At 64.8% G+C, this 55,008-nt stretch carries 59 protein-coding genes, 1 tRNA gene and 1 pseudogene (1 of these 61 only partly in view); 35 read left to right on the top strand and 26 right to left on the bottom strand.

The window, feature by feature from the left end; all coding sequences use genetic code 11:
• Together AB7F41_RS01155 and der are read left to right on the top strand one after the other, a co-directional pair.
• Positions 1-653, top strand: partial view of a tetratricopeptide repeat protein gene (locus AB7F41_RS01155; RefSeq protein WP_428383644.1) — the 3' portion only. The gene continues 130 nt to the left of window position 1, outside the view; the window shows 653 of its 783 coding nt (coding positions 131-783); its start codon lies beyond the left edge, outside the window; its stop codon occupies positions 651-653.
• 37 nt (positions 654-690) lie between these two features.
• A complete protein-coding gene (gene der / locus AB7F41_RS01150) occupies positions 691-2,076 on the top strand; it encodes a ribosome biogenesis GTPase Der (RefSeq protein WP_428383646.1) in 1,386 nt (461 codons plus the stop codon).
• 29 nt (positions 2,077-2,105) lie between these two features.
• Here der and AB7F41_RS01145 read toward each other — a convergent pair whose 3' ends face one another.
• On the bottom strand, positions 2,106-2,696 hold the full coding sequence (locus AB7F41_RS01145) for a poly-gamma-glutamate hydrolase family protein (RefSeq protein ID WP_428383648.1): 591 nt from the start codon (positions 2,694-2,696) through the stop codon (positions 2,106-2,108).
• Positions 2,697-2,761: 65 nt separating this feature from the next.
• On the opposite strand from AB7F41_RS01145, the gene AB7F41_RS01140 reads away from it, so the two are divergent.
• From AB7F41_RS01140 to AB7F41_RS01105, 8 genes are all read left to right on the top strand, one after another.
• Positions 2,762-3,775 carry a methyltransferase gene (locus AB7F41_RS01140; RefSeq protein ID WP_428383650.1) on the top strand — a complete coding sequence of 338 codons (1,014 nt, stop codon included), beginning with the start codon at positions 2,762-2,764 and terminating at the stop codon, positions 3,773-3,775.
• 143 nt (positions 3,776-3,918) lie between these two features.
• Positions 3,919-4,338 (top strand): rubrerythrin family protein, encoded by a 420-nt coding sequence (locus AB7F41_RS01135; RefSeq protein ID WP_428383652.1) that lies wholly within the window; start codon positions 3,919-3,921, stop codon positions 4,336-4,338.
• 90 nt (positions 4,339-4,428) lie between these two features.
• Entirely contained in the window at positions 4,429-5,775 is a 1,347-nt protein-coding gene (locus tag AB7F41_RS01130) for a heterodisulfide reductase-related iron-sulfur binding cluster (protein WP_428383654.1), read from the top strand.
• Positions 5,776-5,927: 152 nt separating this feature from the next.
• Positions 5,928-6,518, top strand: coding sequence for a DUF3501 family protein (locus AB7F41_RS01125; RefSeq protein ID WP_428383676.1), 591 nt, complete (start codon positions 5,928-5,930; stop codon positions 6,516-6,518).
• Between the two features lie 58 nt (positions 6,519-6,576).
• Complete coding sequence (locus AB7F41_RS01120) at positions 6,577-6,891, top strand: hypothetical protein (RefSeq protein ID WP_428383656.1); 315 nt, start codon at positions 6,577-6,579, stop codon at positions 6,889-6,891.
• Complete coding sequence (locus AB7F41_RS01115) at positions 6,884-7,192, top strand: helix-turn-helix domain-containing protein (RefSeq protein ID WP_428383658.1); 309 nt, start codon at positions 6,884-6,886, stop codon at positions 7,190-7,192. The genes AB7F41_RS01120 and AB7F41_RS01115 overlap by 8 nt, the downstream gene beginning before the upstream one ends.
• Positions 7,193-7,473: 281 nt before the next feature.
• Complete coding sequence (locus tag AB7F41_RS01110; protein ID WP_428383660.1) at positions 7,474-9,057, top strand: peptide chain release factor 3; 1,584 nt, start codon at positions 7,474-7,476, stop codon at positions 9,055-9,057.
• A gap of 65 nt (positions 9,058-9,122) precedes the next feature.
• Positions 9,123-9,812, top strand: a complete 690-nt coding sequence (locus AB7F41_RS01105; protein WP_428383662.1) for a DJ-1/PfpI family protein — start codon at positions 9,123-9,125, stop codon at positions 9,810-9,812.
• Here the strand turns inward: AB7F41_RS01105 and AB7F41_RS01100 are convergent.
• The 3 genes from AB7F41_RS01100 to AB7F41_RS01090 are packed head-to-tail and all read right to left on the bottom strand — an operon-like array spanning position 9,799 to position 11,298.
• Positions 9,799-9,942 carry a hypothetical protein gene (locus AB7F41_RS01100; RefSeq protein WP_428383664.1) on the bottom strand — a complete coding sequence of 48 codons (144 nt, stop codon included), beginning with the start codon at positions 9,940-9,942 and terminating at the stop codon, positions 9,799-9,801. The two genes, AB7F41_RS01105 and AB7F41_RS01100, sit on opposite strands and share 14 nt — an antisense overlap.
• Positions 9,943-10,002: 60 nt before the next feature.
• A complete protein-coding gene (locus tag AB7F41_RS01095; protein ID WP_428383666.1) occupies positions 10,003-10,650 on the bottom strand; it encodes a TetR/AcrR family transcriptional regulator in 648 nt (215 codons plus the stop codon).
• Positions 10,651-10,659: 9 nt separating this feature from the next.
• Positions 10,660-11,298: a hypothetical protein gene (locus AB7F41_RS01090; protein WP_428383668.1), complete on the bottom strand. Its 639-nt coding sequence runs from the start codon at positions 11,296-11,298 to the stop codon at positions 10,660-10,662.
• A 290-nt stretch (positions 11,299-11,588) separates the two neighbouring features.
• Between AB7F41_RS01090 and glyA the strand changes: the two genes are divergently transcribed.
• The 11 genes from glyA to AB7F41_RS01035 all read left to right on the top strand — a co-directional run bounded on the left by glyA (position 11,589) and on the right by AB7F41_RS01035 (position 22,589).
• On the top strand, positions 11,589-12,863 hold the full coding sequence (gene glyA / locus AB7F41_RS01085; protein WP_428385013.1) for a serine hydroxymethyltransferase: 1,275 nt from the start codon (positions 11,589-11,591) through the stop codon (positions 12,861-12,863).
• Between the two features lie 171 nt (positions 12,864-13,034).
• Positions 13,035-13,535 carry a transcriptional regulator NrdR gene (gene nrdR / locus AB7F41_RS01080; RefSeq protein WP_428385011.1) on the top strand — a complete coding sequence of 167 codons (501 nt, stop codon included), beginning with the start codon at positions 13,035-13,037 and terminating at the stop codon, positions 13,533-13,535.
• Positions 13,532-14,662, top strand: coding sequence for a bifunctional diaminohydroxyphosphoribosylaminopyrimidine deaminase/5-amino-6-(5-phosphoribosylamino)uracil reductase RibD (ribD, locus tag AB7F41_RS01075; RefSeq protein WP_428385009.1), 1,131 nt, complete (start codon positions 13,532-13,534; stop codon positions 14,660-14,662). Before nrdR ends, ribD begins: the two co-directional genes overlap by 4 nt.
• Positions 14,662-15,276 carry a riboflavin synthase gene (locus AB7F41_RS01070; protein ID WP_428385007.1) on the top strand — a complete coding sequence of 205 codons (615 nt, stop codon included), beginning with the start codon at positions 14,662-14,664 and terminating at the stop codon, positions 15,274-15,276. Before ribD ends, AB7F41_RS01070 begins: the two co-directional genes overlap by 1 nt.
• Positions 15,277-15,412: 136 nt before the next feature.
• Positions 15,413-15,895 (top strand): 6,7-dimethyl-8-ribityllumazine synthase, encoded by a 483-nt coding sequence (ribH, locus tag AB7F41_RS01065; protein WP_428385005.1) that lies wholly within the window; start codon positions 15,413-15,415, stop codon positions 15,893-15,895.
• Complete coding sequence (nusB, locus tag AB7F41_RS01060) at positions 15,892-16,344, top strand: transcription antitermination factor NusB (RefSeq protein WP_428385003.1); 453 nt, start codon at positions 15,892-15,894, stop codon at positions 16,342-16,344. Before ribH ends, nusB begins: the two co-directional genes overlap by 4 nt.
• Before the next feature lie 42 nt (positions 16,345-16,386).
• Positions 16,387-17,337: a thiamine-phosphate kinase gene (gene thiL / locus AB7F41_RS01055; RefSeq protein ID WP_428385001.1), complete on the top strand. Its 951-nt coding sequence runs from the start codon at positions 16,387-16,389 to the stop codon at positions 17,335-17,337.
• Between the two features lie 188 nt (positions 17,338-17,525).
• The gene (locus AB7F41_RS01050; RefSeq protein ID WP_428384999.1) at positions 17,526-19,706 is read left to right on the top strand and encodes a sodium-translocating pyrophosphatase; all 2,181 of its coding nucleotides are present in this window, start codon (positions 17,526-17,528) and stop codon (positions 19,704-19,706) included.
• Between the two features lie 99 nt (positions 19,707-19,805).
• Positions 19,806-20,033: a hypothetical protein gene (locus AB7F41_RS01045; protein ID WP_428384997.1), complete on the top strand. Its 228-nt coding sequence runs from the start codon at positions 19,806-19,808 to the stop codon at positions 20,031-20,033.
• Positions 20,030-20,410, top strand: a complete 381-nt coding sequence (locus tag AB7F41_RS01040; RefSeq protein WP_428384995.1) for a type II toxin-antitoxin system death-on-curing family toxin — start codon at positions 20,030-20,032, stop codon at positions 20,408-20,410. The genes AB7F41_RS01045 and AB7F41_RS01040 overlap by 4 nt, the downstream gene beginning before the upstream one ends.
• A 145-nt stretch (positions 20,411-20,555) precedes the next feature.
• Entirely contained in the window at positions 20,556-22,589 is a 2,034-nt protein-coding gene (locus tag AB7F41_RS01035) for an NAD(+) synthase (RefSeq protein WP_428384993.1), read from the top strand.
• A 63-nt stretch (positions 22,590-22,652) separates the two neighbouring features.
• Here AB7F41_RS01035 and AB7F41_RS01030 read toward each other — a convergent pair whose 3' ends face one another.
• Positions 22,653-22,826, bottom strand: a complete 174-nt coding sequence (locus tag AB7F41_RS01030) for a DUF1328 domain-containing protein (RefSeq protein WP_428384992.1) — start codon at positions 22,824-22,826, stop codon at positions 22,653-22,655.
• A 158-nt stretch (positions 22,827-22,984) separates the two neighbouring features.
• Here AB7F41_RS01030 and AB7F41_RS01025 point away from each other — a divergent pair, with 158 nt between their 5' ends.
• The gene (locus tag AB7F41_RS01025) at positions 22,985-23,650 is read left to right on the top strand and encodes a DUF6629 family protein (RefSeq protein WP_428384990.1); all 666 of its coding nucleotides are present in this window, start codon (positions 22,985-22,987) and stop codon (positions 23,648-23,650) included.
• On the opposite strand, the gene AB7F41_RS01020 is transcribed toward AB7F41_RS01025, so the two are convergent.
• On the bottom strand, positions 23,647-24,513 hold the full coding sequence (locus AB7F41_RS01020) for a D-amino-acid transaminase (protein WP_428384988.1): 867 nt from the start codon (positions 24,511-24,513) through the stop codon (positions 23,647-23,649). The genes AB7F41_RS01025 and AB7F41_RS01020 overlap by 4 nt on opposite strands.
• A 188-nt stretch (positions 24,514-24,701) precedes the next feature.
• Between AB7F41_RS01020 and AB7F41_RS01015 the strand changes: the two genes are divergently transcribed.
• Positions 24,702-26,102 carry a hypothetical protein gene (locus tag AB7F41_RS01015; protein ID WP_428384986.1) on the top strand — a complete coding sequence of 467 codons (1,401 nt, stop codon included), beginning with the start codon at positions 24,702-24,704 and terminating at the stop codon, positions 26,100-26,102.
• Positions 26,099-27,151, top strand: coding sequence for a M14 family metallopeptidase (locus tag AB7F41_RS01010; protein ID WP_428384984.1), 1,053 nt, complete (start codon positions 26,099-26,101; stop codon positions 27,149-27,151). Before AB7F41_RS01015 ends, AB7F41_RS01010 begins: the two co-directional genes overlap by 4 nt.
• 9 nt (positions 27,152-27,160) lie before the next feature.
• Here AB7F41_RS01010 and AB7F41_RS01005 read toward each other — a convergent pair whose 3' ends face one another.
• The 4 genes from AB7F41_RS01005 to AB7F41_RS00990 all read right to left on the bottom strand — a co-directional run bounded on the left by AB7F41_RS01005 (position 27,161) and on the right by AB7F41_RS00990 (position 30,368).
• On the bottom strand, positions 27,161-27,535 hold the full coding sequence (locus AB7F41_RS01005; RefSeq protein WP_428384982.1) for a copper-binding protein: 375 nt from the start codon (positions 27,533-27,535) through the stop codon (positions 27,161-27,163).
• 25 nt (positions 27,536-27,560) lie between these two features.
• Entirely contained in the window at positions 27,561-28,013 is a 453-nt protein-coding gene (locus AB7F41_RS01000) for a four-helix bundle copper-binding protein (protein WP_428384980.1), read from the bottom strand.
• Positions 28,014-28,160: 147 nt separating this feature from the next.
• A complete protein-coding gene (locus AB7F41_RS00995) occupies positions 28,161-28,766 on the bottom strand; it encodes a DUF938 domain-containing protein (protein ID WP_428384978.1) in 606 nt (201 codons plus the stop codon).
• Between the two features lie 624 nt (positions 28,767-29,390).
• A complete protein-coding gene (locus tag AB7F41_RS00990) occupies positions 29,391-30,368 on the bottom strand; it encodes an endonuclease/exonuclease/phosphatase family protein (protein WP_428384977.1) in 978 nt (325 codons plus the stop codon).
• 104 nt (positions 30,369-30,472) lie between these two features.
• Here AB7F41_RS00990 and AB7F41_RS00985 point away from each other — a divergent pair, with 104 nt between their 5' ends.
• From AB7F41_RS00985 to AB7F41_RS00960, 6 genes are all read left to right on the top strand, one after another.
• Positions 30,473-31,162, top strand: coding sequence for a Crp/Fnr family transcriptional regulator (locus AB7F41_RS00985; protein WP_428384975.1), 690 nt, complete (start codon positions 30,473-30,475; stop codon positions 31,160-31,162).
• A gap of 107 nt (positions 31,163-31,269) precedes the next feature.
• Positions 31,270-31,671, top strand: a complete 402-nt coding sequence (locus AB7F41_RS00980; RefSeq protein ID WP_428384973.1) for a polysaccharide deacetylase — start codon at positions 31,270-31,272, stop codon at positions 31,669-31,671.
• Between the two features lie 271 nt (positions 31,672-31,942).
• Complete coding sequence (locus AB7F41_RS00975; RefSeq protein WP_428384972.1) at positions 31,943-33,310, top strand: tetratricopeptide repeat protein; 1,368 nt, start codon at positions 31,943-31,945, stop codon at positions 33,308-33,310.
• A gap of 12 nt (positions 33,311-33,322) precedes the next feature.
• Positions 33,323-34,621: a FecR family protein gene (locus AB7F41_RS00970; RefSeq protein ID WP_428384971.1), complete on the top strand. Its 1,299-nt coding sequence runs from the start codon at positions 33,323-33,325 to the stop codon at positions 34,619-34,621.
• A gap of 63 nt (positions 34,622-34,684) precedes the next feature.
• Positions 34,685-36,901, top strand: coding sequence for a CHASE2 domain-containing protein (locus tag AB7F41_RS00965; RefSeq protein WP_428384969.1), 2,217 nt, complete (start codon positions 34,685-34,687; stop codon positions 36,899-36,901).
• 78 nt (positions 36,902-36,979) lie between these two features.
• Positions 36,980-37,666, top strand: a complete 687-nt coding sequence (locus AB7F41_RS00960) for an HD domain-containing protein (RefSeq protein WP_428384967.1) — start codon at positions 36,980-36,982, stop codon at positions 37,664-37,666.
• A gap of 209 nt (positions 37,667-37,875) precedes the next feature.
• Here AB7F41_RS00960 and AB7F41_RS00955 read toward each other — a convergent pair whose 3' ends face one another.
• The 8 genes from AB7F41_RS00955 to AB7F41_RS00920 form a co-directional block, all read right to left on the bottom strand.
• Positions 37,876-38,229, bottom strand: a complete 354-nt coding sequence (locus AB7F41_RS00955) for a hypothetical protein (protein WP_428384966.1) — start codon at positions 38,227-38,229, stop codon at positions 37,876-37,878.
• 226 nt (positions 38,230-38,455) lie between these two features.
• Positions 38,456-39,187: a DUF2076 domain-containing protein gene (locus tag AB7F41_RS00950; protein ID WP_428384964.1), complete on the bottom strand. Its 732-nt coding sequence runs from the start codon at positions 39,185-39,187 to the stop codon at positions 38,456-38,458.
• Between the two features lie 798 nt (positions 39,188-39,985).
• A complete protein-coding gene (locus AB7F41_RS00945; protein WP_428385236.1) occupies positions 39,986-41,014 on the bottom strand; it encodes a 2Fe-2S iron-sulfur cluster-binding protein in 1,029 nt (342 codons plus the stop codon).
• A 54-nt stretch (positions 41,015-41,068) separates the two neighbouring features.
• Complete coding sequence (hcp, locus tag AB7F41_RS00940; protein ID WP_428385238.1) at positions 41,069-42,733, bottom strand: hydroxylamine reductase; 1,665 nt, start codon at positions 42,731-42,733, stop codon at positions 41,069-41,071.
• A 105-nt stretch (positions 42,734-42,838) separates the two neighbouring features.
• On the bottom strand, positions 42,839-43,270 hold the full coding sequence (locus AB7F41_RS00935; RefSeq protein ID WP_428385240.1) for an Rrf2 family transcriptional regulator: 432 nt from the start codon (positions 43,268-43,270) through the stop codon (positions 42,839-42,841).
• Positions 43,271-43,437: 167 nt separating this feature from the next.
• Positions 43,438-44,568 carry a glutamate 5-kinase gene (gene proB / locus AB7F41_RS00930; protein WP_428385242.1) on the bottom strand — a complete coding sequence of 377 codons (1,131 nt, stop codon included), beginning with the start codon at positions 44,566-44,568 and terminating at the stop codon, positions 43,438-43,440.
• A gap of 98 nt (positions 44,569-44,666) precedes the next feature.
• The gene (locus AB7F41_RS00925) at positions 44,667-45,236 is read right to left on the bottom strand and encodes a DUF2585 family protein (protein ID WP_428385244.1); all 570 of its coding nucleotides are present in this window, start codon (positions 45,234-45,236) and stop codon (positions 44,667-44,669) included.
• A 37-nt stretch (positions 45,237-45,273) separates the two neighbouring features.
• Positions 45,274-45,549: a hypothetical protein gene (locus AB7F41_RS00920; protein WP_428385246.1), complete on the bottom strand. Its 276-nt coding sequence runs from the start codon at positions 45,547-45,549 to the stop codon at positions 45,274-45,276.
• Positions 45,550-45,862: 313 nt separating this feature from the next.
• On the opposite strand from AB7F41_RS00920, the gene AB7F41_RS00915 reads away from it, so the two are divergent.
• Together AB7F41_RS00915 and AB7F41_RS00910 are read left to right on the top strand one after the other, a co-directional pair.
• Positions 45,863-46,267, top strand: a complete 405-nt coding sequence (locus tag AB7F41_RS00915; protein ID WP_428385248.1) for a BLUF domain-containing protein — start codon at positions 45,863-45,865, stop codon at positions 46,265-46,267.
• Positions 46,268-46,328: 61 nt separating this feature from the next.
• Positions 46,329-46,577, top strand: coding sequence for a hypothetical protein (locus AB7F41_RS00910; RefSeq protein ID WP_428385250.1), 249 nt, complete (start codon positions 46,329-46,331; stop codon positions 46,575-46,577).
• 54 nt (positions 46,578-46,631) lie between these two features.
• Here the strand turns inward: AB7F41_RS00910 and AB7F41_RS00905 are convergent, their stop codons facing one another.
• Both AB7F41_RS00905 and AB7F41_RS00900 read right to left on the bottom strand, forming a co-directional pair.
• The gene (locus AB7F41_RS00905; RefSeq protein ID WP_428385251.1) at positions 46,632-47,972 is read right to left on the bottom strand and encodes a nicotinate phosphoribosyltransferase; all 1,341 of its coding nucleotides are present in this window, start codon (positions 47,970-47,972) and stop codon (positions 46,632-46,634) included.
• 123 nt (positions 47,973-48,095) lie between these two features.
• A complete protein-coding gene (locus AB7F41_RS00900; RefSeq protein ID WP_428385253.1) occupies positions 48,096-48,671 on the bottom strand; it encodes an isochorismatase family protein in 576 nt (191 codons plus the stop codon).
• Positions 48,672-48,913: 242 nt separating this feature from the next.
• Between AB7F41_RS00900 and AB7F41_RS00895 the strand changes: the two genes are divergently transcribed.
• Complete coding sequence (locus AB7F41_RS00895) at positions 48,914-49,315, top strand: hypothetical protein (protein WP_428385255.1); 402 nt, start codon at positions 48,914-48,916, stop codon at positions 49,313-49,315.
• 154 nt (positions 49,316-49,469) lie between these two features.
• Positions 49,470-49,769, top strand: a complete 300-nt coding sequence (locus tag AB7F41_RS00890) for a hypothetical protein (RefSeq protein WP_428385256.1) — start codon at positions 49,470-49,472, stop codon at positions 49,767-49,769.
• A 224-nt stretch (positions 49,770-49,993) separates the two neighbouring features.
• Here the strand turns inward: AB7F41_RS00890 and AB7F41_RS00885 are convergent, their stop codons facing one another.
• The 3 genes from AB7F41_RS00885 to pal form a co-directional block, all read right to left on the bottom strand.
• Positions 49,994-50,182: a hypothetical protein gene (locus AB7F41_RS00885; RefSeq protein WP_428385258.1), complete on the bottom strand. Its 189-nt coding sequence runs from the start codon at positions 50,180-50,182 to the stop codon at positions 49,994-49,996.
• A gap of 290 nt (positions 50,183-50,472) precedes the next feature.
• Positions 50,473-50,548: transfer RNA gene (locus AB7F41_RS00880), tRNA-Trp, on the bottom strand.
• A 74-nt stretch (positions 50,549-50,622) separates the two neighbouring features.
• Positions 50,623-51,138 carry a peptidoglycan-associated lipoprotein Pal gene (pal, locus tag AB7F41_RS00875; RefSeq protein WP_428385260.1) on the bottom strand — a complete coding sequence of 172 codons (516 nt, stop codon included), beginning with the start codon at positions 51,136-51,138 and terminating at the stop codon, positions 50,623-50,625.
• A gap of 397 nt (positions 51,139-51,535) precedes the next feature.
• Between pal and AB7F41_RS00870 the strand changes: the two genes are divergently transcribed.
• Positions 51,536-51,985, top strand: a complete 450-nt coding sequence (locus AB7F41_RS00870; RefSeq protein ID WP_428385262.1) for a hypothetical protein — start codon at positions 51,536-51,538, stop codon at positions 51,983-51,985.
• Between the two features lies 1 nt (position 51,986).
• Here AB7F41_RS00870 and xseA read toward each other — a convergent pair whose 3' ends face one another.
• The 3 genes and pseudogenes from xseA to AB7F41_RS00855 form a co-directional block, all read right to left on the bottom strand.
• A complete protein-coding gene (gene xseA, locus AB7F41_RS00865; protein ID WP_428385264.1) occupies positions 51,987-53,528 on the bottom strand; it encodes an exodeoxyribonuclease VII large subunit in 1,542 nt (513 codons plus the stop codon).
• A gap of 106 nt (positions 53,529-53,634) precedes the next feature.
• Positions 53,635-54,597, bottom strand: a complete 963-nt coding sequence (locus AB7F41_RS00860; RefSeq protein ID WP_428406411.1) for a DMP19 family protein — start codon at positions 54,595-54,597, stop codon at positions 53,635-53,637.
• Positions 54,598-54,660: 63 nt separating this feature from the next.
• A pseudogene (locus AB7F41_RS00855) lies at positions 54,661-55,008 on the bottom strand (hypothetical protein); the annotation flags it as partial.

Genomic DNA, 55,008 nt, shown 5'->3' with positions numbered 1-55,008 from the left:
ATTACCAGACGAACCGCCAGAAGGCGGCTGAAGCGGCGAATGCGCGCTTTGAAGCCGCGGTCGCGCTCGCCAACGACGGCAAGGTCCAGGAGGCGGCGGCCGCATTCGACGCGCTCGCGAAGGACGGTCCGAAGGGCTATCAGACGCTTGCGCGCATCCGCGCGGCGGAGCTGCGCGAGGACAAGACGCGCGCCCTCGAGGAATTGAACGCGATCGCCGAGGACAAGAAGGTCGACAAGCTCAATCAGGAAGTGGCGTTGCTGCGCGCCGCGCTGATCATTCTCGAGGCCGGCGACCGGCAACAGATGGAGCGCGCCCTCGGACCGATGATGACGTCCAACGGCGCCTTCCGCTTTTCGGCGCAGGAGTGGAACGGTCTCGACGCGCTCGCCAACGACGATCTCGACGAGGCCGAGCGGGTCTTCAACATTCTGCTGAGCGATCGCGACGCGCCGCAATCCATGCGCCAGCGCGCCGCGGCCTATCGCGGATTGCTGCACGCCAAACGCGGCCCCAGGCCGGCGCCGGCGGCGGCGCCCGCGTCAGGCGGCGCGACGAGCGGCAATGTCACCGTCACGCCGGTGATCGAGCCGGAGCAGGAAGGCGAAGCATCGTCCGGCGGCGCGCCCTTCGAGGTGAAGCCGTCGAATTAGCGCGCGAACGGCGCGGCGACGCGGCGAGAAACACGTCATGTCCTTTTCGCTCGCGATCATCGGCCGTCCGAACGTCGGCAAATCGACGCTGTTCAACCGGCTGACCGGCAAAAAGCTGGCGCTGGTCGACGATCGTCCCGGCGTCACCCGCGATCGGCGCGAGGGCGAGGCCAAGCTCGCCGATCTGCGCTTCACGATCATCGACACGGCCGGGCTGGAAGAGGGTCCGAGCGCGACGCTGGAAGGGCGGATGCGCGCCCAGACCGAAAGCGCGATCCTTGCGGCCGACGCCATTCTCTTTCTCATCGACGCGCGCGTCGGCGTCACCCCGGACGACAAATATTTCGCCGATCTCGTCCGTCGCGCAGGGAAGCCCGTGATCCTCGTCGCCAACAAGGCGGAGGGAAGGGCCGGCGAGGCCGGCGCCTATGACGCTTTTTCGCTCGGTCTCGGCGATCCCGTGCCGCTGTCCGCCGAACATGGCGAAGGCATGGGCGAACTCTATAGCGCGCTGCGCGAGGCGCTGCCCGAAGAGACCGCCGAGCCGGCGGAAGACGACGTCTTCATGGAGGAGAACCTGCGCAGCGACGAGGAGGACGGCAGCGACCTCGACGTGACGAAGCCATTGCGCATCGCGGTCGTCGGGCGGCCCAACGCCGGGAAGTCGACGCTGATCAATCGTATTCTCGGCGAGGAGCGGCTGCTGACAGGTCCCGAAGCGGGCATCACGCGGGATTCGATCTCGGTCGATTTTCTCTGGCGCGACCGGAAGATGAAGCTCTTCGACACGGCCGGCCTGCGCAAGCGGGCGCGCGTCGTCGACAAGCTGGAAAAACTGTCGGCCGCGGATGCGCTGCGCGCCGTGCGATTCTCCGAAGTCGTCGTGCTGCTTGTCGATTCGACGATTCCTTTCGAGAAGCAGGACCTGTCCATCGCCGACCTCGCGGCGCGCGAAGGACGCGCTGTCGTCATCGCGCTCGGCAAATGGGACCTGATCGAGGACCGCGGCGCGATGCTCGTCAAGCTGCGCGAAGACGCCGAGCGCCTGTTGCCGCAGCTACGCGGCTGTCCGGTGGTTCCGGTCTCCGGCGCGACGGGACGGGGACTCGACAAGCTCATGGACGCGATCGTCGCCGTGCACGAAACCTGGAACAGGCGCATCGCGACGGCGCGACTCAATCGATGGCTTCTGACGCAAGTCGAGGAGACGCCGCCGCCGGCGGTGTCGGGGCGGCGCATCAAGATCCGCTACATCACCCAGGCGAAATCGCGGCCGCCGCATTTCGTGCTCTTCGGCAATCAGCTCGACGAACTGCCGGCGAGCTATGAGCGCTTTCTGATCAACGGGCTGCGCAAGACCTTCGCCCTTCCCGGCGTGCCGATCAGAATCTCGAAGAAAGCCGGCGACAACCCTTACGCGTGATCGGGTGGAGATCGGGGTCGCGCCGGCGCTCATCGGCGCTCCAGCGCCTTGCGCACCGCCGCCGCAAAGGCGTCGCATCTAATGGAATCGTTCACAATGGCGATTCTGAGCGCCTTCGGCAGTTCAAGTTGAACGCCGGCGCCGCGTCGACCCCGGTTGCAGATATTGGCCGGATCGCGTCCTGAGAGGCGATGGCCGCCTCCGACGACTTTCGCCGTGAAGCCGGACGTCGCGAGCGCCTCGCATATGGCGTCGCGCAGCCGCTCATGGAGGCCGCCGACCCAGATCGACGCCTGGTCTCCCATGTCTTTTCGACCATGGACGCCAACCGCGACCTCCGAAGCCGCGACGAGACGCAGCGCCCGCGGCTCGTCGAAACGCGTCGATGTGACGTGGAGGCGCGCTCCGCTCGATCGTGACGTCAGACCTTCGAAGCAGTAGAGCGACAAGCGCTCTGCGGCGATCGCCGCCGCGATCTCGGATGTGCCAGGCTCGATCCAGCCGCCATGCGGCGCCAGGATCACGAAGGGCGAGGCGCGATCTTCGACCCGAATGCGATAGTCGACGCCTTCGATTTCATGCGCGGCGAGCGTGATGAAACTATCGTATTGGTCGGCCATGGACTAAAGGTCTCGACGTTCGGCGTCGTTCTATCCGCCCCGCGCGCACGCGCAAGGAAGCGATCATGTCTGCAAGGCCTTCTCCTGAAAAACTTCTCGCGCTCGGCATGTCCTTTTGGAATGCGAAAACGCTGCTGTCGGCCGTGGAGCTCGGCGTCTTCGACGCGCTGGCCGACGGCCCGATCGACCTTGCGGCGTTAACGGCGAAACTCGGACTGCATGACCGCGCGGCGCGCGACTTTTTCGATGCGCTCGTCGCCATGAAGATTTTGGAGCGCGACGCGAGCGGACGCTACGCCAATACGCCGGAGTCGGAATGTTTTCTCGTGCGCGGCCGGCCGAGCTATGTCGGGGGATTGCTCGAGATGGCCAACGCCCGTCTTTATACGACCTGGGGAAATCTGTCGCAGGCCCTGAAATCCGGCCGGCGCCAGAGCGAGAATCAGGATTCGAGCGATTTCTTTGCGGCGCTTTACGCCGATCCGAAGCGCCTGCGCGGCTTTCTTTCGGCGATGAGCGGCGTGAGCGCCGGCGCCGCCCAGGCGATCGCCGATAAATTCGCCTGGCGCGACTATAAGACGTTCGTCGACGTCGGCCCGGCGCAGGGCATGGTCCCCGTCACCCTTGCGCGCGCGCATCCGCATCTTTCGGGCGCGGGCTTCGATCTGCCGCAGGTCGGGCCGATCTTTGACGAGTATGTCGCCGCCAACGGGCTCGCCGACCGCGTGCGATTTCATCCCGGCGACTTTTTCAAAGACGATTTGCCGGAGGCCGACGTGATCATCATGGGCCACATTCTTCACGACTGGGATCTCGAGCAAAAGAGAATGTTGTTGAAGAAGGCCTATGACGCGCTCCCGAAGGGTGGCGCGCTGATCGTCTATGAGGCCATGATCGACGATGATCGCCGCGAGAACGCATTCGGCCTGCTGATGAGCCTCAATATGCTGATCGAGACCGATGGCGGCTTCGACTTCACGGGCGCCGACTGCCAAGGCTGGATGAAGGACGCCGGCTTCTACAGCTCCCGCGTCGAGCATCTGACCGGGCCCGATTCGATGGCGATCGCCGTCAAATAGCGCCGCGTTGGAAGCGTGGAGCCTGCGACCAATCCCCGCGTCGCAGCGGCCGATTTTGGGTTGGACAGACGCTAGTTTTGAATTATTCTAATTCGGGTGTCGGGGGCAAAGGCCGCCGACTTCGAAATATCGGAGGCAAGAAAATGGCTACGCTCAAGGGCAGCAAGACCGAAGAAAATCTGAAGGCCGCGTTTGCCGGCGAATCGCAGGCGAATCGTCGCTATCTCTATTTCGCTCAGAAGGCCGACGTCGAGGGCTACAATGACGTGGCCGCCGTGTTCCGCTCCACCGCTGAAGGCGAGACGGGCCATGCGCATGGCCATCTCGAATTTCTGGAAGCGGTCGGCGATCCGGCGACCGGCCTGCCGATCGGCAAGACCGCCGACAACCTCAAGGCCGCCGTCGCCGGCGAGACTCACGAATATACGGACATGTATCCGGGAATGGCGCGCTCGGCCCGCGAAGAGGGTTTCGAGGAAGTCGCCGACTGGTTCGAGACGCTGGCCAAGGCCGAGCGTTCGCACGCCGGCCGGTTCCAGCGCGCCCTCGACGAACTGAAGTAAGGCGAGAGCGAACTCCCTAGGACGTTCGTTTCACGTCATGGCCGGGACACGCCCGGCCATGACGACCGTTGTGTCTTGGACTGGCAAAACATGAGAGAAGGCAGTCTCGAGGCTCCGATCCGGCATCCGCTGGATTGGCGGAGCGAGCATTTCTACGACGATGCGAAGCTCGACGCGGAGATGCGGCGGGTGTTCGACATCTGTCACACGTGCCGGCGGTGCTTCAATCTGTGCGACTCCTTCCCGCGCCTCTTCGATCTTGTCGATGAGTCGAAAAGCGGTGAGCTGGACAGCGTCGCAAGCGCGGATTTCAAGAACGTCGTGGACGCCTGCACGCTCTGCGACATGTGCTTCCTGACCAAGTGCCCCTATGTGCCGCCGCATGAATTCAACATCGACTTTCCGCATCTGATCCTGCGCTATCGCGCGGTCGAAGCGAAGAAGAAGGGCGTGCCCGCCGCGGATCGCGCGCTGGCCGAGACGGACCGCAACGGCAAATGGGCGACGCTGATCTCTGGCGCGGCGAATTGGGCGACGCGACGCGACAACGCGACGATGCGTGGGCTCGAAGAGACGATCGCGGGCATCGACCGCAACGCCGAATTGCCGAAATACGCCAGCAAGACTCTCGAAGCCGAGGCCGCTGCGCATCCGCCGTCGCGCAATGATTCCGCGCCCGCCAACGCCCGCAAGGCTGTGCTCTACGCCACCTGCTACGGCGATTATAACGACACGTCGATCGGCATGTCGGCGCTCTCCGTGCTCGCGAAGAACGGCGTCGAGACCAAAGTCGCGCATCCCGCCTGCTGCGGCATGCCGAAGCTCGAACAGGGCATGATCGATGAAGTGGCGGAGGCTGCGCGCGCAGTCGCGGCGGCTTTCGCGCCCTACATCGATGCAGGCTACGACATCGTCGCGCCGGTGCCTTCCTGCGCGCTGATGCTGAAGTTCGAATGGCCGCTCATTCTGCCGGAGGATGAAAGCGTCAAGCGTCTGGCTGAAGCGACCTTCGATCTCTCCGAATATGTCGTCGACATTGCGCGCAAAGAGGGACTGGCCGAAGGCATGTCGCCGCTCGACGGCGGCGTCGCCTTCCACGTGTCCTGTCATTCGCGCGCGCAGAACATCGGCCAGAAAGGCGCCGAACTTCTCGCGCTGATTCCGGAAGCTGACGTGTCGGTGATCGAACGCTGCTCGGGTCATGGCGGCGCCTGGGGCTACAAGAAAGGCAATTTCGAAACCGCGATGAAAGTGGGCAAGCCCGCAGCGCGGCAGATGCAGAGCGCCGACAAGAAGCATATCGTCTCCGAATGTCCGCTTGCCGGCCTGCATATCGAACAGGAAATCGAAACGCTCTCCGGCGAGACGCCGAAGCCGGAGCGCGTCGGCCATCCGATCGTGCTGATGGCCAGAGCTTACGGAACGACAGGCGTGTAAACGTCAGTTTTTCCTCATCCTGAGGAGCGAGCGAAGCTCGCGTCTCGAAGGACGAGGAAAAATTTGCTTAGGATGCCTCGCCCTCGTGCTTCGAGACGCATCCCCTGGATGCTCCTCAGCATGACGGCTCAGGTTGTTGGAGCACCTAGATGATGACGAGTCGTCACGAACTCACATCCGCCGACATTCTCCCCTGGGCGGAATATGCGAAAGCGCGCGCGGAGCATCGCAAGCGCATCACGGCGCTCAAGAAACATCGCCGGGTCGAGGTCGGACCTTACGTCACCTTCTACTTCGAGAATTTCGACACCATGTGGCTGCAGGTGCAGGAGATGCTGCACATCGAAAGAGGCGGCGAGGCGCAGCTGGCCGACGAGCTCGCGGCCTATAATCCGCTCATCCCCAAGGGCAAGGAGCTTGTCGCGACCTTCATGATCGAGATCGACGATGCGCTGCGCCGCGCGCGGGTGCTGGCGCAGCTCGGCGGCATCGAGGAAACGGCGTTCATCGAAGTCGGCGGCGAGCGCATCGCCGGCAAGGCCGAGGAAGATCAGGACCGCACGTCCGAAGAAGGCAAGGCGAGCAGCGTGCAATTCGTGCACTTCGCCTTCACCGACGCGCAGATCGCGGCGTTCAGCACGCCGAACGCCCGGACGATTCTGGGCCTGTCACATCCCAACTACAGCCATATGGCGGTGCTGTCGGAAGCGACGCGCGCGGCGCTCGCGGGAGATTTCGGCTGAGGTGACGCCGAAATCGGTCAGTTGACAGTTTATACGGCATTGCCGTATTTAGAGCGCAGTGTTTACGGTTGTCGAAACGCCCACGTTCGCTAGGCTTGCGGCCCGCTTCTGGGATGATGAGAGCCAGACGGCGTTTATCGACTTTATCGCTTCAAATCCCGAAGCTGGCGACGTTGTGCCGGGCTCGGGAGGCCTGAGAAAGATTCGCTGGGGAAGCGCAGGCCAAGGTAAACGTGGCGGGGTGCGGGTGATCTATTTCAATAGAGCCGCCACTGGAGAAATCTGGCTGTTGCTGGTTTATCCCAAATCCGTTCGAGAGAACGTCTCCGCCCAACTGCTGCGCCAGATCAAGAAGGAAATCGAAGATGCCTAAGACCGCATCGAAACCTGTGAAACCTTCGAATGCGATTGACATTGGCGCGGAGTTGCTGGCTTCGGTGCAGGAGATGAAGGTCGGCGCGCGGGCGCGCGTCCATCATCCTGAGATCCAAGAATTCGTCCGCGCAAGGCTGTCGTCGGGACTTTCTCAGTCTGATTTCGCGGCGCTGCTCGGCGTATCCGTGCGGACCTTGCAGGATTGGGAACAAGGCCGCCGCAAACCTTCCGGCGCCGCGATGACGCTCTATAAAATCGCCGAGCGGCGTCCCGAAGTCTTGCGCGAACTCGCGGCGTGAACCGCTGACGGCCCGACATATCCATCCCAACTACAGCCATATGGCGGTGCTGTCGGAAGCGACCCGCGCGGCGCTCGCGGGAGATTTCGGCTGAGGTGAAATAAGGCCGCGCGCCATTCCTTGCTTGTGGCGGGCGTCTGCGCAGGGAAGCCGCGCGAAGACGGCCCGGAAAGCTCGGCCGGGGCCGCCCGGATGAGACGGCCCAAAGAAAAGACGCGATTGCAGCCAGCCGCGCTTGCCGCTAAGTCCTTCCCTGATTTCCCTCGTTAAGCGACAAAGCCTTGAATAACGCGGCAAACGACCCCGTATCCCGCCGGCGCACCTTCGCGATCATCTCGCATCCCGACGCCGGCAAGACGACGCTCACCGAAAAGCTGCTGCTGTTCGGCGGCGCGATCCAGCTCGCCGGCGCCGTCAAGGCCAAGCGCAACGCCCAGCAGACGCGTTCCGACTGGATGAGCATCGAGCGCGAGCGCGGAATCTCGGTCGTCACCTCGGTCATGACCTTCGAATATGGCGGTTGCGTCTTCAATCTGCTCGATACGCCAGGCCACGAGGATTTCTCGGAGGACACCTATCGCACGCTTTCCGCCGTCGACGCCGCGGTGATGGTGATCGACGCCGCGAAAGGCATCGAGGCGCGCACGCGCAAGCTGTTCGAAGTCTGCCGCCTGCGCGACATTCCGATCGTCACCTTCATCAACAAGCTCGATCGCGAGGCGCGCGACCCGTTCGATCTGCTTGACGAAATCGAGAAGACTCTGGCGCTCGACGCGACGCCGATCACCTGGCCGATCGGCTCGGGAAAAAGCTTCGCCGGCACCTACCGCTTCGCCACGAAAACCGTGCGGCGGATCGATGAGGACGCCGACCTGCAGCAAACCAGCGGCTTCGACGATCCCTTGTTCGACACGCTGCTGCCGGGCGGCGCCGATGGTTGGCGCGAGGAGGCGATGCTCGCCGAAGCGGGCAGCAAGCCCTTCGACCTCGCCGCCTTTCGCGAGGGCCATCTGACGCCGGTCTTCTTCGGCAGCGCGCTGCGCAACTTCGGCGTTCGCGATCTCATCGACGCAATGGCCGAATATGCGCCGAGCCCGCGCGCGCAAGAGGCCGACAAGCGTCTGGTCGAAGCGAAGGAGCCGAAGATGACCGGCTTCGTCTTCAAGATCCAGGCGAATATGGATCCCAATCATCGCGACCGCATCGCCTTCATGCGCGTCTGCTCGGGCAGGCTCACGCGCGGCATGAAGGCGAAGCTCATTCGCACGGGCAAGAACATTCCGATCAATGCGCCGCAATTCTTCTTCGCGCGCGATCGCTCGATCGCCGACGAAGCATTCGCAGGCGATGTCGTGGGCCTGCCCAATCACGGGCAACTGCGCATCGGCGACACGCTGACCGAAGGCGAGGAGATCGTCTTTCGCGGCGTGCCGAGCTTCGCGCCCGAAATCCTGCGCCGTATTCTGATCGGCGACGCGATGAAGGCGAAAAAGCTCCGCGAAGCCTTGCAGCAGCTTGCGGAAGAGGGGGTCGTGCAGGTCTTTACGCCGCATGACGGCTCGGGTTCGATTGTCGGCGTCGTCGGCGCGCTCCAGCTCGACGTGCTGGCGACGCGGCTCGAAGCCGAATATGGGCTGCAGACGCGCTACGAGCAGCCGCGCTTCACCGTCTGCCGCTGGGTCACATCCGACGATCCGGCGAAGCTGAAAAGCTTCATCGACGCAAACGGCTCCAGCGTCGCCGACGATCTCGACGGCGCGCCGGTTTTCATGAGTTCGTCGGCGTTCCAGCTCAACTATGACGCCGAGCGCAATCCGGCGATCAAATTCTCTGACGTGAAGGACTATCAGAAGCGCGCGGCGTAGCCGATGCGCCGAATGCGCTCGGCGCCGCTCGCCTGCATTCAAATGTCGGGAGAGGAGGCTGCGCCGTGCTGCAGATCGGAATGCTCGTCTATCCGATGATGTTCGATCTCGATCTCATCGGGCCGCAGACCTTCTTCCAGCGCCTTGGGGACGCGAATGTCTTCCATGTCGGGAAGAGTCGCGCGCCTGTCGTGAGCGACCTCGGCGTTTCCTACACGCCGCAGCAGGATTTCGCGTCATGCCCGAGAGACCTCGACATTCTGTTCGTTCCTGGCGGACTCAAGGGCACGATCGCCGCGATGCGCGATGATGCGACGCTCGATTTTCTCGCCGATCGCGGGTCGCGCGCGGGCTATGTGACGAGCGTGTGCACCGGCTCGCTGTTGCTCGGCGCCGCGGGGCTGCTGAACGGCTATCAGGCGGCGGGCTATTGGATGGTGCGCGATCTGTTGCCGTTGTTCGGCGCCGAAGTCGTGCATCAGCGCGTGGTCATCGACCGAAATCGGGTGACCGGCGCGGGCGTCACCGCCGGCCTGGATTTCGGACTCGCGCTCGCCGCCGCGTTGCGCGGTCGCGAGCGCGCCGAAACGTTACAGCTCCTGGTCGAATATGATCCGCAGCCGCCCTTTCACGCGGGCGCGCCGGAAACGGCGCCCGCGCCCGTCGTCGAACATTTACGCGCGATGCGGGAGGCCGAACTTGTCGCGGCGCGCGAGGCCGTCGCCGCGGCGGTCCAAAGGCTCAAGCGCCCTTGATGAGTGCAAAAAAAGCGACGACCAGCGCGACGGTCGCGGCCAGAACAACAAAATTCTCGGTGAGTTCCAGGCCCTTTTGGACCGACGTCAGAACCGCCGAAAGATCGTTACTGTGCAGTAGAAGGGTCATGGCGCTCCCGAGACCGCTGATGAACAGCCACATAAGGTAGCGGGTGAAGTCTTAAAAAGTTCAGACTCCGGCGAGTCCCTGCAGACTCAAAGCCGTCAGCGTATCGACGAGCCGCTCGAGAGCGTCTTCGTCGAATTTGAGCGAGAAGGGCGGCTTCGCCAGCCGCTCCGCGTCGCGCACGAAGAACATGGGCTGCTGAGCCAGCCACAGCGTTGCGAACGTCACGGTCTCCGCCGACGCGTCAGCGGGCAGGAAACGCAGCGCGACATGTTCCGCCAGGCGGAAGATGCGCGGCGGCGATTGAGCGATGAACGCGCTGAACGTGTCGCTCGGCTGCACGCTCTCCCAGGCGAAAATGCGCAGATAACGGCTGACGCGGTCACGTTTTACGAGCGGCAGAAGAAATTGATGCAGATAGCGCCGGAGCGCGTCCTCCCGCGAAAGGGCGTCAAGTTCTTCCGAATCCAGAAAGGCGTTCTCTTCGAAGGCTCGCGTCGCGGCGTTCAGCACTTCGCGATAAAGCCCGTCCTTGCCGCCGAAGTGATAATTCACCGCGGCCTGGTTCGCCATCGCCCTTTGCGTGATGAGCCGCACCGAGCCCCCGCCAAATCCATATTCGGCGAAGACGGAGGTCGCGGCTTTGACAAGCGCCGCGCGCGTCGTCTCAGTCGAGCGGGAGGTGACGCGCGCCTGTTCCAGATTGTTCAATTTCTGTCCTCAAAAATGATACGCGCTGACGAGGCTTGAGACCGCCCCGCCAATCGACGTCGCGCCGTCCCACGCCTTTCGGCCGAGCGGCGCCAATTTGGAGGACAGCCCTGTCGGGTCGAGCTTGGCCAACAACCCCCGTTCCTGTGGCTCCGCAACCTCGCCCATGGGCTGGGGAGGGGCGGGCGGCTCGGCGTTGTCGGTCGGGGACGCTGGCGGCGTCGACTCGACAGGGTTTCTCTTATCTGGATTCGGCTTATGCAAGGCGACCGTTTTCGTCGGCTTGACGACGCTCGTCTCCGTCTTTTCCGTCTTTTCAGCGACGGCTTCGTTCGATCGATCGACGAAGCGCTGCGACCAATCGGCGATGCGCTCCGGCGGATAGACGGCGAACAGCGCCAGGCGCGGCGCAGCCGGTTGCGACTCGACGGCGGCGGGCTCCGCCTGCGCGAATTCGATCCGGTCAATGATTTTGCCGCTCACGGGATCGGTCGTGAAGACGATTTCCTTCAGCGCTTCGCCATTCTTCCATTCCGGCGGCAGGAGAGCGATGCACGACGTCGCGACGAAGCAGACCGCAGCATCGACGAGAAGCCTGCGGGATCTGGCGCTGACCGCGGCGAATTTTGCTTCCAGATGATCGCCCATGGCGAACCTCCGTTTCAAACGACTGATTGAAATTCAAACGGCCGTTTTAAGCGAAATTATGGCGCTGCGGCGAATGTCGCTGCGGCGGTTCCGTCCGCGGAGCCACATGCGTCATATTGGCGCTTGAGGCCGGGGGTTCGGGCCGCGACCGCGGCTGCTCTTTCCGTCGCGGCTTCGCCATGATAAGCGACCGGGTTCAAGATGCGCGTCCTAATGACCGGCTTCGCCGCTTCATCCGGTAGCCGGTTTTTGCTTTCGTTCAGCGCCGTTAGGCATAGAGGTCCATTCCAATGAGCCAATCTGGTTTCTTCACCGCCTCCCTCAGCGCTTCCGATCCGGAAATCGCGAAGGCGATCGAACTCGAGCTCGGCCGCCAGCGGCACGAGATCGAACTGATCGCGTCGGAGAATATTGTCTCCAAGGCGGTGCTTGAGGCTCAGGGCTCGGTTCTCACCAACAAATACGCCGAGGGCTATCCCGGAAAGCGCTATTACGGCGGCTGCCAGTTCGTCGACATCGCCGAGAATTTGGCGATCGACCGCGCCAAGAAGCTGTTCGATTGCGGTTTCGCCAATGTGCAGCCGAACTCCGGCTCGCAGGCCAACCAGTCGGTCTTTCTCGCGCTCATGCAGCCTGGCGACGCCTTCATGGGCCTCGACCTCGCCGCCGGCGGCCATCTGACGCATGGCTCGCCGGTCAATGTCTCCGGCCGCTGGTTCAAGCCGGTGAGCTATACGGTGCGCAAGCAGGATCAGCGGATCGACATGGAGCAGGTCGCCGAGCTCGCCAAGGAGCATAAGCCGAAGCTCATCATCGCCGGCGGCTCTGGCTATTCCCGCATCTGGGACTTCGAAGGCTTCCGCAAGATCGCCGACAGCGTCGGCGCCTATTTCATGGTGGACATGGCGCATTTCGCGGGTCTCGTCGCGGCCGGGCTGCATCCGTCGCCGTTCCCCCACGCGCATGTCGTCACCACGACCACGCATAAGACGCTGCGCGGCCCGCGCGGCGGCATGGTGCTGACCAACGACGAAGCGCTCGCCAAGAAAATCAATTCGGCAGTCTTCCCGGGCCTGCAGGGCGGCCCGCTAATGCATGTCATCGCCGGAAAAGCCGTGGCCTTCGGCGAGGCGCTGACCCCGCAGTTCAAAACCTATCAGCAGCAGGTCAAGGACAATGCGCAGACGCTGGCGCAGACGCTCGTCGACGCCGGGCTCGCGATCGTCTCGGGCGGCACCGACAATCATCTGATGCTCGTCGATCTGCGTCCCAAGAAGATCACCGGCAAGGCGGCCGAGGCCGCGCTTGGCCGCGCGCACATCACCTGCAACAAGAACGGCATTCCCTTCGATCCGGAAAAGCCCTTCGTCACCTCCGGCATTCGTCTCGGCTCGCCGGCGGCGACGTCGCGCGGCTTCGGCCAGAACGAGTTCAAGGAGGTCGGGCAGATGATCGTCGAAGTGCTCGACGGCCTGTCCTCGAAGGGCGAGGAAGGCAACGCCGCGACGGAAGCGGCGGTGAAGGACAAGGTTCATGCGCTGACCGCGAAGTTCCCGATCTATTGAGTCGAACGCCCTCCCCTTGGAGGGGAGGGTCGCATTGCGAAGCAATGCGGGGTGGGGTGAAATGGCGGCGACTCGAGCTCACGCCCCCTCCCGTCCGCCTTCGGCGAGCGACCTCCTCCCTCAAGGGGGAGGCGGGGGCGCGCAACATTCGCGTCCTAAAGGCAATCCAGCATGCGCTGTCCCTATTGCGGTTCCGCCGACACGCAGGTGAAGGACTCCCGTCCCGCGGAGGATTCGTCCTGCATCAGGCGGCGCCGCGTCTGTCCGACCTGCGGCGGACGCTTCACGACGTTCGAGCGCGTGCAGCTGCGCGAAATCATCGTCGTCAAGAAGTCGGGCCGGCGCGCGCCCTTCGATCGCGACAAGCTGACGCGCTCGGTCGAGATCGCCTTGCGCAAGCGCCCGGTCGAGCCGGAACGCGTCGAGCAGATGATTTCCGGAATCGTGCGTCAGCTCGAGAGCCTCGGCGAAGTCGAGGTGGAAAGCCAGCGCATCGGCGAATTGGTCATCGAAGGCCTGCGTTCGCTCGACCCCGTGGCCTATGTGCGTTTCGCCTCGGTCTATCGTGATTTCCGCGAGGTCCGCGATTTCTCCGCGGTCATCGACGAATTGGAGAGCGGCGGCGACGGCGCGGCTTTTGCACAGGACGCCGACGACCCAGAGAAGGCATGACGATCCACAAATCCTTTCCGCAGACGGCCACGGACGACGCCTTCATGGCGGCGGCCCTTGCGCTCGGGCGGCGCAATTTGGGCTGCACGGCGCCCAATCCCGCGGTCGGCGCGCTGCTCGTGCGCGACGGGGTCGTCATCGCTCGCGGCTGGACAGCGCCGGGCGGCCGCCCGCATGCGGAAGCGATCGTCATGGCGGCGGCGGGCGAGGCCGCGCGCGGCGCAACGCTTTACGTCACCTTGGAGCCCTGCGCGCATCATGGGGCGACGCCGCCTTGCGTGGACTCGATCATTGCCGGCGGCGTGGCGCGCGTTGTCACGGCTCTGGAGGACCCCGATCCCCGGGTGTCGGGCGACGGCCACGCCCGGCTGCGCGACGCGGGAATCGAGGTCCTTGTCGGTCCGGGCGCGGCGGCCGCCCGCGCCGACCATCTCGGGCACATTTTGCGGGTCACGAAACGCCGCCCGATGATTACGCTGAAGCTGGCGCAGACCGCGGACGGATACGCCGCTGGCGCAGCGCATGATCCGCGCCTTCACATCACCGGTCCCGTCGCTGACGCCTTTACCCATGTGCAGCGATCCTTGCACGACGCGATCATGATCGGCGGCGGCACGGCGCGCGACGATGATCCGCTGATGACCGTGCGCCTGCCGGGCATGCAGCGCTGCAAACCGCTCCGCGTCGTTCTGGACGAGAAGCTGTCGCTGTCGCCGCGCGCGCGCCTCGCGTCCACGGCGCGCGAAACGCCGCTGCTGGTGATCGCCGGCGCCGCCGTCACCGACGACGCCGTCAAAGCCTTCGAAGACGCGACCGGGGCGGAGGTTGTCCGCATCGCGATGCACGACGGGCTGCTCGACCTCGCCAGCGCGCTGAGGCTTCTCGCCGACCGCGGGATCACGCGCGTCTTCAGCGAGGGCGGCCCGCGCGTCGCCGAAAGCCTGCTTGCGGCGGAGCTTGCCGACGAGGTGATCCTGCACACCGGCGTCAAACCCTTTGGACGGGCCGGGCGCCCCGCGCTGACGCCTGGGGCGCGCGCCGCTCTCGAGGACGACTCGCGCTACCGTCTCATCGAAACGCGCGCGCTCGGCGCCGACACGATGACTCACTACGCGCGGGTCGACTGATGTTCACTGGCATCGTCACCGACGTGGGCGAAGTTGTCGCGCTGGCGCCGCGCGGCGAACTGCGGCGCCTACGCATCGCCTGTTCGTACGAGTCGGACGGCGTTGCGCTTGGTGCGTCCATCGCCTGCTCGGGCGTGTGTCTCACCGTCGTCGCCGTCGCCCGCGAGGGCGACCGAACGATTTTCGATGTGGACGCCGCCGCCGAGACTCTCGCCGTCACGACGGTGGCGATATGGGCGCAGGGAACGCGCATCAATCTCGAACGCGCGTTGAGGATCGGCGACGAACTCGGCGGCCATATCGTCACCGGCCATGTAGACGGCGTCGCGCGCGTGATGTCGCGCGACGACTTTGACGACATGTCCCGATTTTGGGTGGAGGCGCCACACGAGCTGTCGCGCTTTATCGCCAAAAAAGGTTCAGTGGCGCTCGACGGAGTTTCGCTCACGGTGAATGACGTCGATGGCGATCGCTTTTCCGTGCTGCTTATTCCCCACACTTTGGCGGTGACGACGCTTGGCGCGCGCCGGGCGGGGGATGCGCTCAACATTGAAGTCGACCTGATGGCCCGGTACGCCGCGCGGCTAAGCGACGCGCAATCGCACGGGAACTGAACCGCCGCCTCATGCCCGCGCTTCGTCGCGGGCGTCCAAATTCTCTGCGACGCTGTTGGTCGGACACGTCCGGCCATGACGCTGTTGTAGTCGCCGCGCAAAATTGCGTGTATCGGTCTCGCCGCAAGGAGTTCCCATGGCAGGTTTCGCGCCAGATGATGTTGACGCTGCGCCCGCGCCCGGCGCGCGCATTCTCGTCATCACAGCCAAGTTCAACGGAAATATCGTGTCGCTCCTGCGCGAGGGCGCGCTTGACGCATTGCGCGCGCTGCAGGCGCAGGCGACGGTGATCGAGGTTCCCGGCGCGCTGGAGCTCGCCGTTGCGGCCGCGATTGCGCTCGACGAGGCTGAGATCGCCGGCGCGCCCTATGACGGGGTTGTCGCGCTCGGCTGCGTCATCCGCGGCGAGACCTATCACTTCGAGCTTGTCGCCAACGAAAGCGCGCGGGCGCTGACCGATCTTTCCGTGTCCCGTCGCCTGCCGCTCGGCAATGGCGTGCTCACCGTGGAGAACGAGGCGCAGGCCATTATGCGCGCCGACCCGAAGCAGGGCGACAAGGGCGCCGACGCCGCGCGCGCGGCGATTGCGCTCGTGCGCCTCAAACGGGGCGTCGCATGAGCGTCGATCAACGTTCGGCTGCGCGGTTGGCGATCGTGCAAGCGCTGTATCAGATGGAAGTCGCCGGCAAGGGACTGAACGAGATTTTCGCTGAATTCGAGTCGCACTGGATCGGGCGAGAAATCGAGGGCGCGCAGTATAAGCCGGCTGACGCCGCCTTCTTTCGCGATGTGCTGCAGGGCGTGCTCACGGATCAGGTCGCCATCGACCGGCAGATCGATCGCGCGCTTTCGGGCGGTTGGCCGCTGTCGCGGCTGGAGTCGGTGATGCGCGCCGCCTTGCGCGCGGGCGCCTATGAGCTTCGTTCGCGCAAAGACGTTCCCGCGCGCGTCGCCATCAAGGAATATGTCGACGTCGCCGGCGCGTTTTTCGGGACGACAGAGTCGGGCATGGTGAACGCCGTGCTCGACAGGATCGCGCATGAGGAGCGCGCCGAGGAGCTGAGCTGACGGCGCTGGCGTCCAAGCGCCGGCCGAGCGTGGGGCGAGATCATGCCGCAGCGCTATAGCGAAGACGAGATCATCGCCCGCGTTTTCGCGCCCATCGCGGGCGCGGCCGCGCTGGGTCTCAAGGACGACGCCGCGCTGCTCGCTCCGGAAGGCGCGCAACTCGTCGTCACGACCGACATGCTCGTCGCGGGCGTCCATTTTTTTCCCGACGACGACCCGTCGCTGATCGCCAAGAAGGCGCTCCGCGTCAATCTCTCCGATCTTGCTGCCAAGGGCGCCGAGCCGATCGGAGTCCTGTTGGCCTTGGCGTTGCCCGCCGACTGGACGAATGTTTGGCTTGAGGCCTTCGCCGCCGGGTTCGGCGAGGACGGCCGCGCTTACAATGCGCCGCTCATCGGCGGCGACACCGCCGCGACTCCCGGTCCGCTGACCATCTCGATCACGGCGCTCGGGCGCACGCAGCGCTTCGTGCCGCGAACCGGCGCCAGGCCCGGAGACGCGATCTTCGTCTCGGGGCCGATCGGCGACGCGGCGCTCGGTCTGGCGCTGCGGCGCGACGCCGCGCTTGCGGCGCGTCTTTCTCCTGAGGCCCGCGACTATCTGATCGGGCGCTATCTGCTGCCGCAGCCGCGTCTCGATCTCGCGCGGTGGCTTTCCGCGAACGCCAGCGCGGCCATGGACATTTCCGACGGGCTCGCCGGCGACCTTGCGAAGCTTTGCGGCGCATCCGGCGTGAGCGCCGCCATCGAACTCGCGGCGGCGCCGCTTTCAGCGGCGGCGCGCGAGGCGATCGCCATCGATCCGGCGCTGTTTGAAACTGCGATAACCGGCGGAGACGACTACGAAATCCTCATCGCCGCCGGCGGCGAGGCGGCGCTCCCGGAGCCCGCCTGCCGCATCGGGCGGATTGAGGCGGGAAACGCGCCGCCGCGCTTTCTCGACGTTCACAAAAAACCCGTTTTTTTCAAAAAATTGTCCTTCCAACACTTCTGAAGAATAGCGCGGCGCGCAGCATTGCCGCGCGGCTACGTTTCTGGCAGAAAGCGCCCCGGAAAGCAGCTGTCCCCGCCCGATTCTACTCGGCGGGGCCGCTACTTCTTTTTCCGTTGCGCGACATTCGCTCGCGGCGACGCGACCAATTCGGCCATTTCCCGGTCGAAGAACGAAAAGGCGAAGCCAAAATGGTTCTGTTTCTAACCATCGTCTTCGGATTGATGTCTATCGTCTACGGGGTCAAGACGTCCCAGGAATTGCTTGCGGCCGATCCCGGATCGGCCCGAATGCAGGAGATTTCGGGCGCGGTCGCCGAAGGCGCGCAGGCCTATCTCAATCGACAGTACAAGACCATCGGCATTGTCGGCGGGGTGATCTTTCTGATCCTCGTCGTGCTGCTGGGCTGGGCGGTCGCCTTCGGATTCATGCTCGGGGCCGTGCTCTCCGGCGCCGCCGGCTATATCGGCATGAACGTCTCGGTGCGCGCCAATGTCCGCACGGCGCAAGCGGCGACCAAATCGCTCGCGGCCGGTCTCGACATCGCCTTCAAGGCCGGAGCGGTCACCGGACTCCTTGTCGCCGGCCTCGCGCTGCTCGGCGTCGCCGTCTATTACGCGATCCTCACCTGGTTCGCGGGCTATGCGCCCTCGGATCGCACGGTCGTCGACGCGCTGGTGGCGCTCGGCTTCGGCGGCTCGCTGATTTCGATTTTCGCGCGTCTCGGCGGCGGCATCTTCACCAAGGGCGCCGACGTCGGCGCCGATCTCGTCGGCAAGGTCGAAGCCGGCATTCCCGAGGATGATCCGCGCAATCCGGCCACGATCGCCGATAACGTCGGCGACAATGTCGGCGATTGCGCCGGCATGGCGGCCGACCTTTTCGAGACCTATGCGGTGACGGTCGTCGCCACCATGGTGCTCGCCTCGATCTTCTTCGCCGGTCAGGATGGGCTGACGTCGGCGATGATCTATCCGCTGGCGATCGGCGGCCTCTCGATCCTCACCTCGATCGCCGGAACCTATTTCGTGAAGATGGGCGACGACGATACGGAATGGGGGAAATTCGCCGCTCCCTATTTCAAGAAGCTCGGCATCGACGATTCGATCATGGGCGCGCTGTACAAGGGCCTCATTGCGACGGGCGTCCTGTCGATCGCGGGCCTGTTCCTGGCCACGACCTTCACTGTCGGCTGGGGCGAAATCGGCAAGGTCAACGGCGAGGCGATCCACGGCTATGGCCTGTTCCTGTCGGGCGTTCTGGGCCTGATCGTCACCGGCGCGATCGTCTACATCACCGAATATTACACCGGCACGGGCAAGCGCCCGGTGGTGTCGATCGCTCAGGCGTCGGTGACCGGCCATGGCACCAATGTGATCCAGGGCCTCGCCGTGTCGCTCGAGTCGACGGCGGCGCCGGCGCTCGTGATCGTTCTCGGCATCATCCTCACCTATGAGTTCGCGGGACTTTACGGCACCGCGATCGCGGTGACGACGATGCTCGGCCTCGCCGGCATGATCGTGGCGCTCGACGCCTTCGGTCCGGTCACCGACAATGCCGGCGGCATCGCCGAAATGTCCGGCCTGCCGAAGGAGGTGCGCCAGTCGACCGACGCGCTCGACGCCGTCGGCAACACCACGAAGGCCGTCACCAAGGGCTACGCCATCGGCTCGGCCGGCTTGGGCGCGCTGGTGCTCTTCGCCGCCTACACCAACGATCTGAAGCACTTCATCGAGGCGGGCGTGCCCTTCTTCAAGGGCATCGACAAGGTCGATTTCGATCTCTCGAACCCCTATGTGGTGGCGGGTCTCCTCTTCGGTGGCCTCATTCCCTACCTCTTCGGCGGCATCGCCATGACGGCGGTCGGCCGCGCCGCCGGCGCGGTGGTCGTCGAGGTGCGCCGGCAGTTCAAGGAAAAGCCCGGCATCATGGCGGGAACGGACCGGCCGGATTATGGCCGCGCCGTCGACATGCTGACGCAGGCCGCGATCAAGGAAATGATCGTGCCGTCGCTGCTGCCGGTGCTGGCGCCGATCGTCGCTTTCATCGTCGCCTGGATCCTGGGCGGCAAGGCGAACGCTTTCGCGGCGCTCGGCGCGCTGCTGCTGGGCGTCATCGTCAACGGGCTTTTCGTCGCGATTTCCATGACGTCGGGCGGCGGCGCCTGGGACAACGCCAAGAAGTCCTTCGAAGACGGCTTCGTCGACTCGGCCGGCGTGAAGCATGAGAAGGGCTCCGACGCCCATAAGGCGGCGGTGACCGGCGACACGGTCGGCGATCCCTACAAGGACACCGCCGGCCCTGCGGTGAATCCGGCGATCAAGATCACCAATATCGTCGCGCTGCTGATGCTGGCGATTTTGGCGCACTGAGGCGTTCCGTAAAGCGGTTTGGAGAGGGCGGGGGAGACCCCGCCCTTTCATTTTTTGGGCTATCTTGAAATTTCAAGATAAATCTAGATATGCTGCGATATGACTCACGTTCGCGAGAAATTCGCCACGCAGGTCGATAAAGACCTGCTCGCCGAGATCCGGAAGATCGCAAAGGATGAGGGGCGGCAGCTTCAATCCGTCATCGAGGACGCGCTGCGCGCGCATGTCGAGGAGCGCAGCAAGGCGAAACCGCGACGTCACGTCATGGACGCCTATCGTTCGAGCGTGTCGCGCTACGGCGCGCTTTACGAAAAACTCGCCAAGTGAGTGGGAGGCGCACCGACTATCTGACAGTCGCCGAAATGCTCGCCATTCACAATGATCTGATCGAACGATACGGCGGCGCGTCGGGGGTGCGCGATTTCGGTCAACTCGAAGCGGCGTTGTTTCGCCCGCAAACGGGCTATTACGCCGACGAGATCGCGCAAGCGGCTGCGTTATGGGAAAGTCTTTCACAGAACCATGCCTTCGTCGATGGCAACAAGCGTGTCGCCTTCGCGGCGATGTTCGCCTTTCTCACCATCAATGGAATTTCACTTATTGCTAATGCGGACGAAGCGTGGGCCTTCGTTTCTGCGCTCTATGAGAAGGATGCATTTCGCTTCGAGACGCTGGAGGCGTGGTTGCGCCGGAACTGTCGATGAAAGCATTCAGCGTAATTCTTAACCACCTGCGCCTCGAGACGAATGACGCGGGCCGTCGCGCGCCATGTGACTTTCCTGCCGGCGTCTCGCATTATGGCGGCGGACAGGCGCGCCAGTCGAACCTTCGGCCGCCCGGGCGAGATTCATGACCCATCCCTTCTATTGTCTGTACACGCATGGCTTTGTCCGGGTCGCCGTCGCGACGCCGAGCGTGCGCGTGGCGGATCCCGCATTCAACGTGGCGCGCACGATCGAACTGGCGCGTGAAGCCGATCATCACGGCGCCGCGCTCGTGCTGTTTCCCGAACTGGGACTCTCCTCTTACGCCATCGACGATCTCTTGCAGCAGGAGGCGCTGCTCGACGCCGTCAATGCGGCGCTCGTCGACCTCGTCGAGGCTTCTCGCGACATTCATTCGCTGATCGTCGTCGGCGCGCCGCTTCGTCATCGCGGCCGTCTGTACAATTGCGCCGTCGCCATCCTGCGTGGACGCGTGCTGGCCGTGACGCCGAAAGTGTATCTGCCGAACTACCGCGAGTTCTACGAACAGCGCCATTTCACGTCCGGCGCTTTTCTGTCGGGCGAAGACATCACGGTCGCCGGACAACTGGCGGCCTTTGGCTCCGACACGCTTCTCGAAGCGACGGATTTCGACGGCCTCGTGATCCATATGGAGATCTGCGAGGACGTGTGGGCGCCGATCCCGCCATCGGCGCGCGCGGCGCTCGCGGGGGCGACCGTGCTGCTCAACCTCTCGGCGTCGAACGCAACCGTCGGCAAATCGGACTATCGCGAGACTCTCTGCGCCGCGCATTCGGCGCGCTGCCTTTCGGCCTATCTCTATTCGGCGGCGGGGCAGGGCGAGTCGACGACGGATCTCGCTTGGGACGGCGAAGCGCTGATCTGTGAAAGAGGCGATGTTCTCGCCAAGGCGCCGCGCTTTTCCGACGAGCCGCAACTGACGCTCGCGGACATCGACATCGGCCGTCTGCTTGCCGAACGCCTGCGGCAGGGAACATTCGGCGCATGCGCCGACGTCGAACAGGGCGCGACGCAATACCGTCGCATCGATTTCGAACTCGCCGCGGCGTGCGATCGCGATCTCGGGTTTCTGCGCGATATTGGCCGGTTCCCATTCGTTCCGGCCGACGAGAGCCGCCTCGCCGAGCTTTGTTACGAAGCCTTCAACATCCAGTCGCATGGTCTCGAACAACGCCTGCGCGCCACGAAGATCAACAAGGTCGTGATCGGCGTCTCGGGCGGATTGGATTCGACTCAGGCGCTGTTGGTCGCCGTCACGGCGATGGATGCGCTCGGCCTGCCGCGCGAAAATGTGCTCGGCTTCACCTTGCCGGCCTTCGCCACGAGCGAACGCACCAAGGCGAACGCCTGGCGTCTGATGCGCGCGCTCGGCGTGACTGCCCGAGAGATCGATATCACGGCCGCTTGCAAGCAGATGCTCGTCGACATCGACCATCCGGCCGCGCGTGGGGAAGCCGTTTACGACGCAACCTATGAGAATGTGCAGGCGGGCGCGCGCACGTCGCTGCTGTTTCGTCTCGCCAACCGCCATGATGCGCTTGTCATCGGCACCGGCGATCTTTCCGAACTCGCGCTTGGCTGGTGCACCTATGGCGTCGGCGATCAGATGTCGCATTACAACGTCAACGCGTCCGTCCCCAAGACGCTCATCCAGCACCTTATCCGCTGGTGCGCCCGCGATGCGCGCTTCGGCCCCGACACAGTGACGGTCCTTGAAGACATTCTTGCGACCGAAATCTCGCCGGAGCTTGTGCCCGGCGAGACGGCGCAGCGGACCGAGGCGACCGTCGGACCCTACGCGCTGCAGGATTTCAATCTTTATTACGCGACGCGCTACGGCTTTGCGCCGGCGAAGATCGCGTTCCTCGCCTGGCGCGCATGGCGACATGCGACGGCTGGATCATGGCCTGCAGGCGCCAGGGAAGAGGACAAGGTCGCCTACGACCTGCCGACAATCAAACACTGGCTCGGCGTTTTCGTGAAGCGTTTCTTCGAAGGGAGTCAGTTCAAACGGTCGGCTCTGCCCAATGGTCCGAAAGTCAGTTCGGGAGGATCCCTGTCGCCGCGCGGCGATTGGCGCGCCCCGTCGGATTCGGTGGCCAGCGCCTGGCTGGCCTCGCTCGACGACATTCCGTAAACGACAGCGAGCCGGCCGCTGTGGACAGCGGTCGGCTCATGAACACAGTGGGTGCGATGATCGTCAGGCGCGCCGGACGAGGCCCAAAACGACTGAAACGATCAGCAGAACAAGCGCAACCCAGAACAATAAGCGCGCGCCTTCCACCGCCACGCCGGCCACGCCGCCAAACCCGAAAAAGGCGGCGATGAGAGCGACGACAAGAAACACGACGGCCCAATACAGAAGGTTGCCCATTTTAAACCTCCGCTGTTCAACTCACGTCTAAAACGCCTCTACTGCACAGATGTTCCGAGGCCGCCGCGCTGATCGTTCGTCGAATTGCATAGGTCTCGACGTCGGCGGAATTCGCGTTAGAATAGGTCAAATCATCACTCGACCTGCTCCTAGACGTCATGTGCTACTCGCTCGAAGCAAGCATAACGGCTGGACTCGGCTTGGGCTTGGCCGGCTGCGGCATGGTCGCGAAAGCGCTGCGCCACGATCGGCGCATGTTGCTGTTTGCGGCGTTTCCGCTCGTCTTCTCCGTCCATCAATTCATCGAAGCCGCGGTATGGCTGACGCGCGACGATTCCGCGGCGGGACAGCCCTACCGCTTCCTCTATACGTTGATCGCCTTTACGGTATGGCCCGTGCTCACGCCTGCGGCGGCCGCTTATGCCGAATCCGATCCGGAGCGGCGGCGCATTTGGCGCACGATGGCTGGCGTCGGCTTCGTCCTGGCGGCCTATCTCACGGCGAAACTAGCCGGCGCCGACGGCATCGATCTCTCGATCTATCGGCATTCGCTCGCCTATGACCCGTTGTTTGAGCGACCGCCGCTCGTGATCGATTTTCTCTATCTCGCGCTGACCGTCACGCCGCTCGTCTTCAGCGACAGGCGCGCGATCAACGTCTTCGGAGTCGCGGTGCTCTTGACCTTCGTCATCGCGCTCGCCGGCAATCGGCCCGCCTGGTATTCGGTCTGGTGTCTTGCCGCGGCGGTGTTCAGTCTGGTCATCGCGCTTGGGATCGAAGAGGCGCGGAGCTCCGATTTCGATAAGCTCGAAATGCAGCGCTAACCTGCGCCTGCCGCGTTCGTCGCCCATTCGATATAAAGCCGGCGCAGCAGGCGACTGGTGTCGCCCGGCGCGCCGTCGCCGATGCGACGGCCGTCGATGGAGACGACAGGCAACACGAGATTGGAGGCGCTCGTGAGGAACGCTTCCTTCGCCGCGCACGCCTCGGCGACCGAAAAGCGGCGCTCTTCGACGTCCAAACCCTGGCGTTTCGCGATCAGCTGCACGGCGTTCCGCGTGCAGCCGGGAAGAATCGCGGTGGAGTTCGGCCGGGTGATGAGCACATTCGTCTCGGTCAGAATAAAGGCGGTCGAGGATGAGCCTTCGGTCACGAAGCCGTCCTGATCGACCATCCAGGCCTCTTGGCATCCGCCTTCGACCGCCGCCTGCTTCGCCAGCACCTGCGCGAGAAGCGCGGTGCTCTTGATGTCCCGTCGCGCCCAACGCAGATCGGGAACGGTCAACACCTTGACGCCGGTCTCCGCGGCGGGCGAGCCGGTGATGTTTTTCTTCTGCGCGAAGGCGACGAGCGACGGCGCGACGTCCGCGGGGAAGCCGAAGTCGCGGTCGGCGGCCGCCCCTCTCGTGATCTGCAGATAGACGAGGCCTTCGTCCATGCCGTTTCTGGCGACGATTTCGGCTTCGACGTCCGCGATGCGCGCCATCGGAAGCGGGCTGTCGATCCGAAGCTCGCGCAGCGAACGCTCGAGGCGCGCGAGATGCGCGCCATTGTCGATCAGCCGACCGCCGATCACGGCGGCGACTTCATAGACGCCGTCGGCGAACAGAAAGCCGCGGTCGAGGATCGACACGCGCGCCTCGGCGATGGGAGCGTAATTTCCGTTCACGTAAGCAATTTCAGACACAGTCGTCTCCGGGACGGCGGCAATCTACAGCAGAGGTCGCGGCTTGTCCCGCCAGCACTCTCGGCTCTATCGATAGAGAAGTGGGAAACCTAGATTAGTGGTCTGCGGCGGATCGGCCCGAGAAGCCTCCCCGCGGCCGACGGCCGCGGGCGCCGCTGCGCCGGCGCTGCAAAAGCGGAGGGGGACGCTTGGGCGAGGAAATCAAGACAACGGGCTTTACGCCCACCGACAAGGCGCGCTTCGCCGACCGCCTTGCCCAGGAGACGCATCTCGCCCGCGCGCTGTTCGAGCAGGATGTGTTTTCCCGCGACGGGCATATGGTGGGCTTTGAAGTCGAAACCTGGATCGTCGATCACAACTATGGCCCGTCCTCGATCAACCAGGATCTGCTCGAGGCTCTCGACAATCCGCTCGTCGTGCCGGAGCTGTCGCGGTTTAACCTCGAGTTGAATTGCGCGCCGTTCCGTCTTCAGGGCGACGCGCTCAGCAAGGCGCATGCGGCGCTGACGGATCTGTGGGCGACGTGCAACGACGTGGCGCATCAGCTCGACGCCAATCTCGTGTTGATCGGCACGCTGCCCACGCTCCGCGACGGCGATCTGACGCTCGCCAATATGTCGCCGCTCAACCGATACTATGCGCTGAACCAGGAAGTGCTGAATCTGCGCGGCGGGCAGCCGCTGCATGTCAACATCGTGGGCCGCGACAGGCTCGCCTCCATGCATCGGGACGTGATGCTGGAGGCGGCGACGACGTCATTTCAGATCCATCTCAAGGCGCCCGCCGATCTGGCGCATCTGTACTACAACGCCTCGGTGGCGGCGTCGGGACCCATTCTCGCGGCCTGCGGCAATGCGCCGTTCCTGTTCGGCAAGGCGCTCTGGGAGGAAACGCGCATTCCGCTGTTCGAACAGGCGGTGAAGGCGCCGGGGCCGGCCAGGGTCTGCATGGGGGCGGGCTATGCGAGCCGGTCTCTCATCGAAATTTTCGAAGAGAATTTGCGCGACTATGACGCGCTTCTGCCAATGACCTTCGACGATCCGCCGGAAGCGTTGCGCCATCTGCGGCTGCACAATGGCGTCATCTGGCGCTGGAATCGCCCGCTGATCGGCTTCGACGCGAGCGGCGCGCCGCATCTGCGCATCGAGCACCGCGTCTTGCCGGCGGGACCGACCTTCATCGACATGTTGGCGAATGCGGCGCTTTACCTCGGCCTTGCGCGCGCGCGCGCAATGTCGGGAGATGGCGGCGCCGGGGGCCTCGCCTTCGCCGACGCCAAGCGCAATTTCTACGCCGCGGCGCGTTACGGGCTCGACGCGACGCTCACCTGGCCCGGGGCGGGCGAGGTCGCGGCCGATCGTCTGCTGCTCGAAAGGCTCATTCCCGAGGCCCGGGAAGGGCTTCGCGACCTGGGCGTCGCCGAGGCGGATTTCCTCGATATCATTGAAGCGCGGGTGCAAACGCGCCAGACCGGCTCGGTCTGGCAGCGAAAAGCGCTTGAGGCGCGCGGCGGCGACCTTTATGGCCTGATGGCGGCCTATTGCGAACGCCAGCGGAGCGGCGCGCCGGTTCATCAGTGGGAGATATGAGGAGCACAGTGACCGAAGCGCCTTGCGCCGTGCTTGACCGGCTGCCTGACGGATTTCTCGACTGCCCCGCCAATCGCCTGAAGGACATCCTGCCTCGACCGACCCTGTTCGATCTTCCGGGTCGCGATCCGCAGCCGCTGTTCGTGTCCACGCTGCTGCATGGCAATGAGACGAGCGGACTCGCCGCCGTGCAGGAGACGCTGCGGCGTCACGCCGGCCGCGGTCTCCCCCGCTCGCTCATCCTGTTCATCGGCAATGTCGACGCCGCGGCCGAAAATGTGCGCACGCTGCCGGGGCAGCGCGACTTCAACCGCGTGTGGCCGGGCACCGCCTTTGCGGACGATCCGCTCGCGCATATGGCGCGCTGGATATACGATTACGTCGATCGACGCGCAGCTTTCGCTGCGGTCGACATCCACAACAATACGGGATTCAACCCTCACTACGGCTGCATCAGCAAGCTCGAGCCGAAATATGTGGCGCTCGCGCAGCTGTTCGCCCGCACCGTGGTGCTGTTTCAGCGGCCGCGCGGCACCTGCGCTGCGGCCTTAGCCGAGCTGTGTCCGGCGGTCACCGTCGAATGCGGCAAGTCCGATCTCGACGCCGGCGCCGCCCACGCCATCGAGCTCCTTGAGGCCTGCCTCTCGATCGCGGAGCTTCCGGGCCACGCGCCGGCGCCGCATGACGTCAATCTGCTGCGCACCTTCGCGATCGTGAAGCCGCCGCAGGGCGCGAGTTTTTCCTTTGACGGAACGCCGGCGGATTTCGTCTTTCGCCCAGATATCGACCACCTGAATTTCAGCGAACTGGAAGCCGGCGCATCTTTTGGCGCGTTGGGCGACGAGGGCGCGCGTCTCCAGGTGCTTCCGGGCGACGGGTCCGATATGCAGCCGGCCAATTATTTCGATTATTCGGGCGGCGAGATCAGACTGGCGCGCCCGGCCATTCCGGCGATGCTGACGGTGGATCGCCGCGCGGTGCAGCAGGATTGCCTGTGCTACCTGATGCACCGCATCAGCATGGACGGTCTTGGCGAATCGTCGCGCTGAAACGACGCGCTATGGCGCTTCCGGGCGAACGTCCTCGATCACATAGAGTCCCTTGGCGTCGCGACTGATCGTGAATTTGATCTTCATGCCTTTCGACAGGCGCGCGAGATCGACGCCTGGCGCGACGTGAAACGCCATCGTCATGGAGGACATTTCCAGCGGTCCCGTGACTGGCCCATGCGTGAGCATCAGTTGTCTGTCGTCGGCGTTGATCGCCCGGATCACGCCTTCGCCTTCGCCCGTCACCTTTTCCGCTTTCTCCGCCGCCTGAGCGACGACGAAACTTGACGAGTCCTTGATCTCCGCGCTGGCCGCAGCGCCGCCAATCATGGGAATGGCGGCGCCTGCCGCGACGAGCCAAATCGAACGACGCTTGGATGTCATCGCAGCTCCCTTTTCTGTCTCGACGTTAGACCTTGCGGCATTCGTCGGCGCATTTCTGGCATGCTTTGCCGCACTCGACGCATTCCGCGATTTTGGGGAATTTGTCGCACTGCTTTTTGCAATCTTCACATATCACGGCCACCGTCTTCGCCAGTGACCCGACATGCGATGAGTTGACCGCGGCAAGCGTCGCGAGCGCGTTGCACGCGGCGATGAGCTGAAAAGCGGCGTCGGCGCATTCCGCCATGCTCGTGTCTTTCATCGCAAACATGCCGAAACAGTGGCGGAGGCAGTCATTGCCGGTGGAAACGCATTCGATGCTGGCGTTTTCCAGGTTCTTGTAGAGCGCCGGATGCATGTCCTGCATCGCGGCCCCGCCGCTTGGCTGCGCTCCGGGCGCCGTTTCGGCAAATGCTTGACCGGCGGCGACGGCGGTTGCGGCGGCTGTCCCGACGGCGATGAATTCGCGACGTTGCATAGTCTTTCTCCCGAATGTGCTTCACTGACGACGCCGACGGGACCCATTGGGCTCCATCGGAAGCTGCGGCGCTCATGCCGATTCGAAGTCTCCGAGCGCGTTCTCGGACCAGACTCTCGACGTCCGCCGCTCCGTCGACGCTTGCGCCTATGGTTGGCGGCGGAAGATGACGCTGAGGTTGTTGGCCGGCATTTCCAGGACCTGAGTCTCTCGAAATCCTTTCTCGCGCGCGACGGACACGACCTCTTCAAGATCGCGGACGCCCCATGCGGCGTTGCGCGCGCGAAGACTCGCGTCGAACTCCGCGTTGCTTGGCGCGGTGTGCGCGCCGCCGCGCCTGTATGGTCCGTATAGATAGAGCGGCGCGCCCGCGGGCAAGATGCCGGCTGCGCCTTCCAACAGAGCCTGCGTCGCGCTCCATGGCGAGATGTGAATCATGTTGATGCAGATGATCGCGTCAGCGGCGTTGACCGGCCAGGGCGACGCCTCCACGTCGAGCGCGAGCGGCGCGCGCACATTGGTCAATCCGGTCGCGGCGATCCACGCCGAAATGCTCTCGCGCGCCTCAGCGCTCGGATCAGACGGACAAAATGTCAGCGCGGGCAGATGCTCTGCGAAGAATGTGGCGTGCTCTCCGGCGCCGCTCGCGATTTCGAGCGCCACCCCTTCAGACGGCAGGACGTCGCGCAGAACGTCGAGAATCAACTGGCGATTGCGGGCGGTCGATGGCGCGAAAAGACGCTTGTCGTTCATATGGCTCTCTAAGTTGCGTGAACGACGTCGGTTGCAAAACCGCTGACGTCGATCGATCGCGGGCTCGTGACACAGGTTCGACCAGAACTCTAACATCGCGCCGCCGTCGTCGCAGGATGACGCGCTTGGCCGGTTCTGGGCATGAAATTTGATGCGCATGATCAGAGGCGGGGTTTGACGCGCCCGAAAGATGCGCGCCGCGACGACGCGTAAGGGCGTGTCGCTTGTTCGCTTGACCTGCCGACGAGGTGCGAATTGTCACAAATCTTCGAGCTGAGCGCCTCAACGCATCACGCTTTTGTCGCATTGGCGACGCTCCGCCTTCCCGGTCATCCGCCGCGTCGCTTCACCAGGGAGGAGACGGCGATCCTTTCTCGTGCGCTTCATGCGGTCGGAAATGGGGGTGGCCGCGAAAAGCAGATTTATATGAGCCCCATCGCCAGCGATCATGACTTCGATGCAAGGGTTGAACCGAGCGGGCTCGTTGTTGCTTGCGCGGGCTGCGCAGACGTCAGCATGGACTGGAACGCGGCGCGCGCCCTGGCCGAAGCGTTGAGCGCATTCGCTTCCGGATAGAGGCGCTGGCGCGTTTCACTGCCGTCGGCGCCGGGAAAGCGCCGCAACTCATGGAGCGCCAGGTTGAACGCCAAGTTCGAACTGCGCGGCCATGGGCGCGTGAAGCGAACCCTCGACGAATTCCTCGGCATAGGCTTCGTCCTGCAGGCCTTCGTTGAGGATCGTCGTGCTGCGCCAGGCGGCGGCGAGCGCCGGCGACGCAAGGAGATGATCGATCAGCATCGGACGGCCCGCATGAATCACGGTGAAGCGTCGGGCCGCATCGATGCGCTCTTCCAGGGGGATGAGAACGCGGTCGCCGGTCGCGGCTTCGTCTCCGCCGCCGCGCAGCAGCCTCGTTGGCGCGTCATGCTCGTCGGCGTTGAAATCGCCGGCGATCGCCAGAAGCGCATCCGGCTCGGCGTCGAAGATCGTCTCGGCGAACAAACGGGCCTCCAGCGCCTGCCCCTCGCGCTTGAGCGCCGCCACGAACTGGCCTTCGATCTGTGCGCGACTCGATCCGACGCCGCGCGCCGTCGCGACAGGAATTGCGCGCGGCGCCCGCAGGTGCAGATTGACGACATGAAGCGCGCGCCCGGCGGGAAGCTCGACCGCCGCGTAGAGCAGGGGGCGATCCCACACAATGTCCACCGGCTCGGGTTGGGAGCCGTCGGCTTCGCGCGGCGGCGCCCACGCCCATTGCGCGACGATGTCGTGGTGGATCTGCCGCTGGGTCCGCATCGGCCATCGCGAAAGAATGGCAAGATTATGCACGTCGGCGGGGCCGTCGCCGCCGGGCCTCACCGTTGTGGCGCGGTGAAAATGCGCGTATCGCGTTGTCGCGAGCAGCTGATCGAGCGCGATATATTGCCGGGCGTCGCGCTTGTGAAGCCTCTGCGCATGTATTTCCTGCAGGCACAATATGTCGGCGTCGAGCGCCTCGAGAAGCGGGCGCAGCGCATCGGTCCGGCGCGCGAAGGCTTCCGGTCTGGTCGCCCGCCAATCGAGATTTTCGAGATTGAACGTCGCGAGTCGAAACGCTTGCATCGGCGATCATCGCTCGAAGACCTCCCGCGCGCCAGCAGATTGCGGCTCGACGGCACCGACGTTTGGCGGCAATATCGGCGTTATTTCCAATCCAGGAGCGCGATGTGTCCCTGTTTGACGGGATTTCTTTTTTTGCCGGCCTCGACCCCGTTCGCGGCGAACAGTTTGCGCGCCAATGCGTGCGCAGGCGCTTCGCCGAGCATGAGCTGGTCCTCGACTTCGACGATCCTTCCAACGATGTCTATTTTATCGTCAGCGGCGACGTTCGGGTGCTGATCCGGACCGCCGCTGGCAAAGAAATGATCTTCGGAGACTTCGGGCCGGGAAAGTTCTTCGGCGAAATGGCGGCGGTCGACGGGGCCAAGCGCTCCGCAAATGTGACCGCGCTCACCAATGCCGAGCTCTTGCTGGTGCCGCCAGCGGTCTTCAAGGAGATCGTCTTCAGCGAACCGGAGATCTGCGAGCGGCTGCTGCGTCTGCTGACGGCGCGCGTGCGCGAGCTGAATACGCGTCTCTTCGAGCGTTCCGTGCTCGATCTTCGGCACCGGCTCTATTCGGAATTGTTGCGGATGTCGGGCCCGCGCAAAGGGTCGCCGGGCCAGGCGATCATTTCGCCGCCGCCCTTTCAGCACGATCTCGCCGCCCGCATTGGATGTCGGCGCGAACAGGTCAGCCGCGAACTCTCGGCGATGATCGACGAGGGCCTCGCCGAAAAGATTCGGGGCGGTCTGGTGTTGCTGCGCCCCTCCGTTCTGGAGAAACGCGTTCAAGAGGCGCTGAACGAAGCCGAATGACCCGTGTGCGTTCTCGCACAAACAGATGAGGAGCGCGGCGCTACCGTCGCTATGCTGCCGATAAGAGGCGAAGGCCCACGGCGGAGCAAGCGACTGGGAGATGCCAAATGAATCCCGAATTCACGCCGATCGAGCATTGCGCCGAAATCGCGGGTCTGCGCGGTCACGAACTCGTCTTGGGCGTGAGCCCGAGCGACAAGCATCATCGCATGTTGGCGCGGTATCGCCGGGCCGTCTCGCTGGACGCGGCGCGCGGACGCGTGGTCGCGGACATCCGCAGTGCGGTGGAGATCGGCGCGTCGCGTCGCGCCGCAGACCTGCTGATCGTGTTGCGCTGGCTGCTCGCGCCGGGCGCGTCTTGCGAAGAATCGCGCGCCATCGCGCGTCCGCGCCGCCGCGCGATGTCGGCGCGCTGGCGCCGAAGCGTCGTCGCGTCGCCGGCCGCGCCGCCGTCGACGGCGCAGGGCGGCGTGGTCGTTTCGCTCTTCGACGCCGGTCGGCGGCGCTGACGCGCCGTTTCCGCCTGTGGTTTCAGGGCAACACCTGGCAATTTGTTTCAAGCGCCGCGCGCGCGCAGATCATGCTTTTCAACGGCGATAAACCTATGATGCAAAGGGTTAAATCGTGGCCGTTGCGTCGCGCCCCGGCGCCATTGCGATCGGCGGGCAAGGCCCGCTTTGGCTTGCGACTCCTGACGACATGAGTCAGCTTCCGGTCCAGCTGAGGATTCAGGCGTTGGGTCGCCGTTTTTTTCTGATCTTTTACGGGGGCTTGCCATTTATGTTCGCATACAGAGCGGCGCCGAGGCTCGTAGGCGCATTGTTCGCCGCATTCACGCTTTTCAGTCCGGCTCTTGCGCAGGAAGACCCGCGCGCCGAACAGGCGCGCCTCGCGGCTTACATTCAGCATAATCCGACCGACTACGAGGCGACCTATCGTTACGTCCTGCTGTCGACGGAGCTGCGCGACTACGAGGCGGGAATCGGCGCTCTCGAGCGCATCCTGATGTTCAATCCGAATCTGTCGCGCGCGCGAAAGGAGCTCGGACTCCTTTACGCGCGGCTCGGCGCCTATGAACTTTCGGCGCAGCATTTGCGCAAAGCGCTCGCCGAAGGCGAGCTCGATCCGGTTCAGGTCGCGCAGATCGAAGCGCAGCTGCCCGACATCGAGAAGCGCACGCAGGCAAATCGGCTTTATCTGCGCATGCACGTCGGTCTGCGCGCGCAGTCGAACGCGAATTTCTTCCCGACGAACAGCCTGTTCCAGGTCGGCGGCGTCGGCGTCGCGTCGGCCGCCGCCCGCAAGGGCGACGTCAATTCCTTCCAGCTGGTGCAGGCCGCGCATGATCTCGATTTCCAGAATGCGCGCGGCGATCAGCTTGAGACGCGCGTGACGGGCTACGCCACCCAGCAGTTCCGCCTTCCGCAATACAGCGTCGCGCTGTTCGCCGGCTCCATCGGGCCGCGCATCCATATCGCGCCGGATCTCTATCCGGGCCTTTCGGTCAAGCCTTACGTGACGGGCGCGGTGGCGCTGCTTGGCGGAACCAATTATCTGAACGCCGGCGGCGCCGGCATGAGTTTCGGCGCGGAGCTCACGCGCGACCTGTGGTTCGAGCCCGGCGCCGAATGGCGCGCGATCTGGGTCAATCCGACGGCGGGTTACCTGGGTTATTCCGGATATTCCGGCTTTTCGCCTTATTCGACCGTGTCGACCTTGGCGACGGGCGACGTCGTCACAGGTTACTTGAGCAGTTCATACAGACTGACGAATGATCTGAGGCTCGAAGGCCGCGCCGCCTATACCCGCGCCTGGGCGGGCAATCCGCAACAATCGTCCGATCAGGTCGACCTTCAGGCGATGCTGCGATATGAAATCGATCCGCCATTTCTTATCATTCCGCGCAGATGGACCATCGCGCCTTACGGCCGATATACGCATCTCGCCTTCGACGCCGCCAATCCGGTGATCAATCCATTGGTCGCGCGTCGCGACAACGTCTGGATCGGCGGGCTGATGGTCGATTTGCCGGTCACCGCCTATTTCGGTTTCGCCGGCAACTTCGAATATGCGCGCAACGACTCGAACATTCCGAACTTTAAGACCGAGAACGTGTCCGTCAGTTTCGGGCCGACGGCGAAGTTCTGACGGAGACGATAGATGAGAAAGCTCTCCGCGGCCGCAACAACCGCCCTCGCGCTCGTCGCCGGACCGGCGCTCGCCGAAAACGTCGGAAATGTCGGCGCGGTCAATCAGACGGCGCATGGCACGCCGCCGGGCGCGGCAAAGCGCTCGCTTTCCGTCGGTCTCGGCGTCCAGCGTCGCGAGCGCATCGAGACGAGTCCGCAGGGCAGCGCCCAGATCGTGTTCAACGACACGTCGACGATGACGGTCGGCCGCAACAGCGCCGTCACCGTTGACGATTTCGTCTATTCCGGAGGCCGGGGTCAGCAGGGCGTGTCGATGGCGAAGGGCGTCATGCGTTTCGTCGGCGGCGGCGTGAGCCATGAAGGCGGGACAAGGCTGCGAACGCCCACCGCGTCGATCGGCGTGCGCGGCGGGACGGCGCTGGTGCGCATCGGCGGCGCGTGCGGCACGCTCGTCGTGCATCAATACGGCTTTATCGATGTTGGCGGGCAGGCGCTCACCCGGTCGGGCTATGGCGTTTGCGCGCCGCGCGGCGGTCCTGTGTCCGCGCCTTTTCTCGTGCCGCCGGAGACGATCGCGGAAATCATCGCCGCGCTGGAGAGCGGCAAGCGACAGCGCGGCGGCGCCCGGCGCGAGCCGACCAGCGAAGAGGCGCACCTTGCGCTTGGCAACGACCGTCCGCCGGACGTCGTCAGCCCGCCGGGCCTGGATGCGCTTGGCCCAGTTTGGTTCGGCAATGCACTCGTGCAGAGCCGCGCCAACGTCGACAACCAGCCCGCTCCTCTGCTGACGCCGGCGCGCGAGGGCGGACATGACGATCATCACGGCGGCGGCGATCATGGGCATGGCGGCCACGATCACGGCGGCCACGGCGAGCATGGCGGCCACGGCGAGCATGGCGGTCACGGCGAAGGCGGGCACGGCGGCCATGGCGAGGGCGGCCATGAGGGCGGCGGCCAATATGGCGGCGGTCATGGCGAGGGTGGTCATGGCGGCGGCTATGAAGGCGGCGAAGGCGGCCATGAAGGCGGCGGCCAATATGGTGGCGGTCATGGCGAGGGTGGCCATGGCGGCGGTTACGAAGGCGGCGAGGGCGGCCATGAAGGCGGCGGCCAATACGGCGGCGGTTACGGCGAGGGCGGCCAAGGCGGCGGCTCTGAAGGCGGCCATGGCGGTCACGGCGGGGATTATGGCGGCGGCGAGGGCGAGGGCGGCCCTGGAGCCAGCGGCGGCTCAGGCGGCAATGGCGGCCTGATCTTCGGGAACGGCGGATCAGGCGGCCAGGGCGGGCCCGTTGCGCTCGACCAATAGTTCCGCCTAGTTGAACGCTCGCCGAACGCCGCGGCGCCGGCGTGACCGTTGCGCGAGGCATGGATGTTGAAGCGGCGTCGGGCCTATCTTCTTGCGCTCATCGCCGCTGCGGCTCTGATTTTCCCCTGGGGCGTCATCCAGCCTCGAGCGCTCGACGACCTCCGCAATTTCGTGTTCGACACGTTTCAGCGTCTAGCGCCTCGCGCCTATGATCCGGAGGCGCCGACGCGGGTCGTCGGCGTCGACGAGAAAAGTCTCAGCGCCTATGGCCAATGGCCCTGGCCGCGCGCGCGAATGGCCGAACTCGTCGATCGACTGCGCGAACTCGGCGCGGCGTCCATCGCCTTCGACTTCATCTTCGCCGAAGCGGATCGCGCCGGCGCCGCTCAGCTCCTCGACGCGATTCCCGACGCGCGCGCCCGCGCCGAAGTGGCGAAGCTCGTCGCCAAAACGCCGAGCGGCGACCAGATCCTGGCTCAGGCGCTCAGCCAGGCGCCAACGACGCTCGGGGTGACGCTGACCGACGCCGTCGCCGCGCCATTGCCGGCGAAGGCCGGACTGGTGACCGCCGGCGACGATCCGTCCCCCTTCCTGGTCGCCTTCGCCGGAGCGGTCGGCCCCGAGCCGCGACTGGCCGAGGCGGCGCAGGGGTTCGGCGCAACGAACTGGCTGCCCGATCACGACCAGATCGTTCGTCGGGTGCCGCTGGTGACTCGCGCCGGCGACGTTCTCATGCCCTCCCTGGCGCTTGAAGCCCTGCGGCTCGCGCAAGGCGAGCCGTCGCTCGTCATCCGCTCTTCAAACGCCAGCGGGCAGACGGCGTTCGGCAAGCAGACCGGCGTGAATGCGATCAAGGTCGGCGCCTTCGAAGTCGCCACGGGACCCAGTGCGGAGGTTCGGCCGCGCTATTCGCATAGCGCCGGCGCGCGCGACCTATCAGCGAAGGACGTGCTTGAGGGGCGCGTGGGGCGCGACGAGATCGAGGGACGGATCATCTTCATCGGCGCCCTGGCGACGGGGCTCGGCGACGTTCGCGCAACGCCCCTGGAGCCGGTCGTTCCCGGCGTCGACGTGCATGCGCAGATCATCGAATCGATCGCTTCGGGATCGCTTCTCGCGCGCCCGGACTGGGCGCCGGGACTGGAGTTCATCGTCGCGGCGCTCGCCTTCCTGCTGATCATGGGCCTGCTGTTCGTCGCGCCGCCGCTCGTTTCCGCAGCCGCGGCGCCCCTCATGGTCCTTGGGCTTTTCGCCGGGGCCTTCTATCTGTTCGATCGGCGCGGCGTGCTGCTGGATCCAGCCTACCCGAGCCTCGCGATCATCGGCGGCTATCTCTTCGGCGCGGTGACGCTGTGGCGCGCCGAAACATCGGCGCGCCGCCACGTTCGTCAGGCGTTCGGCAAATTCGTCGCGCCGGCCGTCGTCGATCGCCTCTCCGAGCATCCGGAACGGCTGGTGCTTGGCGGCGAGACGCGCGAATTGACCGTCCTGTTTTCCGATCTGCGCAATTTTTCCGGGATCTCGGAGGGCCTGAGCGCGCGTGAACTCACCCAGTTCATGAACGACTATCTGACCCCGATGACCGACGCGATCCTCGAGCAGGAGGGCACGGTCGACAAATATATGGGCGACGCCGTGCTCGCCTTCTGGAACGCGCCGCTCGATATCGACGACCATCCGCGCAAGGCCGTGCGCGCCGCGCTGTTGATGCGCGAAGCGCTGGTCGGCCTCAACGCGCGTCGCGCCGAGGCGGCCGCCGGATCCGGCCATGCGGCGCAGCCGGCGGCGATGGGTCTTGGACTCCATCTCGGCCCGTGCAGCGTCGGCAATATGGGGTCGATCCGCCGCTTCGACTATTCGGTGCTCGGCGACACGGTGAATCTCGCGTCTCGCCTGGAAGGCGCGAGCAAGGCCTTTCAGACGGACATTGTGGCGTCGAGCGCCGTACGCGATGCGGCGCCCGACTTCGCCTGGCTCGATCTTGGCCGGGTCCGGGTCGTTGGAAAAAGCGAAGCGACCCATGTTTTTGCGCTCGCCGGCGACAGGGAACTGACGGATTCCGACTCGTATGTGCGCTGGCGCAAGTCGCACGACCTCATGCGCGAGGAGTATGAGGCGGGCCGATTCCAGGCCGCCGCCGAGCGCGCTTCGGCGTTGGCGGGATCGGCGACCGAGCCCTGGCCTGCGCTCTATGTCGCCCTGGAGGAGCGGTATCGCGGACTGGCGTGGAAGGGGTTGCAGGACGACTGGTCATCGGTTTGGAATCTGTCGAGCAAGTGACGTCTTCGTCCGCGCGCGACCGCTGTCCTGCCGTGATCCGCACGCTTTACAGGTTTCTCTCAGGATCGCTACTCGCGCATGATCTCAAATCCAGTTCAGAATCTTTGGGCCTTGATCGCGTCGCGTCACGATACGAAGGCTTTTTCCGTCATCGACGCCGCGTACCGCGAACCGCAGCGCCGCTATCACGATTGGAGCCATATCGTCGACCTGCTGGCGAAGCTTGATTCGCTGAAGGGGCTCGCCGTTCGGCCCGATCTGATCGCCGCCGCCATCTTCTGGCACGACGTCGTGTATGTGACGCGGGACGGCGACGGTCTGCTTCGTCCCGACGCCGAAAATGTCCGCGCCAGCGCGGCGCTGTTCGAGCAGCACGCGAAATTCGATGCGTCCGATACGGATGCGGTGCATGATTTGATCATGGCGACGGCCGATCATCTTCATGCGCGCGCGGTGATCGAGCATTATCCGGGCTTTTCACGCGATCTCGATCTCTTCCTTGATCTCGATCTCTCCTCGCTCGGCGCGCCGTGGCGCGTGTTCGAGCGAAATCTCGGGCGGCTTCGTTTCGAATACGCCTGGGTGCCTGAGCCGCTGTTCTGCCTCGGACGGCTCCAGATGATCGACACCTTCGCCGCACGGGGAGACGGGCTCTACAGACGCGACGAAACGCGAAAACTCTGGGCCGGAAAGGCGCATGAAAATCTCGCCCGCGCCCAGGACGAACTGCGTCAGCAAGTGGCGCGGCTTGCCTCGTCGGCGTAGTTACGAAGCGCCGGCCTCGCGGATCTTCGCCGCATCGCCGTAAATATCGCTCCATTGCGCCGCCGCTCTTCGGCGGATCGCTGCGCATCGCGAACGGCGCTCGACGCTCCTGCCGTCGCCGGGCCGGCGCACAGGACGTCTGCGAGAACGACCGGCGCCGCAAGCCTGATGCGCGAAACCCGAAACATGGCCTGAACTCCTGTGGCGGCTTACAGCGCCTTGCGGCAGACGAAGCGGATGGTCTGTCCGCGCACGCCATAGCCCTCGTCGGTCTCGACAGTCACGCCATGGCAGTTCTGCGTGGGATCCGACTGGGCGACCGTCGTCGATTCCTGCCAGTCGATCGGCAGAATGAAGGGCTTCACCGGCGAGTCGCTGGCGGCGATCCGAGCGGACGGCGCATCCGGGGTCTTGACGAGCAAAGCCTTGGCGGCGGCGAAGCTGACATTGGCGGCGAGGATCGCGAAGGCGATCTTGACGGCGAGGGCGACGCGCACCGGCCGGAAGGCGAAGCTGTTCTTGGCGGTGCGGTTCTTGGCGGTGCGGTTCATTGGACGGTTCATGGCGAGTTCCCCGTTGGCGTTGGCGTGTCCATCCGCTCGTTCAGCGGATGATCAGACCCTAGAGCGTCGCCCGAGGCATCGCGGTGCGCTGGCGCACAAGGCGTCAGAAACAAGAACTCCCGGCCTTTCGGGCCGGGAGGCAAATCTTGAGGGCAAGTCTTGAGAGCAAGTCTTGAGGGCAAGTCTTGCGAACAAGGCTTGAGACAAGGCTCGGAGGCGAACCTCGTCAGACGTCGAAGCCGCCGTCGCCGCCGCTGTCGAAGCCGCCGCCGTCGTCAAAGCCGGGATCGCCATAGTCGGCGTCCTGCATGCCGCCGGCGTCGTCGTAGCCAGCGTCATAGCCGGCCTCGCCGAACCCGGACTGATCGCCGTAGTAGTTGTTGATGACCGTCTCGCCGCCGGCCGGCGCGAAGCCGGAGCCGATGCCGAGATTGCCCATGCCGCCATAGCCTCCGCCATGGCTGAACAGGCTGCGGATGCCGTCGGCGAGCAGCACGCCGCCCGCGACGCCCGCGGCGGTGCCGAGCGCGCCTCTGAGGAAGCCGCCGCTTTCAGGCGCCGGCTGCTGCTGCTGACCCCAGCCCTGCGGCGCGTAGCCGCCGGCCACAGGGTTCATGCCGTCTTGCTGCGCGCCGCCCCAGGGTCCGCCCGGACGCGCCTGCTGCGATGGACGCGGCGGCGTCGAACGGGCGCCGCCGAACAGGCCGCCGAGGAAGCTCCCGGCGGGCTTCGCCTCAAGCTCCTGGACGCGCGCTTCGAGCTCCTCGATACGCGCATTCGCGCCCTGCAGCGCCTGATCCTGGACGATCACGGTCTGCGCCAGGAGATAGGGCGCGGCCGGCTGGGCCTTGATCTGCTCGTTGATGAAAGCCTCCGCCTCCTGGTCGCGAGGCGTCGAGGCGGCGCTCTTCGTGCGCTCGAACAGACCGGCGATGAGTTGGCGTTCTTCCGGTGACATCGAATCTCTCCATAATGGCCGCCCTCGAAGGCGCGGCGCTGAAAGATATGGCCCCGGCGGAATTCGCCGCCAAGCCCCAAGCGCGAACGCAGCCGATTAAACTTTCGAAATCCGCCGGAAAGGTGGGCGCGCCGAAATCTCCCGCCGCCTTCTCGGCGCGGGCCGTGAGAACCGCCGTCAGAACCGCCATGAGAGGGGTCCGGGACGCCTCGGCCCCGTTCGGCCGAGTGCGTGAAGCGAAATGCGGTCGGGGCTATGAGACGTCCCGGACACGGTCTTTTTCCACGAAGCGCCTTCCCGGATCGCTCCTTCAGACGCCGCGCAAGAGCCTCATATTCGCCGCCCCGGCCGCTGGAACTTTGCCCGTTCTTGGTATTCGTTCCCAGCGTGCGGCCTTTGGCATTTGGCCGGGCCTTTTCGCGCATGCGACGCGCCCTCCACGCGAGGAGGAGGCCCGGACGGCGGTCGGAGCGCCCGACGCAGGAGCGAGGGTCGTCGTCCTGCGCTTAACCGACCTCGCCAGCGCCGCCGACCCTGACGACGCCCCTTTCAGTTGACGAGGCGAGGGCAGGATAGGGGCGCTTCGCAGGATGGGGATAAGATTTGAAGCAGGGCGCGTCGCGCCGCTGGAGCCGGCCCCCTCGTCCTTCGAGACGCGCGCTGCGCGCGCTCCTCATCCAGCATGAGGAGCCGCCGTAGGCGGCGTCTCGAAGGGCGAGGACTGCGAGGCGTGCATGGCCCTGACATAGGCGAACGAAGCGACGCCGTCTTTGACAGCTTAGCCCGGCCATGACCCGCTTACGCCGCCGTAAACTTCTCGCTGAAAATGCGGTCATGCGGAACGCCGGCCGCGCGCGCGGTTTCTTCAGTCGCCGCAATCAGCGCCGGCGGGCCGCAGACGTAGATGTCCGGAGTCTCGGTCGCGGCCGGCAACGCCTGCGCGAGCGCTTCGGCCGGCGTGCCGGCAAACCCGCGCCATTCCTTTTCCGGCTTCCAAACGCAGAGCGTCACGACGAGCTGCGACAAGGCTGCTTGAAGCGCCTCAAGGGCGTCGAGCGCGAAAAGGTCTTCGGCCTTGTTGACGCCGAAGAACAGTCGGCAGGGGCGCTGATCCGCCAATTCCGCCATTTGCCGCAACATGGACAGCGCCGGCGCGAGACCCGTTCCGCCGACGACAAACCAGCGCGGCGCGGCGCTCGCGTCATCGAGCGTGAATTGGCCCTGCGGGCCGCGAACGCGCAACGTGTCGCCAATGGCGGCGCGGTCCCGAAGATAGTTCGAAAAGGCGCCGTTCGGCTGCAGGCTGATGAACAATTCGAGCGTTCCGTCCCAGTTCGGCGCGTTGGCGATCGAATAGGAGCGCTTCGTAGAGCCGTCAGGAAGCGTGAGTTCGACGAATTGCCCGGCGGTGAACTGCGCCGCGCGCCCATAGGTCGTATCGTCCTCATACTGCAGGTGCAGGCGCATGATCGCGGGGCTCGCCCGCTCGAACGCGACAAGCGTCGCGCGACGTTCGGGAACCGGCGCAAAGCCGACCGCCGCTTCGTCGAACGGCGCCCTCAGCGCGAGATCGCTGCGCGGCTGCGACCGGCAAAGCAATATGTCCCCCGCCATGCGTTCGTCCTCGCTGAGCGCCGAGTCGCTATAGGACATGAGTTCGACCTCGCCGCTGGCGTGAGAGACGCGGCAGGCGCCGCAGCCGCCCTCCCGGCAGGAGGAAGGGAGATAAATGCGCGCGCGTTCGGCGGCGTCCAGTAGCGTGTCGGACGGTTCGGCGTCGAAGGCAATCGTCGCGCCGTCGCGCGTGAGAAGGCTGACCTTGTACATGGCGGATCCCGGGGAGAGAGGGACGCCCGAGATCGGGCGTCCCTAATGTGAGCGTCAGGCGGCGCGGCCGAGCGAGGCTTCGATGTCGGCTTTGGCGTCGCCGACAGGCTGGACGCCGAATTTCTCGACCAGCACGTCGACGAGCGCCGGCGTGAGGAAGGCCGGCAGCGTCGGACCGATGCGGACATTGCGCACGCCGAGCGCGAGCAGCGTCAGCAGAACGGCAGCGGCCTTCTGCTCGAACCAGGAGACGATGAGCGACAGTGGCAATTCATCGACGCCGACGCCGAAGGCTTCAGCGAGTTTCGTCGCGACGACCAGCGCCGAATAGGCGTCGTTGCACTGGCCCATGTCGAGTAGGCGCGGCAGCCCGCCGATCGTGCCGAAGTCGTGCTTGTTGAAGCGATATTTGCCGCAGCCGAGCGTGAGGATCACGGTGTCCTGCGGCGCTTCGTCGGCGAAGTCGGTGTAGTAGTTGCGGCCCGGCGCCGCGCCGTCGCAGCCGCCGACCAGGAAGAAGTGGCGGATGGCGCCGCTCTTCACCGCGTCGACCACCTTGTCGGCGACGCCAAGCACGGCCTCGCGCCCGAACCCGATGGTGACGGTCTGCTCCGGCGCGTCTTCAGTAAAGCCGGGCAGGGCCTGCGCCGCCTGCGCGACGACGGCGAAATTCTCGTCGTCGATGTGGCGCACGCCGGCCCATCCAACCGGTCCGGCGGTGAAGATGCGTCCGCGATAGCGCGGCTGCGGCTCGATCAGGCAGTTGGAGGTCATGACGATCGGGCCGGGGAATTCGGCGAATTCCTTCTGCTGGTCCTGCCAGGCCCCGCCGTAATTGCCGGCGAGATGGGGGTAGGCTTTGAGCTTCGGATAGGAATGCGCCGGCAGCATTTCGCCATGCGTATAGACGTTGACGCCCTTGTCCTTCGTCGCTTCGAGGATCGCGTGCAGATCCTTCAGATCATGGCCGGAGACGAGGATCGCCTTGCCCTTGACCGGCGTAACGCGGACATTCGTCGGCGTCGGCGCGCCGAAGGCGCCGGTGTTGGCGGCGTCAAGCGCCTCCATGCCGAGAAAGTTCGCGCGGCCGAGCGCGAGCGCTTCGTCCAGGAGCGTCGCGACGTCGCGCTCTTCGCGCGCCAGCGTATCCAGCGCATGTTCGACCGCCGCATAGATCGCCTCGCGCTCCTCGCCGAGAACGCGCGCGTGGTGCGCATAGGCGCAAACGCCCTTCAGGCCGTAGAGGATCAGTGCGCGGGCGCCGACGGCGTCCTCGCCGAGGATGGCGGCGTCCTTGCGCACGGCGGCCTCCGAGGCCTGCGCGAGAAGCCCAGCCATGTCGCCGGCGGGAACGAACGCGGCCGGTCCGGACAGACCCTCCGGCGCTTTGCCGGCGTCGCGCGCCGCGTCTTCGTAAAGCGCTTTGGCGTGATCGCGGATCTGCGCCGCCTGCCGAATCAGCTCGACGAATTTCGCCGCGTTGAAATTGACGTTGGTGAGCGTCGTGAAGAAGGCGAAGAGGATGAAGCGATCGGCTTCGAGGTCGGTCGCGCCGAGCTGGCGCGCACGATGCAGATATTGGCCGACGCCTTCGCAGACATAGAGCAGAATGTCCTGCAGATCCGCGGTCGCCGCGTCCTTGCCGCACATGCCTTTTGAACCGGCGCAACCGTCGCCTTCATCCGACCGGTAGGTCTGCTCGCATTGATAACAGAACATGTCGCTCCCTCCTGCGTCTTTAATAGGTATTTAGAATGCGTATTAAAAAGGGCTGAAGTCAAGCCATATGGCGCGCGTTGCGGCGCACGATTTGGCGGCGGACGCTCAGGCGGAGAGATCAGCCAGAGGGAAAGCGGCGGATTTTTCGAGGCAATCGTGTAGTGTGTAGCGATCGAGCTCCCGCAAAAATCCCTGTTCGGCGCGAGCCAGCATGCCCTTCAGCCGGCAGCGCGGCAAAAGCGCGCAATTGCTGCCTTGCGGGCTGAAACATTCGACCAGCGGCTGGTCGTCGAGCCTGCGGACCACTTCGCCGATTCGAATGTCGCGCGGGTCGCGGGCCAGCCGAACGCCGCCCTGCGCGCCGCGAATGCCTTCGACATATCCGGCGGCCGCCAGCTCCTGAAGGACTTTCGCCATATGGTGGCGGGAAACGCCGAAATGATCGGCGATCGCCGCCGCGCTCAATACGTCCGGATTGCGGTCGGCGAGAAGAATGAGCGCGCGCAGGCCAAAGTCGGTGAATGTGGTCAGTCGCATGGCGTCATTCTAACACGGTATTTATAATTCCGAAATATTTCAGCTGTCATGCCCGCGCTGATTGCGGCCATCGACGCGGCGCCAATTCGCGCATTTCGCGTGTATTGCGCGACGTCGCGACGTGGATGGCCGGGACATAGGCGAGCGAAGCGACAGCCGAATTCCGCTCACTCGCGGCCGAGCGCCATGTCGTCGCGGTGGATAATCTCGTCGGGGCCCTTGAAACCAAGCAGCGCCTCGATGTCTTTCGTCGAGCGGCCGACGATCTTCGCCGCGTCGACCGCGTCGTAAGTCACGAGGCCGCGGCCGATCTCGCCGCCCTTGGCGTTGCGGATCAGGATGCAGTCGCCGCGCGCGAAAGCCCCTTCGATCCGCGTCACGCCGGCCGGCAGCAGGCTCCGTCCTGAGCGCAGCGCCTTCGCCGCGCCGTCGTCGATATGCACCGCGCCTTTCGGCTCCAGCGAGCCGGCGATCCATTTCTTGCGCGCCGTCACCGGATTGGACGGCGTCAGAAACCAGGTGCAGCGCCCGCCGGCGGCGATGCGCGCGATCGGCGCCTCTTCGCGGCCGTCGGCGATCACCATATGCGCGCCGCCGCTCGTCGCGATCTTCGCCGCCTCGATCTTGGTGCGCATGCCGCCGCGCGAATATTGCGAGGCGGCGCCGCCGGCCATGGCTTCGATGTCGGCGGTGACGCGCGGCACGACCGGGATGTGTTCGGCGTCGGGGCTGGAGTCGGGCGGGGCGCTGTAGAGCCCGTCGACGTCGGAAAGAAGGATCAACAGATCGGCGCTCGCCATGGTGGCGACTCGCGCCGCGAGACGGTCATTGTCGCCATAGCGGATTTCCGCCGTGGCCACCGTGTCGTTCTCGTTGATCACCGGCACGGCGCGCAGCGACAGGAGTCGCGTCAGGCATTCGCGCGCATAGAGATAGCGGCGGCGCTCCTCGGTGTCGCCGAGCGTGACCAGCACCTGCCCGGCGACGAGGCCGCGGTCGTGCAGCGTTTCGGCCCAGAGCCTGGCGAGCGCGATCTGGCCGACGGCGGCGGCCGCCTGGCTGTCTTCGAGTTTCAGCGCGCCGCGCGAAAAGCCGAGAACACTTCGCCCCAGCGCCACGGCGCCCGAAGAAACGACGAGCACGTCGGCGCCGGCGCGATGCAGTTCGGCGACGTCGTCGGCGAGGCGCTTCAGCCAGGCGCGTTTCGCCGACGCCTTGTTCGGGTCGACGATGAGCGAGGAGCCGACCTTGACGACGATGCGTTTGAAGTCGGCGAGGGCGGGAGCGCGCTTGGTCATGCGGAGGACGGGCGGAAATTTTTCGAGCAGAGGGCGATTGGGAGCGCGGCCTCGGGAGGCTTGAGTTAGCCCAGCCCGCGCCCGACCGCAAATTCCGCCTAGGACGCGTTTTTCTGCCAGCGGCGGATGAACGCGAAGGGATAAATGAAATTGAGCACATTGAGCGTGAAATTGTCGCGAATCCTCAATGTGACGACGACTTCGAGAACAACGGCCATGGCGACGACGGCGGGGACCGGGAGCCGCCACGCCAGCAGGAACCCGAACGCCATCGCCAGCGTGTCGACAAGCGAATTGACGATGCTGTCGCCGCCATAGTCTTCAGACGGCGCCTGCTTTCGATAGCGGCGGATCGCGAAGGGCGTGTTCTCGAGGATTTCCCATCCGGCTTCGAGCGCCAGGGCGATCAGAAAGCGCCGCCAGACCGACAGGCCCGGCGCCGCAAGCGAGATGAGACAAGAGAACAGCACGCCATGGATGACATGCGTGAGGCTGTACCAGTCGGCGAATTGCTGAGAGATGCAGGGAGAGGCGACATCGCCCTCCCAGAGCCTGAATTTATCATGGGGACATAGAAACGGCCGGCCGAGCGCCCGGAGCGCGCCAGCCTGAAAGAGCAGCGCGGCGACCGTCGCCGCCGCGACGTCCCATGCGGCCGTTGCGCTCATCGCCAGATGTCTCGACTGGGCGTCCCGGCGACGGAGACTAGTCTCCGAGCGCCGCGGTCTCGGCGTCCTTGTCCCGATCGACGCCGCTGACGACGGAGAGTTCCTCGAACTCCTCCGACCAGCACTCGAATTGCCGTCGGCCATAATCGACCATGGCTTCGGCGAGATCGTTCGGCGACCGCGCCGCCCATACGTCCTGCGTGAACTGCAGCGCGGACCGCGTGTTGATCAGTCCAAAGTCCAGAAATCTTGTCGCGTAGTCCTGATAGGTCTTGAGCGAATTGGAGAGGAGGGAAGGGTCGGGCGAGATCATCTTGTCCCCCTTGCATGCCGTTATTGCCGAAAACTGAAAATATAGAGGGAGACGCCGACTTGCCAGCGCCTCCCTCACTCCTGAAAAGGGATGCAATATGCGATCAGGATAGCGTCCGCTCCGAGACGGACATATGACAGGAACGCAGGCTTGGCGCTGTGGCCTGATGTATGTCAAGATAATGAAACTATTGCATAATTTCTGTTTTTAGCCTATCCAGTGACGACCCCGCGCAGGTCGGACCGGGGCGAGTTCGGACGGAGGATGACGAAGAATATTGAGTTCCGTCGGCGGCGGGATTGCGGAGGTCAAAATGCATCGGCTTGTCTATTTCAGTAACGCCAATCTTGATCTCAGCCTCCCGGCGATCGAGGAGATGGTCGCGGCGGCGGCGGCGCGCAATCGTCCTCTGCAGATCAGCGGGGCGCTCCTCTACAATGGCCTCAACTTTCTGCAGATTCTCGAGGGGCCGCATCAGGCGCTGACGCCGCTCTATTTGAAGATCCGGAAAGATCCGCGTCATTCGGGCGTCGTCAAGCTCATCCACGAACGCATATCGACTCGGAGCTGCCCCGATTGGGGCATGAGGCTCTTATGCGGGACGGCCGTCTGCGGCGGGACGTCCCTTGAAACGATGGCCGGCGTCAGGGAGCTTCCCGCAATGGCCGAAGCCTTTTTCAAATTTGGCCACGTGGCGACGCTGGCGGCGCTTCGGTGAGCGTAATTCTTGCTTAGCTGGATCGCCGGCGTTTGGCGCGCTGCGCCCCTGGGAGCTGCTAATGATCGGAATTGCTGGGAAAATCGGCTCGCCCAACGGCGACAGGAAGGCTGAGCCCGGGACGCGGCATGGACGACTCCTGGGCGGCTATCTGGTCAACATGCATCGTGGGGCGGCGCCGGTGCGAGAGCTGATGCTGGCCGACATCGAAAGGTTTCAGTCGCTCGGCGCGATTGGCTATGCTGACGATCTGCGGATTGCGCTCAAACGGTTCACGTCGGAATTCATGAGCCGGGAGGATCGGCGCTAAGCCAGCGGCGCGCCGCATTTCCGCGGTGCGGCGCCGCCATCGTCAGTCGGACGTTCAGCTGCGCCCTTGGGCGTTCAGCCGGTCGCGGGTCTCCTGCTCATATCGGGCAAGTTCGTCGCTGATCGCGACGTCGTAGCGCTCATGCCGGCGAAGCGCGCGCAGTTTCGGCGGCAGCGCGGCGAGCTGCTCGCTCGCATATGCGCGGATTTGCGAAAGAGCGCAGGACTGCGCGGCGACGCGGCGCCCTGAAACCATCACGGGCTGCAGCAAGGGGACGCCAGGCAGCGTTTCTCCGTGGCGCGCGATCACGTCCTTTGTCGCGACGCCGTCGCGGAACTGTCGAAACACCTGCTTGCGGCCCGGCAGCGAGCGCTTGCCGGTCGAGAGTTTCATTCGTCCCTCGCCGGCGTATTCGGTCAGCTTATAGGCGATGTCGAGATTGGGCGCGTCGCTCGACGCCGCCATATCCGTGCCGACGCCGAACATATCGATGGGCGCGCCGCGCGACGTGAGTTCGTTGATCTTCATTTCATCGAGACCGCCGCTGACGACGATCTGCACGTCGGTCAGGCCCGCGTCGTCGAGCATTCGACGCGTGTCACGGGAAAGCGTGTCGAGATCGCCGGAGTCCAGCCGCACCGCGCGCACTTTGAAGCTGCGTCCGCGCGACTTGGCGAGGGCGACGACTTTCTTCACGCCTTCAATCGTGTCGTAGGTGTCGACGAGAAGCGTCGTGTCCGGAAAAATATCGCAGAACGATCGAAAGGCGTCCGTCTCCGACGCGCAGGCTTCGACGAAGCTATGCGCCATCGTCCCGGCGAGGGGCAGTCCATAGATGTGTCCAGCGGCGACGTTGGAGGTCGCGTCGACTCCGCCGATATAAAATGCGCGCGCGCCCTTGGTGGCCGCATCCATGCCTTGCGCCCGTCTTGCGCCGAAGTCGACGACGCTGACGCCGCGCGCCGCGCTCACCACGCGCGCCGCCTTGGATGCGAGGATCGTTTGCAGGCCGATCTGATTGAGGACGAGCGTTTCGATGAGTTGCGCTTCGGCGATGGGCGCAACGACTTCGATGATCGGTTCGTTCTCGAAGAAGGGCGCGCCTTCGCGCATCGCATAGATGTCGCCGGAGAAACGAAAGCCTGCGAGCCAGTCGAGGAAAGGCTTCGAGGAAAATTCGAGCGAAGCGAGATAGTCGATCTGCTGCTGCTCGAAACGCAAATGCTCGATCTCGTCGAGAAGATCGTCCAGGCCGGCGGCGATCAGGAAATTCCGCTGCGGCGGCAATTTACGCACGAAGAGGCTGAAGGTCGCCGGCGCCGTCATGCCCAATTCGAAATAGGCGCGCAGCATCGTGAATTCGTAGAGATCCGCGAAGAGCGCGCTGCTGAACACGATCTCACCTTCCTGCGCCGCGGTGGGCTGTGGCCAAATGCGCGCGCGCCCGCTCGGACCATAGCTACGGCGTCACAGGCGGGCAATGTCGCGTGTCGGATGCGGCGTCGTCGCGAGGCGCGCTCAGCCGTCTTCGAGGACGACTCCTGCATGGCGCATCTTTTCGAGCGCCTCTCTTTCGCCTTCCGGCGTGATGGCGCGGGAGCCCGAGAGACGCACATGCGTTTGAAAGCCGCGCGCGACGGCGTCAAGCGCCGTTTCGAGCACGCAAACGTCGAGCGCGAGTCCGACGATCAGCAGTCGCTTCACGCCGAGACGGCGCAGCCGCTCGGCAAGGCCGGTGCCGTTCATCGCAGACAGCTGGTCGCGTTCGAGCGCTTCGCCTTTGCTGAGAATGATCGCGTCATTCGGCAAGCGCAGATCGGAATGAAACTCAGCGCCCGCGCTGTCCTGAACGCAATGCGCGGGCCACGGGCCGCCGAAGTCGCGAAAGCTCGAATGTTCGAGCGGATGCCAGTCGCGCGACGCGACGACGGGAACGCCGGCGGCGACGGCGTCTTCGATCAATCGGTTGATCGCCGGGATGATCGCGTCGGCGTCGGCGACCTCCAAAGCGCCGGCGGCGCAGAAATCGCGCTGCACGTCCAAAACGATCAGCGCGTCGCCGCGCGTCAGGCGCATCGCTTTGCCGGCCATCATGCGGGTCCTCTTGGCGGGTTCTAACAGACGTTCCTGCCGGTTCATTTGCCGGCTCATGTCATCCGGCGATCCCTGCACAGCTTAGCCTGTACAAAGGCGCCGCCAGCACAGCGGGCGCCGTCGTCTTCCAGCGCGTTCCTTTTGTTTGCCGTATTTCTGTAATTGAGGTTGGCAGGGAGGAGCGAAGTTCGACATTGCCTGCCGCTCCAAGTTCAGATGAAGCTTTGGAGGAGGTGTATAAGATGAATTCGAATAGCGTCAAGCTTTCGACAGACAGCCAAGCTGTCGTTTGTTTCGAAAGCGCAGCGAATCGGCTTCGCACATACTTCGAGAGCCAAGTGCTCGCCGCGCTGCCGGAATTCGCCCGATGCGCGCTGCAAAAGGAGCTGGAGGCGCTCGCCGGCCTGTCAATCGACGATCCCTTTCCGCCCCTGGCGGAGATCTCGCTCCTGCGCGCCGAGCAATGCGCCCATGACCTGTTGAGCATGAACCAGGACGGTCCGGCAAGCGCGTTCCTGCGGCAGCGGGTAAGCGAGACGGCGACCGAGATCAAAGCCGCGCTGGTCGCATCGTCGAGCGCCGGCGGAAACATTGTTTTTTTCCCGACGGCCGCCGCCCGCGTCGCGATCGGACGAACGCTCTAGCTCTCCTGAACAGCCGCGGGCGGCCGCCAAATATCGTGGCGGGGCCAAGCAACTTGTGTTACTTGTCTTCGTCCGTGTTTGTTCTGGTGAATATGCGTTGACCCGTCTCGTGCTCATGGACCGCGCGAATAGGGTGTGCGGCGATACCGCAGCCATGACGTCGCACGCGCCCGAATGGGCCGTGCCCGGAACGAACGACAAATCAGCAGGCGCCGTCAGGCAGGCGGATCTGGCGATCCGCGCCGCTCAATTGCTGGACAGGCGGCTCGGCAGAACCTGCCGCGCATATGGTTTTTCCGCTTTCGCGACAAGCGACGCCGACGGATATTTTGTTTTCGACTGCGACTCGCATCTCGCGCCGGACGCGATCCCGGATGAGGCTTGCGATCCGGCGACTACAACCGCAGTCATGACCGCCTGCTTCTATGTGGGCTATGTCAGCCGCCACTGCTGAGGTTTGATCGAAGCGACGCGGTTGCGACGTCGAACTTGACGCGGCGCGCAACTTTCCTAGTTTGATAGGACTTCACGCCTCCAACTTCCCGGCGCTTTACGGGCGGCCCTTTTGCTTTGGAAAGAAGCGGGGCCGCGTTTTTATGTCGGGACTTGCGAACTCCAGGACCCTATCCGAGGGATGAGCGCGCCGACACGCCGGCGCCGCGGTCTCCACGGGCGCGACTACTTGCGGCGTTTCGCTTCCGCCAGCTTGTGCAGGAGATCGTGCAGCTCGGGCGTCAATGGCTCGGCGACGACCGGCGCAAGCGTCGATTGCAGCTGTTCGCCGATATTCTCGAGCAAAACGACCGAATCCGCGTCGAATCCACGCGCGAACGGCCCGCGCCATATTTCCGATTTCAACTTTGTCATCACCCCAGCCTCAGGTGAATAACCGATCCAGCGCGCCTGCGTTCCAAAGAAATCTCGGGGCGGGCGGCCGTGGACGCTCTTATGGGCGCGTCTCGCGCGGCTTTGAGCCGCGGCGCCCGACAGATCCCGCCCGCGCATCGCGGGGCTTCGCCGTCGCCCGTTCATGAGAGTCATGAGGACGCGGACGATCTCCGTTCGCCGTCGTTGCGGCTGAGCGCCGCCGCTCATCGACCCGCGCGAACGTCAGGTCGCCTGGAGTGAGAGATTTGGATCCAACTGATTATTTTGAATGGCAGGAGTGGAGGGGCTCGAACCCCCAACCCCCGGTTTTGGAGACCGGTGCTCTACCAGTTGAGCTACACTCCTGCGAGCGCCCGCGGGCGCGCGCCTTCAATGCCGCAACGGCGCCGCCGACGCAAGTGGCGCAATGCGCCCGATGATCAGGAATTACCGCCGGAAAGCACCGTCACGGCGCGCCGGTTCTGCGACCAGCAGGAAATGTCGTCGCAGACGGCGACGGGACGCTCCTTGCCGTAGCTCACGGTTCGGATGCGCGTGCCCGAGACGCCGCGCGAGATCAGATAGTTCTTCGCCACTTCGGCGCGTCGGGCGCCGAGCGCGAAATTATATTCGCGCGTGCCGCGCTCGTCGGCGTGCCCCTCCATGGTGAAGCTGTAGCGCCCGTAGCGGTTCAGCCACTGCGCCTGCTTGTCGAGCGTCGCCTGCGCCGTCGAGGTCAGTTCGGTCGAATCGGTCTCGAAAAAGATGCGGTCGCCGACATTGACGACGAAATCCTGCTGGCTGCCCGGACTCGCGACGCCGCCGCGCCCGTAGCGTCCGCCCGCCAGATCGGCCGCCGCTTCGTCGGCGGTGTTCTTGGCGCAGGCGGTGAGCGCCAGCGCCGCCGTCAGCGCGACGACGAATTTGGCGCCGCAGGCGCGTTGCGAAAGCAGCATGAGGAACTCCTGTTACGACCACCGACCGCCGATAGTCCTAGTCTTCCAGGGTTAAGCGAAGGTTCCGTCAACCTTGATCGCAGCTATCCTTGACCTGTAGCATTTGAGCAAATTCGCGCCCTTCGTTAATAGCCAGTTAATTGGTTAACAGAAGCTTAACGCCATGTTTCGGCGCGAATTTGACGGAGGATCGCCACGGCGGGCCTCCGCCTGGAGCGGCCCGCCGCACAGGCTAAAGCCCGGCCGACCTGCCGGGGCGGAGAAGCGCGCTGCGGCGCAGCGAAAACATCGGGCGCTGAAAGCGACTTGGTCTCTGTTGCTTTGGAGAGAGGCGGGCTCTTACTATGAAGCGATTCAATCGCGCGGAGCGGCGGACGCGCGCGATCAGGAGCGTGACATGAACGAAGGCATTGCGCCCTTCCTGTCGCCGTTGACTCTGCTTCTTGGCGGCGGTCTCATCGCGATCGGATTTCTTTCGCTGCTGGACCTGCACTTCTTCAAGACCAAATGGCAGGGCAAGGCCGCGCTGGCGGTTGGCTTGCTGTTCATCCTCGCCACCGAGGCGATGTTTGTCACCAGCGGCGCCAGCGGGCGCTATTTCGAAGGCCAGAAGCTCGACGTCACCGACTGCGAATTTCAGGCGGAGCGAGACTTCCCCACGGAACGCCGCTCGAACCCCAAGCTCATCCACGACAAGATCGTCGCCTGCATGGATACGCTCGGCTACGACTGGAGCAACGATCACTATCACTGCGTCGAAGCGCCGATCTCCACCAATGTCTTCTGCTATCTGCCGCGCGCGCCGATGCAGCGCAGCATCGTCGCCTGGCAGATGCGCTTCGAATAGGTCAGAACAACGACCCCTGATCGTCGCCGTCGACCTTTCTGAGTCGTCGGCGCGGCCGCACGGGCGCGGGCGGCTCGGGGGTCGCGACGCCCGCCCGCGCCGCGATTCTGCCGTCGGCGATCTCGATGTCGAGACCCGCGCCGGGTGGCGCTTGCGCGACGCTGCGCACCAGCGCGCCGCTGTCGTCGCGCACGAGGGCGAATCCGCGCGCCAGCACTGAACGATGGCTGAGCGATTCCTGCAGCCGGGACAGCCTGTCGAGGCGATCCTGGCTGCGGCCGATCAGACCGGAGATCGCGCGGTCCAGGCGCTGCGCGGCGCCGGCGAGCCGCTGCTTCGCGCCGGCGGTCTCCTGTCCCGCCAGAACGGCGCGGGCGTAATATCCCTGCTTCAGCCGCGCGGCCAGGCCTTGCAGTTTCTCGCGCGTCCGCGCGAGCTCCGCCTGCGGCGAGTGACGCGCCAGCAGCGTGGCGGCGCGCGACAGCCGCAGCCGCCGCGCGTCTCTCGCGGCGCGCGCGCCGGCGCGCAGCCGCTCGCCGGCGCGGTCGAAACGCTGGCGCGGATTGGCGAGCAGGGCGTCGCCGGCGGGGAGAAGACGCGCCAGGGTCGAAAGCTCGACGCGACGCAGATCCATGGCGCGTCGGCGCGCGCCTTCGAGCCGGCGCGCGCGAATGGCGACCTGTTCCAGGAGCTCGACCCGAACCGGCACGGCTTTCTCCGCAGCGCCTGTCGGCGTCGGCGCGCGCAGGTCGGCGACGAAATCGAGAAGCGTCGTATCGGTCTCATGGCCGATGGCGGAAATCAGCGGAATGGCGCTCTCCGCCGCCGCGCGCACGACAAGCTCCTCATTGAAGCCCCACAAATCTTCGAGCGAGCCGCCGCCGCGCGCCACGATCAGCACGTCGGGTCGGGGAATGGCGCCGCCTGCGGCGAGCGCGTTGAAGCCGCGAATGCCCTCCGCGACCTCCGGCGCGCAGCTCTCGCCCTGCACGCGCACCGGCCAGAGCAGCACGCGCCTCGGAAAGCGGTCGTTCAGCCGGTGGAGAATGTCGCGGATCACGGCGCCGGTCGGCGAGGTCACGACGCCGATGACGCGCGGCAGGAAGGGCAGGGCGCGCTTGCGCGCTTCGTCGAACAGGCCTTCCGCCGCAAGCGCCTTGCGGCGCGCGTCGAGCAGCGCCATCAGCGCGCCCAGGCCGGCCGGCTCCAGCGACTCGATGACGATCTGATAGGAGGACTTTCCGGGAAAGGTCGTGATGCGGCCGGTGGCGACGACCTCCAGCCCCTCCTGCGGACGGGTGCGCAGGCGCGAGAAGGTCGATTTCCAGATCACCGCGTCGAGGCGGGCGCTTTGGTCCTTGAGACTGAAATAGGCGTGGCCTGACGCATGCGGGCCGCGATAGTTGGAGATTTCCCCGCGCACGCGCACGCGTCCGAAGCGATCCTCGATGGTGCGCTTGAGCGCGTTCGCGAGTTCGGAGACGCTGATCTCCGGCGTATTGGTCTGAGGCGTTTCGCCCCCGATCTCGGGCAGGTCCGACATGGATGAAGATATGGCCCAATCCAGGTCCGCGCGCGAGGACCAAAAAGGGCGCGTGAGCGTCGCTATGCGCTCCGGTTCGGTAGGAAAGGAAATTTGCTCCCGCCGCTCACGGCGCGTCGATCTCGCAAACGCGATCGGTCGTCGAGCGGCCGCGGAACATGATTGCTTTGCCACCGACGTCGACCATGTGGAACAGGCCCCGATCGGTGAGGAAATACCAAGCCGTCGTCGGCACGCCGGCGAATTCACGGGTCGGATCGCCGACGGTCACGCGGTCGAGCCGTTGTCCCGCTTTGGCGACGAGGGCGCGAATGAGCTTCATGTAGCGGGGCGCGGCGGCCGCGGCAGCGGCGATGCGCGTCGCGCGGTCGGGAAGTTGCTCGCCGCGCCGCCTGACTTCCGCCGCTATGCGCTGTGCACTCGCCGGCGCGAGCAGCGGGTGCGCGCGGAGCCAGACGCGGTTGAGGTCGCGGAGGTTTTCCATCTTGTCCAAAGCGAAAAATCGGTCGTCGATTCCTGCCAGCGCAGCACGTTCCGTGCTCTCGCCGTAATCATGGATGGTCGTCGCGAGGAATTTCTTCAGCCGCGCGTCTCCCAACGAGTCGACGAGGCGGCTCCCCTCCTCGAACAGCGCGAGATGCTTCTTCGCTCCGATCGCCGCCAGACCTTCGCGGATCAGCCGCACTGAATCGACACGCCAGCGCGAATTGAAGACGAGTTGCGGGAAGCCGCCATTCTCCATCTGCGTCAGATAATAATCGACCTCATAGCTGCGCAGCGCCTCCAGCGACATTTCGTCGAAGCGAATATATTGTGCCAACAGATCGTTGAGGAAATCGATATTGGCCTGGACGATGTCATAGTCGGGATCTGTGGAGTCGACCGCACTCTCATCGACGACGATCGCGTTTTTATCGGTGATCGAGATCATTTTGCGCTTCGTCGTAGCAGTTCGCCGCGTCAAATCGGCGGCGCCTTCCCCGATGCGCGGATGCGCCTCGGCGCCGACCGCGCTCATCGATACGAGGATGAAGAAATAAATTGAGAGATCACGAAGCCATCGCGGCATAGATGCGCCTCCCGCGGGCAGTTCTAGCTCATTTTCGAGATTGTCGCTCGCCTCCACCCCGCCTCAATTTCTCCATCCGCCTCCACGCCGAGCGCGGTGACGAGGTGGCTTGCGAGGCCATGCCGACACCGAGCGGATTCCATGGATCAAAGGCATGCGCGGCCCCAGCCGTCCCAGCCGGGACGCCGCCATCATTGCCATAGCCCCATTGGCCCTAACCGCCGCGTCCCCAACCGCGCCATGCGGCCGGGTCGAAACCGTCAACGCGCCAGCGAGCATCGTTGCGGCGAGCGCTTTGCGGCGGGTGTCGAGCAGCGCCATCAGCGCGCCCAGGCCGGCGGGCTCCAGCGACTCGATGACGAACTGATAGGAGGACTTTCCGGGAAAGGTCGTGATGCGGCCGGTGGCGAC

The organism is Methylocystis sp. (genome assembly GCF_050251305.1).
GTDB lineage: Bacteria > Pseudomonadota > Alphaproteobacteria > Rhizobiales > Beijerinckiaceae > Methylocystis.
Note: the sequence above shows the minus strand (reverse complement) of the source record. Positions and strands in the feature narration are given on the sequence as shown.

Coding starts and splice junctions, on each gene's coding strand:
- der (WP_428383646.1), top strand. CDS start 691: ATGTCCTTTTCGCTCGCGATCATCGGCCGTCCGAACGTCGGCAAATCG.
- AB7F41_RS01145 (WP_428383648.1), bottom strand. CDS start 2,696: ATGGCCGACCAATACGATAGTTTCATCACGCTCGCCGCGCATGAAATC.
- AB7F41_RS01140 (WP_428383650.1), top strand. CDS start 2,762: ATGTCTGCAAGGCCTTCTCCTGAAAAACTTCTCGCGCTCGGCATGTCC.
- AB7F41_RS01135 (WP_428383652.1), top strand. CDS start 3,919: ATGGCTACGCTCAAGGGCAGCAAGACCGAAGAAAATCTGAAGGCCGCG.
- AB7F41_RS01130 (WP_428383654.1), top strand. CDS start 4,429: ATGAGAGAAGGCAGTCTCGAGGCTCCGATCCGGCATCCGCTGGATTGG.
- AB7F41_RS01125 (WP_428383676.1), top strand. CDS start 5,928: ATGACGAGTCGTCACGAACTCACATCCGCCGACATTCTCCCCTGGGCG.
- AB7F41_RS01115 (WP_428383658.1), top strand. CDS start 6,884: ATGCCTAAGACCGCATCGAAACCTGTGAAACCTTCGAATGCGATTGAC.
- AB7F41_RS01100 (WP_428383664.1), bottom strand. CDS start 9,942: ATGACCCTTCTACTGCACAGTAACGATCTTTCGGCGGTTCTGACGTCG.
- AB7F41_RS01090 (WP_428383668.1), bottom strand. CDS start 11,298: ATGGGCGATCATCTGGAAGCAAAATTCGCCGCGGTCAGCGCCAGATCC.
- glyA (WP_428385013.1), top strand. CDS start 11,589: ATGAGCCAATCTGGTTTCTTCACCGCCTCCCTCAGCGCTTCCGATCCG.
- nrdR (WP_428385011.1), top strand. CDS start 13,035: ATGCGCTGTCCCTATTGCGGTTCCGCCGACACGCAGGTGAAGGACTCC.
- ribD (WP_428385009.1), top strand. CDS start 13,532: ATGACGATCCACAAATCCTTTCCGCAGACGGCCACGGACGACGCCTTC.
- AB7F41_RS01070 (WP_428385007.1), top strand. CDS start 14,662: ATGTTCACTGGCATCGTCACCGACGTGGGCGAAGTTGTCGCGCTGGCG.
- ribH (WP_428385005.1), top strand. CDS start 15,413: ATGGCAGGTTTCGCGCCAGATGATGTTGACGCTGCGCCCGCGCCCGGC.
- nusB (WP_428385003.1), top strand. CDS start 15,892: ATGAGCGTCGATCAACGTTCGGCTGCGCGGTTGGCGATCGTGCAAGCG.
- thiL (WP_428385001.1), top strand. CDS start 16,387: ATGCCGCAGCGCTATAGCGAAGACGAGATCATCGCCCGCGTTTTCGCG.
- AB7F41_RS01050 (WP_428384999.1), top strand. CDS start 17,526: ATGGTTCTGTTTCTAACCATCGTCTTCGGATTGATGTCTATCGTCTAC.
- AB7F41_RS01045 (WP_428384997.1), top strand. CDS start 19,806: ATGACTCACGTTCGCGAGAAATTCGCCACGCAGGTCGATAAAGACCTG.
- AB7F41_RS01035 (WP_428384993.1), top strand. CDS start 20,556: ATGACCCATCCCTTCTATTGTCTGTACACGCATGGCTTTGTCCGGGTC.
- AB7F41_RS01030 (WP_428384992.1), bottom strand. CDS start 22,826: ATGGGCAACCTTCTGTATTGGGCCGTCGTGTTTCTTGTCGTCGCTCTC.
- AB7F41_RS01025 (WP_428384990.1), top strand. CDS start 22,985: ATGTGCTACTCGCTCGAAGCAAGCATAACGGCTGGACTCGGCTTGGGC.
- AB7F41_RS01010 (WP_428384984.1), top strand. CDS start 26,099: ATGAGGAGCACAGTGACCGAAGCGCCTTGCGCCGTGCTTGACCGGCTG.
- AB7F41_RS01005 (WP_428384982.1), bottom strand. CDS start 27,535: ATGACATCCAAGCGTCGTTCGATTTGGCTCGTCGCGGCAGGCGCCGCC.
- AB7F41_RS01000 (WP_428384980.1), bottom strand. CDS start 28,013: ATGCAACGTCGCGAATTCATCGCCGTCGGGACAGCCGCCGCAACCGCC.
- AB7F41_RS00995 (WP_428384978.1), bottom strand. CDS start 28,766: ATGAACGACAAGCGTCTTTTCGCGCCATCGACCGCCCGCAATCGCCAG.
- AB7F41_RS00990 (WP_428384977.1), bottom strand. CDS start 30,368: ATGCAAGCGTTTCGACTCGCGACGTTCAATCTCGAAAATCTCGATTGG.
- AB7F41_RS00980 (WP_428384973.1), top strand. CDS start 31,270: ATGAATCCCGAATTCACGCCGATCGAGCATTGCGCCGAAATCGCGGGT.
- AB7F41_RS00975 (WP_428384972.1), top strand. CDS start 31,943: ATGTTCGCATACAGAGCGGCGCCGAGGCTCGTAGGCGCATTGTTCGCC.
- AB7F41_RS00970 (WP_428384971.1), top strand. CDS start 33,323: ATGAGAAAGCTCTCCGCGGCCGCAACAACCGCCCTCGCGCTCGTCGCC.
- AB7F41_RS00965 (WP_428384969.1), top strand. CDS start 34,685: ATGTTGAAGCGGCGTCGGGCCTATCTTCTTGCGCTCATCGCCGCTGCG.
- AB7F41_RS00960 (WP_428384967.1), top strand. CDS start 36,980: ATGATCTCAAATCCAGTTCAGAATCTTTGGGCCTTGATCGCGTCGCGT.
- AB7F41_RS00955 (WP_428384966.1), bottom strand. CDS start 38,229: ATGAACCGTCCAATGAACCGCACCGCCAAGAACCGCACCGCCAAGAAC.
- AB7F41_RS00950 (WP_428384964.1), bottom strand. CDS start 39,187: ATGTCACCGGAAGAACGCCAACTCATCGCCGGTCTGTTCGAGCGCACG.
- AB7F41_RS00945 (WP_428385236.1), bottom strand. CDS start 41,014: ATGTACAAGGTCAGCCTTCTCACGCGCGACGGCGCGACGATTGCCTTC.
- hcp (WP_428385238.1), bottom strand. CDS start 42,733: ATGTTCTGTTATCAATGCGAGCAGACCTACCGGTCGGATGAAGGCGAC.
- AB7F41_RS00935 (WP_428385240.1), bottom strand. CDS start 43,270: ATGCGACTGACCACATTCACCGACTTTGGCCTGCGCGCGCTCATTCTT.
- proB (WP_428385242.1), bottom strand. CDS start 44,568: ATGACCAAGCGCGCTCCCGCCCTCGCCGACTTCAAACGCATCGTCGTC.
- AB7F41_RS00925 (WP_428385244.1), bottom strand. CDS start 45,236: ATGAGCGCAACGGCCGCATGGGACGTCGCGGCGGCGACGGTCGCCGCG.
- AB7F41_RS00920 (WP_428385246.1), bottom strand. CDS start 45,549: ATGATCTCGCCCGACCCTTCCCTCCTCTCCAATTCGCTCAAGACCTAT.
- AB7F41_RS00915 (WP_428385248.1), top strand. CDS start 45,863: ATGCATCGGCTTGTCTATTTCAGTAACGCCAATCTTGATCTCAGCCTC.
- AB7F41_RS00910 (WP_428385250.1), top strand. CDS start 46,329: ATGATCGGAATTGCTGGGAAAATCGGCTCGCCCAACGGCGACAGGAAG.
- AB7F41_RS00900 (WP_428385253.1), bottom strand. CDS start 48,671: ATGATGGCCGGCAAAGCGATGCGCCTGACGCGCGGCGACGCGCTGATC.
- AB7F41_RS00895 (WP_428385255.1), top strand. CDS start 48,914: ATGAATTCGAATAGCGTCAAGCTTTCGACAGACAGCCAAGCTGTCGTT.
- AB7F41_RS00890 (WP_428385256.1), top strand. CDS start 49,470: ATGACGTCGCACGCGCCCGAATGGGCCGTGCCCGGAACGAACGACAAA.
- AB7F41_RS00885 (WP_428385258.1), bottom strand. CDS start 50,182: ATGACAAAGTTGAAATCGGAAATATGGCGCGGGCCGTTCGCGCGTGGA.
- pal (WP_428385260.1), bottom strand. CDS start 51,138: ATGCTGCTTTCGCAACGCGCCTGCGGCGCCAAATTCGTCGTCGCGCTG.
- AB7F41_RS00870 (WP_428385262.1), top strand. CDS start 51,536: ATGAACGAAGGCATTGCGCCCTTCCTGTCGCCGTTGACTCTGCTTCTT.
- xseA (WP_428385264.1), bottom strand. CDS start 53,528: ATGTCGGACCTGCCCGAGATCGGGGGCGAAACGCCTCAGACCAATACG.
- AB7F41_RS00860 (WP_428406411.1), bottom strand. CDS start 54,597: ATGCCGCGATGGCTTCGTGATCTCTCAATTTATTTCTTCATCCTCGTA.